General features: G+C 47.6%; 54 protein-coding genes and 1 pseudogene (2 of these 55 cut by a window edge). 25 read left to right on the forward strand and 30 right to left on the reverse strand.

What is annotated here, in order from left to right; all coding sequences use genetic code 11:
- Window positions 1-864: the 5' portion of a bifunctional lysylphosphatidylglycerol flippase/synthetase MprF gene (mprF, locus tag KNO98_RS10480; RefSeq protein WP_214700802.1), read on the reverse strand. 1,632 nt of this gene lie to the left of the window's left edge; the window shows 864 of its 2,496 coding nt (coding positions 1-864); the start codon lies at window positions 862-864; its stop codon lies beyond the left edge, outside the window.
- A gap of 172 nt (window positions 865-1,036) precedes the next feature.
- Between mprF and KNO98_RS10485 the strand changes: the two genes are divergently transcribed.
- The 4 genes from KNO98_RS10485 (at window position 1,037) to KNO98_RS10500 (ending at window position 3,923) form a co-directional block, all read left to right on the forward strand.
- Window positions 1,037-1,585 carry a bifunctional transcriptional activator/DNA repair enzyme AdaA gene (locus tag KNO98_RS10485; RefSeq protein ID WP_214700803.1) on the forward strand — a complete coding sequence of 183 codons (549 nt, stop codon included), beginning with the start codon at window positions 1,037-1,039 and terminating at the stop codon, window positions 1,583-1,585.
- The gene (locus tag KNO98_RS10490) at window positions 1,582-2,475 is read left to right on the forward strand and encodes a DNA-3-methyladenine glycosylase family protein (protein ID WP_214700804.1); all 894 of its coding nucleotides are present in this window, start codon (window positions 1,582-1,584) and stop codon (window positions 2,473-2,475) included. The genes KNO98_RS10485 and KNO98_RS10490 overlap by 4 nt, the downstream gene beginning before the upstream one ends.
- Window positions 2,462-2,944: a methylated-DNA--[protein]-cysteine S-methyltransferase gene (locus KNO98_RS10495; RefSeq protein WP_214700805.1), complete on the forward strand. Its 483-nt coding sequence runs from the start codon at window positions 2,462-2,464 to the stop codon at window positions 2,942-2,944. The genes KNO98_RS10490 and KNO98_RS10495 overlap by 14 nt, the downstream gene beginning before the upstream one ends.
- Window positions 2,945-3,059: 115 nt before the next feature.
- Entirely contained in the window at window positions 3,060-3,923 is an 864-nt protein-coding gene (locus KNO98_RS10500; RefSeq protein ID WP_214700806.1) for a DegV family protein, read from the forward strand.
- 26 nt (window positions 3,924-3,949) lie between these two features.
- On the opposite strand, the gene KNO98_RS10505 is transcribed toward KNO98_RS10500, so the two are convergent.
- Together KNO98_RS10505 and KNO98_RS10510 are read right to left on the reverse strand one after the other, a co-directional pair.
- Window positions 3,950-4,492, reverse strand: coding sequence for a histidine phosphatase family protein (locus KNO98_RS10505; protein ID WP_214700807.1), 543 nt, complete (start codon window positions 4,490-4,492; stop codon window positions 3,950-3,952).
- 28 nt (window positions 4,493-4,520) lie between these two features.
- Entirely contained in the window at window positions 4,521-4,979 is a 459-nt protein-coding gene (locus KNO98_RS10510) for a DUF2691 family protein (protein WP_214700808.1), read from the reverse strand.
- Window positions 4,980-5,170: 191 nt separating this feature from the next.
- Here KNO98_RS10510 and KNO98_RS10515 point away from each other — a divergent pair, with 191 nt between their 5' ends.
- Complete coding sequence (locus tag KNO98_RS10515) at window positions 5,171-6,670, forward strand: malate:quinone oxidoreductase (protein ID WP_214700810.1); 1,500 nt, start codon at window positions 5,171-5,173, stop codon at window positions 6,668-6,670.
- Window positions 6,671-6,938: 268 nt separating this feature from the next.
- On the opposite strand, the gene KNO98_RS10520 is transcribed toward KNO98_RS10515, so the two are convergent.
- The 3 genes from KNO98_RS10520 to adhP form a co-directional block, all read right to left on the reverse strand.
- Window positions 6,939-7,466 (reverse strand): CarD family transcriptional regulator, encoded by a 528-nt coding sequence (locus KNO98_RS10520; RefSeq protein WP_026824688.1) that lies wholly within the window; start codon window positions 7,464-7,466, stop codon window positions 6,939-6,941.
- A gap of 107 nt (window positions 7,467-7,573) precedes the next feature.
- Window positions 7,574-7,999, reverse strand: a complete 426-nt coding sequence (locus KNO98_RS10525) for a MarR family winged helix-turn-helix transcriptional regulator (RefSeq protein WP_026824687.1) — start codon at window positions 7,997-7,999, stop codon at window positions 7,574-7,576.
- 114 nt (window positions 8,000-8,113) lie between these two features.
- Window positions 8,114-9,142, reverse strand: coding sequence for an alcohol dehydrogenase AdhP (gene adhP / locus KNO98_RS10530; RefSeq protein WP_026824686.1), 1,029 nt, complete (start codon window positions 9,140-9,142; stop codon window positions 8,114-8,116).
- Window positions 9,143-9,326: 184 nt separating this feature from the next.
- Here adhP and KNO98_RS10535 point away from each other — a divergent pair, with 184 nt between their 5' ends.
- Window positions 9,327-10,076, forward strand: a complete 750-nt coding sequence (locus KNO98_RS10535) for a hypothetical protein (protein ID WP_214700812.1) — start codon at window positions 9,327-9,329, stop codon at window positions 10,074-10,076.
- A 46-nt stretch (window positions 10,077-10,122) separates the two neighbouring features.
- Here the strand turns inward: KNO98_RS10535 and KNO98_RS10540 are convergent, their stop codons facing one another.
- The 3 genes from KNO98_RS10540 to KNO98_RS10550 form a co-directional block, all read right to left on the reverse strand.
- Window positions 10,123-10,959: an aldo/keto reductase gene (locus KNO98_RS10540; protein ID WP_214700813.1), complete on the reverse strand. Its 837-nt coding sequence runs from the start codon at window positions 10,957-10,959 to the stop codon at window positions 10,123-10,125.
- A 78-nt stretch (window positions 10,960-11,037) separates the two neighbouring features.
- The gene (locus KNO98_RS10545) at window positions 11,038-12,000 is read right to left on the reverse strand and encodes an HAAS signaling domain-containing protein (protein WP_214700815.1); all 963 of its coding nucleotides are present in this window, start codon (window positions 11,998-12,000) and stop codon (window positions 11,038-11,040) included.
- Window positions 11,987-12,334, reverse strand: coding sequence for a PadR family transcriptional regulator (locus tag KNO98_RS10550; RefSeq protein ID WP_026824682.1), 348 nt, complete (start codon window positions 12,332-12,334; stop codon window positions 11,987-11,989). Before KNO98_RS10550 ends, KNO98_RS10545 begins: the two co-directional genes overlap by 14 nt.
- Before the next feature lie 128 nt (window positions 12,335-12,462).
- Here KNO98_RS10550 and KNO98_RS10555 point away from each other — a divergent pair, with 128 nt between their 5' ends.
- Window positions 12,463-12,864: a hypothetical protein gene (locus KNO98_RS10555; protein WP_214700817.1), complete on the forward strand. Its 402-nt coding sequence runs from the start codon at window positions 12,463-12,465 to the stop codon at window positions 12,862-12,864.
- A 39-nt stretch (window positions 12,865-12,903) separates the two neighbouring features.
- On the opposite strand, the gene ahpF is transcribed toward KNO98_RS10555, so the two are convergent.
- From ahpF to KNO98_RS10580, 5 genes are all read right to left on the reverse strand, one after another.
- Complete coding sequence (gene ahpF, locus KNO98_RS10560) at window positions 12,904-14,427, reverse strand: alkyl hydroperoxide reductase subunit F (RefSeq protein ID WP_214700818.1); 1,524 nt, start codon at window positions 14,425-14,427, stop codon at window positions 12,904-12,906.
- A gap of 11 nt (window positions 14,428-14,438) precedes the next feature.
- Window positions 14,439-15,002: an alkyl hydroperoxide reductase subunit C gene (gene ahpC / locus KNO98_RS10565; RefSeq protein ID WP_214700819.1), complete on the reverse strand. Its 564-nt coding sequence runs from the start codon at window positions 15,000-15,002 to the stop codon at window positions 14,439-14,441.
- A gap of 328 nt (window positions 15,003-15,330) precedes the next feature.
- A complete protein-coding gene (locus KNO98_RS10570) occupies window positions 15,331-16,149 on the reverse strand; it encodes an SRA domain-containing endonuclease (protein WP_214700820.1) in 819 nt (272 codons plus the stop codon).
- A 95-nt stretch (window positions 16,150-16,244) separates the two neighbouring features.
- Window positions 16,245-18,113 (reverse strand): molecular chaperone HtpG, encoded by a 1,869-nt coding sequence (gene htpG / locus KNO98_RS10575; RefSeq protein ID WP_214700821.1) that lies wholly within the window; start codon window positions 18,111-18,113, stop codon window positions 16,245-16,247.
- A 302-nt stretch (window positions 18,114-18,415) separates the two neighbouring features.
- Window positions 18,416-19,042, reverse strand: a complete 627-nt coding sequence (locus KNO98_RS10580) for a TetR/AcrR family transcriptional regulator (RefSeq protein WP_214700822.1) — start codon at window positions 19,040-19,042, stop codon at window positions 18,416-18,418.
- A gap of 123 nt (window positions 19,043-19,165) precedes the next feature.
- On the opposite strand from KNO98_RS10580, the gene KNO98_RS10585 reads away from it, so the two are divergent.
- Entirely contained in the window at window positions 19,166-19,915 is a 750-nt protein-coding gene (locus tag KNO98_RS10585) for an SDR family NAD(P)-dependent oxidoreductase (RefSeq protein ID WP_026824673.1), read from the forward strand.
- A gap of 32 nt (window positions 19,916-19,947) precedes the next feature.
- Here the strand turns inward: KNO98_RS10585 and rluF are convergent, their stop codons facing one another.
- On the reverse strand, window positions 19,948-20,658 hold the full coding sequence (gene rluF, locus KNO98_RS10590) for a 23S rRNA pseudouridine(2604) synthase RluF (RefSeq protein ID WP_015880301.1): 711 nt from the start codon (window positions 20,656-20,658) through the stop codon (window positions 19,948-19,950).
- Between the two features lie 92 nt (window positions 20,659-20,750).
- On the opposite strand from rluF, the gene KNO98_RS10595 reads away from it, so the two are divergent.
- A complete protein-coding gene (locus KNO98_RS10595; RefSeq protein WP_214700823.1) occupies window positions 20,751-21,575 on the forward strand; it encodes a hypothetical protein in 825 nt (274 codons plus the stop codon).
- Here the strand turns inward: KNO98_RS10595 and KNO98_RS10600 are convergent.
- The gene (locus KNO98_RS10600) at window positions 21,541-22,191 is read right to left on the reverse strand and encodes a C39 family peptidase (RefSeq protein ID WP_214700825.1); all 651 of its coding nucleotides are present in this window, start codon (window positions 22,189-22,191) and stop codon (window positions 21,541-21,543) included. The two genes, KNO98_RS10595 and KNO98_RS10600, sit on opposite strands and share 35 nt — an antisense overlap.
- Window positions 22,192-22,264: 73 nt before the next feature.
- Window positions 22,265-23,632, reverse strand: coding sequence for a YjiH family protein (locus KNO98_RS10605; RefSeq protein WP_214700826.1), 1,368 nt, complete (start codon window positions 23,630-23,632; stop codon window positions 22,265-22,267).
- A 259-nt stretch (window positions 23,633-23,891) separates the two neighbouring features.
- Between KNO98_RS10605 and KNO98_RS10610 the strand changes: the two genes are divergently transcribed.
- From KNO98_RS10610 to KNO98_RS10625, 4 genes are all read left to right on the forward strand, one after another.
- Window positions 23,892-24,884, forward strand: coding sequence for an LLM class flavin-dependent oxidoreductase (locus tag KNO98_RS10610; protein WP_041917962.1), 993 nt, complete (start codon window positions 23,892-23,894; stop codon window positions 24,882-24,884).
- 140 nt (window positions 24,885-25,024) lie between these two features.
- Window positions 25,025-28,195, forward strand: coding sequence for an EAL domain-containing protein (locus KNO98_RS10615; protein WP_214700828.1), 3,171 nt, complete (start codon window positions 25,025-25,027; stop codon window positions 28,193-28,195).
- A gap of 31 nt (window positions 28,196-28,226) precedes the next feature.
- Window positions 28,227-29,084, forward strand: coding sequence for an MBL fold metallo-hydrolase (locus tag KNO98_RS10620; protein WP_214700830.1), 858 nt, complete (start codon window positions 28,227-28,229; stop codon window positions 29,082-29,084).
- The gene (locus tag KNO98_RS10625) at window positions 29,081-29,512 is read left to right on the forward strand and encodes a GNAT family N-acetyltransferase (RefSeq protein WP_214700832.1); all 432 of its coding nucleotides are present in this window, start codon (window positions 29,081-29,083) and stop codon (window positions 29,510-29,512) included. Before KNO98_RS10620 ends, KNO98_RS10625 begins: the two co-directional genes overlap by 4 nt.
- Window positions 29,513-29,535: 23 nt before the next feature.
- Here the strand turns inward: KNO98_RS10625 and guaC are convergent, their stop codons facing one another.
- From guaC to KNO98_RS10660, 7 genes are all read right to left on the reverse strand, one after another.
- Window positions 29,536-30,519 (reverse strand): GMP reductase, encoded by a 984-nt coding sequence (gene guaC / locus KNO98_RS10630; RefSeq protein ID WP_214700833.1) that lies wholly within the window; start codon window positions 30,517-30,519, stop codon window positions 29,536-29,538.
- Window positions 30,520-30,706: 187 nt separating this feature from the next.
- Entirely contained in the window at window positions 30,707-32,767 is a 2,061-nt protein-coding gene (locus KNO98_RS10635; protein WP_214700835.1) for a PAS domain S-box protein, read from the reverse strand.
- 112 nt (window positions 32,768-32,879) lie between these two features.
- Window positions 32,880-34,064, reverse strand: a complete 1,185-nt coding sequence (locus tag KNO98_RS10640) for an MFS transporter (protein ID WP_214700836.1) — start codon at window positions 34,062-34,064, stop codon at window positions 32,880-32,882.
- Window positions 34,065-34,227: 163 nt separating this feature from the next.
- Window positions 34,228-36,237, reverse strand: coding sequence for a catalase (locus KNO98_RS10645; RefSeq protein ID WP_214700837.1), 2,010 nt, complete (start codon window positions 36,235-36,237; stop codon window positions 34,228-34,230).
- A gap of 133 nt (window positions 36,238-36,370) precedes the next feature.
- Entirely contained in the window at window positions 36,371-37,024 is a 654-nt protein-coding gene (locus tag KNO98_RS10650) for a hypothetical protein (protein WP_214700838.1), read from the reverse strand.
- A gap of 47 nt (window positions 37,025-37,071) precedes the next feature.
- Entirely contained in the window at window positions 37,072-38,274 is a 1,203-nt protein-coding gene (locus KNO98_RS10655; protein WP_214700839.1) for an NAD(P)/FAD-dependent oxidoreductase, read from the reverse strand.
- Between the two features lie 102 nt (window positions 38,275-38,376).
- Entirely contained in the window at window positions 38,377-41,883 is a 3,507-nt protein-coding gene (locus tag KNO98_RS10660) for a lamin tail domain-containing protein (protein WP_214700840.1), read from the reverse strand.
- Window positions 41,884-42,256: 373 nt separating this feature from the next.
- On the opposite strand from KNO98_RS10660, the gene KNO98_RS10665 reads away from it, so the two are divergent.
- The 6 genes from KNO98_RS10665 (at window position 42,257) to KNO98_RS10690 (ending at window position 47,369) form a co-directional block, all read left to right on the forward strand.
- Entirely contained in the window at window positions 42,257-43,018 is a 762-nt protein-coding gene (locus KNO98_RS10665; RefSeq protein ID WP_214700841.1) for an alpha/beta hydrolase, read from the forward strand.
- Between the two features lie 132 nt (window positions 43,019-43,150).
- A complete protein-coding gene (locus tag KNO98_RS10670) occupies window positions 43,151-44,806 on the forward strand; it encodes a glycoside hydrolase family 13 protein (RefSeq protein WP_214700991.1) in 1,656 nt (551 codons plus the stop codon).
- 54 nt (window positions 44,807-44,860) lie between these two features.
- A complete protein-coding gene (locus tag KNO98_RS10675; protein WP_214700843.1) occupies window positions 44,861-45,199 on the forward strand; it encodes a hypothetical protein in 339 nt (112 codons plus the stop codon).
- Window positions 45,200-45,256: 57 nt separating this feature from the next.
- Window positions 45,257-45,460: a YwbE family protein gene (locus tag KNO98_RS10680; protein WP_015880320.1), complete on the forward strand. Its 204-nt coding sequence runs from the start codon at window positions 45,257-45,259 to the stop codon at window positions 45,458-45,460.
- A gap of 1 nt (window position 45,461) precedes the next feature.
- Complete coding sequence (locus KNO98_RS10685; protein ID WP_015880321.1) at window positions 45,462-45,629, forward strand: hypothetical protein; 168 nt, start codon at window positions 45,462-45,464, stop codon at window positions 45,627-45,629.
- 267 nt (window positions 45,630-45,896) lie between these two features.
- Window positions 45,897-47,369, forward strand: a complete 1,473-nt coding sequence (locus KNO98_RS10690; protein ID WP_214700845.1) for an alanine/glycine:cation symporter family protein — start codon at window positions 45,897-45,899, stop codon at window positions 47,367-47,369.
- Between the two features lie 48 nt (window positions 47,370-47,417).
- Here the strand turns inward: KNO98_RS10690 and KNO98_RS10695 are convergent, their stop codons facing one another.
- Both KNO98_RS10695 and KNO98_RS10700 read right to left on the reverse strand, forming a co-directional pair.
- Entirely contained in the window at window positions 47,418-48,218 is an 801-nt protein-coding gene (locus KNO98_RS10695; RefSeq protein WP_026824654.1) for a formate/nitrite transporter family protein, read from the reverse strand.
- A 93-nt stretch (window positions 48,219-48,311) separates the two neighbouring features.
- Window positions 48,312-48,701, reverse strand: a complete 390-nt coding sequence (locus KNO98_RS10700) for a VOC family protein (protein ID WP_214700846.1) — start codon at window positions 48,699-48,701, stop codon at window positions 48,312-48,314.
- A 79-nt stretch (window positions 48,702-48,780) separates the two neighbouring features.
- Between KNO98_RS10700 and KNO98_RS10705 the strand changes: the two genes are divergently transcribed.
- The 4 genes and pseudogenes from KNO98_RS10705 to KNO98_RS14835 form a co-directional block, all read left to right on the forward strand.
- Entirely contained in the window at window positions 48,781-49,899 is a 1,119-nt protein-coding gene (locus tag KNO98_RS10705; RefSeq protein WP_214700847.1) for a GTPase, read from the forward strand.
- Between the two features lie 14 nt (window positions 49,900-49,913).
- Window positions 49,914-51,056 (forward strand): YcjF family protein, encoded by a 1,143-nt coding sequence (locus tag KNO98_RS10710; protein ID WP_214700848.1) that lies wholly within the window; start codon window positions 49,914-49,916, stop codon window positions 51,054-51,056.
- 48 nt (window positions 51,057-51,104) lie between these two features.
- A complete protein-coding gene (locus KNO98_RS10715; protein WP_214700849.1) occupies window positions 51,105-52,067 on the forward strand; it encodes a 2-hydroxyacid dehydrogenase in 963 nt (320 codons plus the stop codon).
- 318 nt (window positions 52,068-52,385) lie between these two features.
- A pseudogene (locus KNO98_RS14835) lies at window positions 52,386-52,502 on the forward strand (hypothetical protein); the annotation flags it as partial.
- A gap of 223 nt (window positions 52,503-52,725) precedes the next feature.
- Here KNO98_RS14835 and KNO98_RS10725 read toward each other — a convergent pair.
- The 4 genes from KNO98_RS10725 to KNO98_RS10740 all read right to left on the reverse strand — a co-directional run bounded on the left by KNO98_RS10725 (window position 52,726) and on the right by KNO98_RS10740 (window position 55,293).
- On the reverse strand, window positions 52,726-53,331 hold the full coding sequence (locus KNO98_RS10725; RefSeq protein ID WP_026824649.1) for a YflT domain-containing protein: 606 nt from the start codon (window positions 53,329-53,331) through the stop codon (window positions 52,726-52,728).
- 12 nt (window positions 53,332-53,343) lie between these two features.
- Window positions 53,344-53,859, reverse strand: a complete 516-nt coding sequence (locus KNO98_RS10730) for a YflT domain-containing protein (RefSeq protein WP_026824648.1) — start codon at window positions 53,857-53,859, stop codon at window positions 53,344-53,346.
- A gap of 115 nt (window positions 53,860-53,974) precedes the next feature.
- Window positions 53,975-54,877, reverse strand: coding sequence for a hypothetical protein (locus KNO98_RS10735; RefSeq protein ID WP_251129487.1), 903 nt, complete (start codon window positions 54,875-54,877; stop codon window positions 53,975-53,977).
- Window positions 54,878-54,879: 2 nt separating this feature from the next.
- Entirely contained in the window at window positions 54,880-55,293 is a 414-nt protein-coding gene (locus KNO98_RS10740; protein WP_026824646.1) for a methylglyoxal synthase, read from the reverse strand.
- A gap of 210 nt (window positions 55,294-55,503) precedes the next feature.
- Here KNO98_RS10740 and KNO98_RS10745 point away from each other — a divergent pair, with 210 nt between their 5' ends.
- Window positions 55,504-57,255 (forward strand): mechanosensitive ion channel, encoded by a 1,752-nt coding sequence (locus KNO98_RS10745; protein ID WP_214700850.1) that lies wholly within the window; start codon window positions 55,504-55,506, stop codon window positions 57,253-57,255.
- 123 nt (window positions 57,256-57,378) lie between these two features.
- Window positions 57,379-57,671 carry the 5' end (the start) of an HD-GYP domain-containing protein gene (locus tag KNO98_RS10750; RefSeq protein ID WP_214700851.1) on the forward strand. It continues 1,186 nt past the right edge of the window, so only the first 293 of its 1,479 coding nucleotides appear in the window; its start codon is at window positions 57,379-57,381; the stop codon falls past the right edge of the window.

A 57,671-nucleotide genomic window follows, 5' to 3' on the forward strand; every position in this document is an offset into this window, starting at 1 on the left:
CGCAAGAAAGAGTCCGATTAAAAATGGGACGACAAAATAAACGAATCGATAGATGATTAGTGAAGACAGAACGATGTCTTGATGAATCCCAAGTTGAGTCATCCCAACGAGATACAGTAAGTCAAATGTTCCGGCACCCCCAGGGACGAGGGAGACGACACCGACGACCGTCGCGACGATGAATACTGCGAAGAGTTGCACGAATGAGTCCGACCCGTCTAGTAACGTCAAAGCATAAATGGCGACGAATCCAGCGGTGACCCATTCTGCGAGCGAGGTCATCGTATACCCGAGCAGAGTGGACCATCCGACGTTTGATCGGCGTGATGTGACGAACAAATAAAACGGGAGCATCGCACTCACGGCGAGTAACACTGGCCAAATCCACGGTTTCGTACCGACGAGCCCACCGGCCGGAAAGATCCCGAGGAGCACACCGATGGAAAGAATGGACAGACCGCTGATAAGTGTCGGGGTCATCCATCCGATGGCACGGAGCAAGCGTTTCGTATCCGTATAGGGACGATAGAGCGAGGTGCGAAGCGCGATCCCAATCACGCCGCCGAAGCCGAGCATCCCGTTCATCGAGTTCGTGATCCATGCCGTTTGAACGATTTTTCGTTTCGGTAGCTCGATATGTAAAGAGCGTAGCAAGAAATAGTCATAGCCCGTCATGGTCAAGACAGCGAATCCACCGAGTAGGATGAGTGTGAACTGTTCCCAACCGGTCAGTTGTTTCAGTGTCGTGAAGGCGGTCGCGAGCGAGAGGTCTTTCAACTCTTGTCCGCTCTGAATCAAGATCAAACCGATTAATGCTATAGGGATGAGCCATTTTAATTGTTTCCATGAAAAACGAGTGCGCATGAGGTTTTCTCCTTATCTGTCATATGACTGACAGTGTCTTCTAACTAAATCGTACTATAGGATACGATTGAAATCTGTAAAACGTTTCAAAAACAGGGGATTGTAAGCGCAAGAAAGAGGATGAAATGTTGATTTTAGATTTGCTACAGTGTAAGGAGAAAGGGGTGTGGAGATGCTGACATTTGAAGAAAAATGGGCGAAAGTGCTCGCTTGTGATGCGACGTATGACGGGCTATTCTATACGGCCGTCAAGACGACAGGAATCTATTGCCGACCATCATGCCGTTCCCGCAAACCGAAAAAAGAGAATGTCGATTTTTATATGACGAGACAAGAGGTGGAAGCGAACGGATTCCGACCGTGCAAGCGATGCCAGCCGGAAGTCGAGCATGCCCCACACCGAGCGCTCGTACAACAGGTGACAGTGTATCTGATGGAACATTATAAACAGCCGATTCGCCTCGAAAAAATTGCCGAGCATGTCCAGCTGAGTCCGTTCCATTTGGAGCGAACGTTCACCCAAACGTCAGGAGAGACGCCAAGGCAACTATTGGAGCGACTTCGTATCGACAAGGCAGCTTATTTATTACGAACGACCGCGATGAGCAATCTGACAGTCTGCTATGAGGTCGGGTTTCAAACACCGTCGAACTTTTACCGCGTGTTCCGTCAAGTGAAAGGTTGTACACCAAATACGTATCGAAAAGGAGAGGACGTATGACAGAGATGCTAATCGCTGTACAGCAGCCGTTTGATTTTCAAGAGTATCTCGTCTTTTTAAGTCGGTCAAATCAAGAGGTGCTCCATGTCACGACGGACGAGGCGATTCAAAAGTTGATGCGAATCGGGGAACGCCTTATCCTCGTCGAACTTCAAGGAGAGCAGGGTCACATTCGTGTGGTGTTCCCAGTCGATGACGTTTCAGAGATGGAGATGGAAAGCATTGAACGTGAGGTGCGTGACTGGTTAGACCTCGATCGTGACCTAACACCGTTTGAGGCGATGGGGGCAGAGGATGAATTACTGGCTCCTTTGATTGAAGCGCATCGCGGGTTACGGATGATCGGCTTTCCAGATTTGTTCGAGGCACTCACGTGGGCCATCATCGGGCAACAAATCACGTTATCCTTCGCCTATACAATCAAACGTCGGTTCGTCGAACGATATGGAGAACAGCGAGTCGTCGAGGGAAGAACGTATTGGACGTTCCCACGGGCGGAACGAATCGCCTCGCTCGAACCGGAAGCGTTACGTGAGCTTCAGTTCAGTCGAAGGAAAGCGGAGTATATCATTGATATTGCACGGGAAATAACAGGTGGGACATTATCAAAATCGGCTCTACAATCGCAATCTTCAACTGATACCCGTCAACGGTTACTCGCAATCCGGGGTGTCGGAGAATGGACGGCAGACTATGTGTTGATGAAGTGTTTCCAAGACGCCTCAGCCTTCCCAGTCGCGGATGTCGGATTGCATCAAGCGATTCAGCATCGTTTAGGGACGACTGAAAAGCCGACGATTGAAGAAGTGAGACGTTACGGTGAGTCCTGGAAGGGTTGGGAAGGATACGCGACATTTTATCTGTGGAGGTCATTATATGGAAACGTATAGACTAGACGTGGAGACACCAATTGGCTTGATCGAAGTCGTTGGGATAGAGAAAGTCATTCAATCAATCTTATTCGTCGAACGCGAAGCGGCGCAATTACCTGAACCGAATGTACCTGGTGTGTTGCGACAGTGTAAGGATGAACTCGATGATTATTTTCGAGGGGAGAGGATGACGTTCACCTTTCCGATTGAACAAGTGGGCACGCCGTTTCAGCGGGATGTGTGGAGTACGTTACAGAAAATTCCTTATGCGGAGACGGCTTCTTACCGAGAACTCGCCGAACGAGTGAAACGACCCGCGGCTGTCCGCGCGGTCGGAGCAACGAACGGGCGTAACAAGCTGAGCATCGTTTTGCCTTGTCATCGCGTCATCGGATCAAATGGGAAATTGACTGGCTATGCCGGCGGACTTTGGCGAAAAGAATGGCTCTTGTATCATGAAAAACAAGTCGCACATCAAACCCAGTAAAAAAACATTTCCCCCTCCAAATCTGCTACACTAAAGGAGATCCTATCGTGACGTCGGACTCGACGAAGTTATAGGATGATTCCCGTCACTTATGGAGAAAGTTTTGGAGGAATGCATGATTAAATTATTAGCAGATTCAACGTGTGACTTATCGGATGAAGTGCTTGAACGGTACAACATCGGGGTCGCGCCGTTGATCATTACCATGAACAATATGTCTTACCAGGACCGGGTGGATATCCAGCCGGATGATTTTTATGGAATGTTGGAAGCGCTCCCGGAATTTCCGACGACGGCAATGCCGAGCCCGGCGACGTTCTTACGATTGATGGAAGATGCGGTCGCTGCCGGTCATGAGGAGATTTTATGCATTTGTATGTCGAGTGGCACGAGCGGCTCGTATCAGTCGGCGATCATCGGAAAAGAGTACTTCGAAGAGGCGCATCCTGACTCGACTGTTAAAATTCACGTCGTCGACTCTCGTTCGATGAGTCACGGGAGCGGCTGGCTGTTGCTAAAGAGTGCGCAAATGCGTGAAGCCGGTGCGACGTTCGAACAGCTCGTTGACTTCAATGAGACGTACAAGACGAAAGTGAAGCATTTCTTATCCGTGGACGACTTGGACCACTTGATTAAGAGCGGACGAATCTCAAACGCGAGTGCCATCATCGGAAAACTACTCATGGTGAAACCGATTATGAGCATGAAGAACGGGAAAGGTGCCATTGTTGCCAAGGAACGAGGTACCCGTAAAGTGCTGAAGCATTATACGGACGAGTTCGTGAAACGCGTGAATCCGGATATCACGAATTTTGTGATCATCGGGTATACATCCGATCAGCGAGTTGCCGAAAACTTAAAAGCGAAAATTGAAGCAGAAACAGATTTTACAGGCGAGATTTACCTCATGCAGATGGGTGTCTCGGTCGGGACACACGTTGGTTTAGGTGCGATTTCAATGTTTTTCGTAGAGAAGTAATAAAAGCCGTCTCATGTCGAGGCGGCTTATTTGTATGGCCAAATGTGCTCAATAACTGAATTATGACCATCGAAATCGAGGCGATAGACGTCTGGATTACGCATCGTACGCCACGTTTCAAAGTCATATCGTGGGTCGAGGTGTTGTAAGAGGAGTGCGAGCAGGTTGCCGTGCGTCACCAATAGTGTCGCGGCATGTTGAGATTGAGCACGCTCCACGACTTGTAGGATGCGATTCGTCGCTTCTTGGCTAGATTCAGCATCAAGTAGTTTGAAAGTCGGGTCGATGAACGATTGACGTAATGGGGTCAGCCAGTCTTCAAGCGGTTCGTGAGACAGGATGCGTTCTCTCAGTAACGGTTCACGCTCGATTTGAAGTTGGTGGGCATCGGCGAGTGACGTGACCGAAGCGACCGCACGGATGTAATCGCTTGAGATGATCCGATCAATCGAGATATCACGAAAAAAGTCGCGAAGCAGGAGAGCTTGTGCGTGACCTGCTTCCGTGAGCGGGGCGTCAGGTTCTTGGCCCGCGGCTGAGCAGTGGCGAATCAAATAGAGTGTGGGCATGATGGATTCTCCTTATTTAAATGTATAATCACCAACATGATAGGTGTGTCCTCGAGTCATTGTTACTTGTGATGTATGCGATGTCCTCGAATCCATGCAAAATAGCATTTTGATAGAGCGAGCCGAGCATCTGTTGATCTTTACAATAGATTGTCACGTCTTGACTGTCCGTCACAATTAGTGCAAATTCGCACGTGCTACGTAGAAAGTCTTCATACGTTTCAACTTCCGTAGACACGTTAGGGTGGAACGCTTTGATATCAACGAAAATCAAATAGTGTTGTTGAATAATCAGTTCATTGAGTTGACGACCATCGATTACGGTCGAATCCAAAAATAACAGACGATCGAGTTGCTCATCTTTCACAATGTAGGATTCCTCATCCACCACCTTCCATCGGTATTGGTCAAGAGGGATTGGACTCAATATCACTTGCAAAAACTGCCCGTATTGATTGGGTATTTTAAAACGTATGCCACGTCTCAAAAGAATACCTCCTTCGTTTCAAGGAATCATCCCATTTTCATAAAAAGTTTCAACACAAAAAATCATACATAACCCTTATCATTCATCACAAAAGAGTTATAATCGGTATAACGATTATAAAATATACGATTGAGGAATGGGGATTCTTCGATTGTATGACAAAAAATTCAGGGGATAAGGATGGGGTTTTCATGAGCAGTACGCAAACGAGAACAGACGTCATTTTAATTGGGGCAGGCATTATGAGCGCAACGCTCGGTTCACTCTTTAAAGAGCTCGTACCGGAGTGGAACATCAAAGTGTTCGAAAAGCTCGATGCAGCAGGGGAAGAAAGTTCAAACGAATGGAATAACGCAGGTACGGGACATGCCGCACTATGCGAATTAAACTATACAACTGAGAACGCAGATGGGACGATCGACATCTCCAAAGCAGTCAACGTCAACGAGCAGTTCCAAATCTCGCGCCAGTTTTGGGCGCATCTCGTCAAGCAAGGATTAATTGAAAACCCAGAGGCCTTTATTCGTTCGATTCCACATATGAGCATGGTCCAAGGGGAGCAGAACGTCGACTTCTTGAAGCGTCGTTTGGAAGCGCTAACAACGAATCCGTTGTTTGAAGGGATGGTCTTATCGGACGACCCGAATCAATTACAGGAATGGTTCCCGCTCATCATGGGAGGTCGGACATCGGATGAACCGATTGCCGCAACGAAAATCGATTCAGGGACGGATGTGAACTTCGGTGCATTGACACGTATGTTGTTTGAGCATCTCACATCAAACGGGGTCGAGGTCAACTATGGTCATAGCGTCGAGGACGTGAAGCGTCTCGGCAACGGTCATTGGGAAGTGAAAGTGAAAGACGTGTCTCGGGACACGATTGAGACGCATACGGCACCATTCCTCTTTATCGGAGGCGGGGGTGGTAGTTTGCCACTCTTACAAAAGACAGGGATTCCCGAGTCGAAACAAATCGGAGGATTTCCGGTCAGTGGGCTCTTCCTCGTCTGTAAAAATCGCGAGGTTATCGAGCAACATCACGCTAAAGTTTACGGAAAGGCGAAAGTCGGGGCACCGCCGATGTCGGTACCGCACCTCGACACACGCTTTATCGATGGACGCAAAGAATTGCTGTTTGGACCGTTCGCCGGCTTCACGCCGAAGTTCTTGAAAACAGGATCAAACTTGGATTTGATCCGTACGGTCAAGCCGAATAACGTCATCACGATGCTTGCGGCAGGTGCAAAAGAGATGCCGCTTACGAAATACTTGGTCGAGCAGGTACTCTTGTCACACGACAAACGGATGGATGAACTGCGTGAATTCATCCCGAACGCCAAGAACGAAGATTGGGAAATCGTTGTGGCTGGGCAACGGGTTCAGGTCATCAAAGATACTCCGCAAGGAAAAGGGACGCTTCAATTCGGAACGGAAGTCGTCAGCGCGGAAGATGGATCGGTCGCGGCACTTCTTGGTGCTTCTCCAGGTGCATCGACAGCTGTTCATGTCATGTTGAAAGTGCTCGAACAGTGCTTCCCGCAACAGTTGCCGGAATGGGAAGCAAAAATCAAAGAGATGGTTCCATCGTATGGCTTGAAGTTGTCGGAACATCCGGACCTGTTTAGAACGATTCACGAATCGACAGCGCTCGCGCTCGGTCTAAAAGAAAAAGATGTGGTACACAATTAATTTACTTGGAGCGAGTATACAATCGTATGCTCGCCCTCTTTGTATAGAACAAGTGATTACTCTTTCACCATTTTTTGGACTTTCGGACCTATCTAGTATGTCATCGATGCGTTTGACGATCCCTTAACTGTTGTCGTTTATTTCTGTGATGGAGAGAGACTTTTTTCGACAGGTTGCGTACCCTTGTGGCGACGATATTGAACCTGTGCCGATGATGGCTCGTCCGTATTGATGAATCACAAAAAAAGACCGCTTCCACAGGAAGGGGTCAAGGTGTGAGTGTCGTCATACTTTCATGTAAATACTCAGATATGCTACGATCAATGTCGCTTTCTGAACGATTGAGAGCAAGCGAGATTTCTTTTACCAAAATGGTTTTGGCGTTCTCTAGAATCTTACGATCTTGTTCGTATAGCTTTTTATTCGCATGGAGCGCCTCAATATGTCGACGACTCAATGTATTGACGACTTGAGCGATATCGTGACGGTTCCCTGAATGGACGACATTCAAAAATTCGCGATTGCGATTGTTGGAATGCGGGTTCCATTCAACGCCAGGCGAGCGGAACGACTCTAAAATCTCTAATGCCTCGTCTGCTTCGAGCAATGTCAACATCATCACATTATCGTTATCGACCGGGATGCTGATCTGTAACTTCTGTGCATTGTTGATCGGGTGAAGCGTGTAGTATGATTTCGTTTCTCCTGCGACCGTTTTGTCCGAAATGTCGTCGATGCGACATACGCCATGGGTCGAGTAGATGATTAAGTCTCCAGCTTTAAACAAGTCGATCACCTCTTCCTTATCCATAAGCATAGTCGTTCAGAAGGTGAAATGTCAACTCGGTTGACGTTTGGGTTCATATATGCATATAAAAACCGTGCCGATTCTATCCGACACGATTACAGCTTCCAGTCCATGCGCAGAATGATTTTCAGTTGCTCGAAGGCATCTTGTCCAATTCCTTCTCGGATACGTTGCTCGAGTTGCGCTTTGAGCGCCTCGTTTTGTTCATAACAAGTATGGCCGAGCGCAGTCAGTTCGATGCATTTGTCTTTTCGACTCTGTGGATGGTCCGTTACGAGAACGAGTGCTTTTCCTTCAAGGTTCTTAATTAGTTTATGGATGGCTTGTCGAGAGATATGGACATTTCTTGTGACTTCGGCAATAGTCGTGTTCGATTGGTAAAGTGTTGCGAGAATATACCATTCAGAGTTTGAGATGAGGATGTCACTCTGTTCATTCCAAGATTGTTCACTCATCCGTCGAACTTGATTGTTTCGTTCTGTCAGCAAATCAAGCAGACGGGTTGACGTTGATGGAGTCAAATCAAGTCACTCCTCTTTCATTTTCGGCTTTTTGGACGTTCCTAACTATACAAAAGCAACTATACCCCGTCAACGTCAAACTAGAACAAAACGAGGCACATGGCCTCGTTTTAATTAACAGTCTTTATTTTTGAAGTCGATGACCATGCGTCCTTGAATTTTCCCTTGCTCCATCTCTTCAAAGATATCTTGAACTTCGTGAAGACAACGTTTGTGAACAACAGGCACAACGAGTCCTTCTGCTCCGAATTGGAAGGCTTCCTCTAAGTCTTTACGTGTCCCGACGAGAGATCCGACGACTTCGATTCCATCGAGAACGAGACGAGGAATATTCAAATCCATCGTTTCAGAAGGAAGACCGACTGCTACGACTTTCCCACAAGCGCGAACCGCATTGACAGCTGAGTTAAATGCGACTTTAGAGACAGCCGTGACGACTGCAGCGTGTGCACCACCGAACTTCTCTTGGACGATGTCTGCCGCATCTCCTTCGGTCGATGGATTGATTGTCAAATCAGCGCCACTCTCTTTGGCAAGTTCAAGCTTATCATCGTTCAAGTCGACGGCAATCACATGCGCATTGAATACATGCTTCGCATATTGAATTGCCAGGTTGCCCAGTCCCCCACAACCATAGATGATGACCGTCTCACCAGGTTTGACGTCTGCCACTTTGATGGCCTTATACGTCGTGACACCGGCACAAGTAATACTTGATGCCTGTGCAGGGTCTAATCCTTTAGGTACTTTGACGGCATAATCGGCGACGACGATACTTTGTTCGGCCATTCCGCCATCTACGCTATATCCGGCGTTTTGAACGTTTCGGCAGAACGTTTCCCGTCCCGTCGTACAATATTCACAGCGACCACACGCATGATACATCCAAGCGATACTGACGCGGTCTCCGACTTTTAAACTCGTGACATCATCCGCAATTTGAGACACGACTCCAATTCCTTCATGACCGAGCACGCGACCTTGAACATCTCCAAAATCACCACCGGCGACGTGAAGGTCCGTGTGACATACCCCACAGTACTCGACATCGACGAGTGCTTCTCCTGCTTGTAATGGACGTATTTCCTTTTCAACGATTTCGATATTGGCTTTGCTTGCTGAATTGACAACGACTGCTTTCATGTCTCAACACACTCCTTGTGAAATGTTATAAAACCTAAGGAAATCTTTCTTCAATCACAACGTCAGAATATCACAAAATATGGAATGGAAGCGCTTTATTTTTATATAGCATTTGTCTGAAACATGAATTTTTTTCACATGAAGATTTTGGGGAATAGAGATAGAAGTAGCAAATGAAAGGAGTATGGTTCAGGTGACAAGAACAAAATTATTTCACACATATAAATCAAAAATCTTGCAGCTATCTGATTTAGAGGAAGAGAAGTTAAAAAGTGAAGATTTTTTGTTAGATCGTGATGAAAAGAAACAACTTGATATCTATTACGCACCGTTTGAATATATCAATCCGGATGCTAAAGTCGTTATCGCCGGGATCACGCCAGGCTTGTATCAAATGCGTCAGTCGTTCGAGGCGATTCGCGATTTGAAAGATGCTTCTGATGAAGAAGCACTGCGAGCCGTCAAACAACGGGGAAGTTTCTCTGGTCCGATTCGTAAGAACTTGGTGACGATGCTGGACGATTTGGATTTACATCATCATTTGGGAATCGAATCATCCCTTGATTTATTTGGGTCGGCGAACCATCTCGTACAAAACACGGCGGTTCTCCCTTATCCCGTTTTCTATAAAGGTAAGAACTATAACGGGTCGAGCCCGGATATGATTCGGACTGAACTGTTTCGACCTTACGTGGAAGGTGTATTCGCTGAAGAGATGGCACAGCTGAAAGATGCCCTCATTCTACCGATGGGCGTGAACGTGAGACGAGCCGTGGAGCTGTTAGTGGAGCGCGGTCTCTTGGACCAGGAGCGGGTCGTGAGCGGGTTTCCGCACCCATCCGGCGGGAACGGTCATCGTCACCGCATCTTCGCCGAAAATCGAGACGCCATGAAACGACACATTGCTGAACATTTCAAACGACATCCACTCTGAACCGTATAACGAAAAGAAGATTGAGCCTCCGTTGGCTCAATCTTCTTTAGTACTCTTCGTATTCACGCGGATCCTGGTCATCGATGCGACCATCTGGTTTCGTCAACGCATTAAGCGTCTCCATCTCTTCATCTGTCAATTCAAAGTTGAAGATATCGAGATTCTCTTTTTGGTGCAACTCGCTAGACGAGCGGGCGAGCGGGATGACCCCAAGTTGCACATGCCAACGCAAGATGACTTGAGACACACTCTTTCCTTTTTGTTTGGCGAGCTCGGTGATCTTTTCATCATGGATGACCGTACGGGCGCGACTGAGTGGGCTCCACGCTTCTGTGATGATGCCTCGCTCCTTGTCGGCTTGACGCTGTTCGACTTGAGAGAAGTACGGGTGTAGCTCGATTTGATTGATGACCGGTGTTTCTCCCGTCTCTTCAATCAAACGATTGAGATGTTCCGGCATAAAGTTCGAGACCCCAATGGAGCGGATCCATCCGTTTTTCTTCGCTTGAATCAAGGCACGCCATGCCTCGACATACTTGTCTTGTTTCGGGTTTGGCCAATGCAAGAGGAACAAATCCCAATAGTCGAGGTTCGCCCGATACAGGGACTCCCGAATCATCTCGAGTGCTTGGTCGTAGTCATAATATTGCGCGCGCAATTTTGATGTTAAGAAAAGCTGTTCGCGCGGAATGCCGGATTGACGAACCGCTTCACCGACCGTGCCTTCATTGTCATAACGAATTGCCGAATCGATGAGTCGATATCCGTTTCGGATGGCACACGTAATGGCGTCGACGCCTGCCTCACCTTTCAAATAAACCGTCCCGAGTCCAATGGCTGGAATCTCATGGCCGTCATGTAACTTGATTGTTGGAATACCCATCAAATGCCTCCCCATTCAAAATCCGTTCTCTAGTCCCGTATTCCACTTTCCTCGGAAATGAAACGTTTGAATGTGAGATCAACGCCGAAATGCTTTGTAGAAACCTTCACCTAAATCAATGATACACACGATGATGATGGTGAGCAATACACTCCAGGCGCCCCAGCGACTAATCGTTTCGATGTCGATATTGGTTTGATCGGCAATCAACGAAATGGCGTCGGATGAAATCAAATCAGGTTGCAGTAAAATGAGCGCCGTGATGACAATCCAGACGACATTGAAGAGGGCGTTCCACAAGGCGAGCGGCTTCGTCCAGTGTCGAACCATCCATTTATAAATAGCGATGGCGATCCCAAAGACGGCCAAGGCGATGACAAACGGGAGGAATCGATCCAAGACAGACGGATTCAACAACGGATAGGATTTACCATTCATGACGACTCGAATCATCTGCTCGGCGTTGACGTACAATACGACCATCAAAACGGTGGCGACAAAGTCAAACAAGATTGAACCAAAAGAAATCGAGGTCGAACGTGGTTTCACTTTCTTGAGTTGTTTAGGTTTCCAACTAGAGAAGGGGACTTCACCTTCAGGCACAGTGCGTTCGATGATGAAGAACGTAAGCGTAATCCAAAATAGCGTCTGGACGACGACGTTGAAGATGGCCGCCCCGACTTGAAGGAATCCTTGAATCAAGAATGGAAGCCAAGACGTGTCGTCAATCGAGTTGTTCAGATAACCGATGACTGAGAGGATTGTGATGACCGTGACGGCAATCGGTAAGACGATCTTGATGACGTTCACGTATTGTGTGAAGAGGGCAGGGCCGATCAGGTGGAGCGGTCGGTTCGCATAACGAGCAGCGAGAATATGAGGGTCACCGAGTTGGCGCAACGCTTCAAACAAAGTCGCTTCAGACGGGTCATTTCCAGTCATGTCATCAATGGTCGACTCTAATTCGAGTGCGACGTCTTGCCGCATCGACTCAGGAATTCGAGAGGTGACTTCATCAATATACACATCACGAAGATTCATGATCATTTCCTCCTTCAATCAAACGGGTCAATGTTTTCGACATGTTCATCCATTCCACGTACAACTCATTCAAAATATCCAATCCGTCCGGGCTGAGCACATAGTACTTTCGTGGTCGACTCTCCGTCGTGTCCCAGGAGCTCGTGACGAGTCCTTGTTTTTCAAGTCGACGCAAGAGCGGGTAGAGCGTACTCTGGTCAATGTTGATGTCGGCATCAAGTAGCGCTTGAACGAGAGAATAGCCGTATTGGGGTGTCTTCAACTGGCTGAGCACCGCAATCGTCAACGTGCCGCGTCGCAACTCTGTCACTAACGAGGCTTTTACATCGGACATTTTTTCGCCTCCTTCATTCGTTTATCTTTATACTGTATATAATACACTATAAGTTATCATACATCAATGTGAATAAAAGATGTTGAGTCATTTCCTGATTTTGGGATAATGAAAGGGAGGTGATGTGGATGAAGTGGTGGTGGATGATTGGCGGTATAATAACTGTCGTGTTGATGGAAGTGAACGTTCGAGTATATGGGGGAGCCGCAACATTCGGGGTGCCGATTGGCTGGATCATCATGCTACTAGTCTTGGTACAGTTTCGAAAGCCGACATCGACTCCGTGGGCGGTGTCGTTTGGAGTGATCAGCGTAAGTATAGGAATCGTGTTATCCGTACCGACTTATTCGGTAGCGGAGGCAGAAGAGACGTTGAGCAAAACGTACAATGACGTGACGTACATGGAAAGCGTTCCGACGACCGGGGGAGAATGGAATCCATTTACCCCTCGAGTAGGCTACCGGTTTAAAGCAGGAAGCGGAGAATCGATTTTATTCATCCCGGACTCGGGGAAGACGTTTGAACTGTAAAAAAAGACTCGCCCTCTAGGATGAGAGCGAGTCTTTGTGTTAGTTGCGAATCATGTAGTCGAAGGCGCCGAGTGCGGCTGTCGCACCAGAACCCATCGAGATGATGATTTGTTTGTAGGCGCTGTTCGTGCAGTCTCCTGCCGCGAACACACCTGGGACGTTCGTCGCGCCATGACGGTCGACGACGATTTCCCCGAAGTTGTTGCGTTCGACCGAGTCGAGCCAGTCCGTGTTCGGGACGAGACCGATTTGGACGAAGACGCCTTCCAGTTCGACATGATGTGACTCGTTCGTCTCACGAGACACATACGAGATGCCGTTCACTTTGTCCGTACCCGTAATTTCTGTCGTCTGAGCGTTCGTGATGACAGTCACGTTCGGGAGGCTGTGGAGACGGTCTTGAAGCACTTGGTCGGCCTTGAGTTCAGGGGCGAACTCGAGGACCGTCACGTGTTTGACGATTCCGGCGAGATCGATGGCCGCTTCGATACCGGAGTTACCGCCACCGATGACCGCGACACGTTTCCCTTCAAAGAGAGGACCGTCACAGTGCGGGCAGTAAGCGACCCCTTTGTTTTTGAACTCCGCCTCACCTGGGACGTTGACGTTACGCCAGCGTGCACCGGTTGAGAGGATGACACTCTTACTTTTCAGGACGGCACCGTTCTCGAGTTCGATTTCGACGAGGTCATTTTTCTCAAGACGCTTCGCGCGTTGGAGGTTCATGACGTCGATGCCATACTCTTTGACGTGCTCTTCAAGACTTGCGACAAGCTTTGGACCTTCTGTATAAGCGGTACCGATGAAGTTCTCAATACCCATCGTGTCCATCACTTGGCCACCGAAGCGCTCTGCGATGATTCCTGTACGGATTCCTTTACGAGCCGCGTATACGGCAGCACTTGCACCAGCTGGACCGCCACCGACGACGAGGACGTCGTATGGGTCTTTGTCCGAGAATGCAGAGGCGTCAGGACCTGTACCGAGTTTCGCCAAGATCTCTTCGAGTGACATCCGACCGTTACCGAACGATTCGCCGTTCAAGAAGACCGTCGGGACAGCCATAATCTCTTTCGATTCCACTTCATCCTTGAACGCGGCTCCATCGATCATCGTGTGGGTGATGTTCGGGTTGAGGACGCTCATGACGTTTAGCGCTTGCACGACGTCAGGACAGTTGTGGCAGCTGAGGCTGATATATGACTCGAAGTGATACGCGCCTTCGATGTTTTGGATTTGTTTGATCGTGTCCGCATCGACTTTCGGTGCGCGCCCGCTCACTTGGAGGAGGGCGAGGACGAGTGATGTGAACTCATGTCCGAGTGGAATCCCCGCAAAGACGATTCCTGTCTCTTCAGACGGACGATTCACGCTGAAGCTCGGTGTACGCTCGAGTGTCGCGCGTTCGACCGAGATGCGTGATGACATGCTGGCGAGTTCGTTGACGAGCTCGAGCATCTCGTTTGAGACGTTGTCTTCCCCAGCGCTCACACGGAGGACGACATCGCCCTCCATGAGCTGGAGATATTGGTCGAGCTGTTGTTTAATCGCTGCTTCTAACATGCAATCGCTCCTTACAATTTACCGACGAGGTCAAGGCTTGGGCGGAGTGTTTCAGAACCCTCTTCCCATTTCGCCGGGCAGACTTCGCCTGGATTGTTGCGTACGTATTGTGCTGCTTTGACTTTGTTGACGAGCGTGCTCGCGTCACGGCCAATGCCGCCAGCGTTGATCTCGACAGTTTGGATGACACCGTCTGGGTCGATGATGAACGTACCACGGTCTGCGAGGCCGTCTTCTTCGTTCAAGACGTCGAAGTTGCGTGAGATGACGTGTGATGGGTCACCGATCATGATGTACTCGATTTTTCCGATTTTCTCAGATGTTTCGTGCCAAGCTTTATGTGTGAAGTGTGTGTCTGTTGAGACAGAGTATACTTCTACACCGAGGTTTTGAAGTGCAGCGTACTCGTTTTGAAGATCTTCGAGTTCAGTTGGGCAGACGAATGTGAAGTCAGCTGGGTAGAAGCAGACAACGCTCCATTTGCCTTTGAGGTCATTCTCTGTAACTTCGAGGAATTCACCTGTTTGGAATGCTTGTGCTTTGAATGGTAGTACTTCTTTGCCGATTAATGACATGGGTTATGTCCTCCTTGTTTTTTTACTCTAGCGTTTCTATCTCGACTAGAATAATTATAATGTAATACTAACTTCATATAACGAGCTAGAATTGTCAAGGCGTTTGCATGCTTTGAAAGTATTAGGCTTACCAACACATTATTTACATTTGGCTTAATGGAAGGGAAGAAAACGATTACAATAGAATTGCTTTTTTTGTTTTTATATATTTATTTTTAAAAAATAAATCATCGATAAAATAAATTTTTAGTATTAAAATGTATTTCATATTCTCGAAATAGAGACATGGATTATCAATTGCCATTGAAAACCTCCCTAATCTGTTTGATTAAGGACGATCGATATTTTCAATAAGTTTAGCGATAATTTTCATTTCTAATTGTTTGTTATATTGACTACGATCTTTTCCTTTATGCAAACGCATATGACAATTAGGACAAACAGCAGCTCCTAAACCAGGACGCAATATTATTTGATCAGAGTCTGAATGTAACGAATGTAACTCTAAGTATGGACCATCTTCTGTTTCAAAAGGAGATTGTGAACCACAAGCTTCACAGTGATTGTTTGCACGAGCAAAAATACTATAATAGACAGCTGCTGACTGTTCGCGAATTTGTTGCTTTCGGGTAGTTGTGCTTAACCCATTTACTTTTTGTAAATTTTGTTGTGCGATGAGATGAAGTTCATCTAATGTCTTGTATTTCATGTTCTCAAAAAAGTGACGGGCCCCTTCAAAAACTGAGTGTATAGGTTCAAATGTGAAAACGATAATTTCACGTTGTTGATAATTTTTGTCACTCCCAAATTGAATGTCATATCCAATTAGAATCATCTGATCAACAAAGCGATACATAGAGTTTCCTATTTCTTCAAATAAATACACATCTTTATTGCTTTCAATATGTCTTAAAAGAGCTTTATTACCAGAAGTGAATGTCTGATCACCGACTTGTCCTTCCCCATTGTAATAATACAACCCCTCTTTTTCATCCCATCGATTAGCATAATCAAAGCTACTATGTTTCATATCAAAAATAAAAATTATATCGTGCTTTGCTGATGGACTGATTCCCCTTTGTCGATTACCCCCGTATTGATCGTGAATTGAAGAACGTCTATACACTTTATTTTTTTCGAATAGCATAAAGCACCTCATTCCCAAAATTTTCATTTGTTTAAAGTGTAGCATGCTTTTTTGCTAAAAACGAAAAAGACAGAGGATCCCCTCTGTCTTCACCGTTACTCCGCCATCAACGCACACACCGCATTCGAATACGCTACCGGATCTTCAATCGATAACCCTTCAATGAGGAGGGCTTGTTGATACAAGAGGTCTGTATACTGTTTCGCTTTCGCTTCATCTTCTTTATATACACGTTGGAGTGTCTGGAAGATGGCATGGTCGGCGTTCACTTCGAGCACTTTCTCCGCTTTCATGCCGCCCCCGTTTGGCATCGCGTTCAAAATCTTCTCCATCTCAATCGAGACGTCACCGGCGACCGTCAGACAGACCGGATGTGACTTGAGGTGTGTCGAGGCACGCACTTCTTTGATTCGGTCCCCGAGTTCTTGTTTCATGAAGGCGAATAAGTCTTGATTGTCTTCGTTGAGCGACTTCGCTTCCGCGTCATCGAGACCGAGGTCACCGCTCGCAATCGATTTGAACTCTTTGTCGTCATATGACTGAAGCATCTTAATCGCAAATTCGTCAATCTCTTCTGTGAAGTAGAGGATCTCGTATCCTTCTTCTTTCAAGCGTTCTGCTTGTGGCAAGAGATCGATGCGATGGATCGATTCGCCTGTCGCATAATAGATGTATTTCTGATCCTCTTTCATCCGTTCGACGTACTCTTTGAGCGAGACGAGTTTCTTCTCGTGAGAAGAATGGAAAAGAATCAAGTCCTTCAATTCGTCTTTCGCTGCGCCAAACTGGTCATACACGCCGAACTTCAATTGGCGACCGAACGATTCATAGAACTTCTCATAGTCCTCACGCTCATTTTGGAGCATCTTCTCGAGCATCCCTTTGATTTTTGACTTCACGTTTTTGGCGATCACGCGAAGCTGGCGGTCCTGCTGCAACATTTCACGGGAAATGTTGAGCGAGAGGTCTTCTGAGTCGACCATTCCTTTGACGAAGCCGAAGTAGTCCGGCAAGAGATCCGGTGACTTCTCCATGATCAACACGCCATTCGAATAGAGTTCGAGCCCTTTCTCGAACTCTTTCGTGTAATAGTCGAACGGGACCGTCGATGGGATGTAGAGGATTGACTGATACCGGATCGTGCCGTCGACGTTCAAGTGGAGGTGCTTGAGCGGCTCATCAAAGCCGTAGCGCTTCTCATGATAGAACGCCTTGTAATCCTCATCGGTCAACTCGCTCTTACGCTTCCGCCAAATCGGTACCATGCTGTTGACGGTCTCTTCTTCCTTGTAATCCTCATAATCTTCCGAGTCCTCTTTTTGACGATGTTTCGTCACATCGAGTTTGATTGGGTAACGGATGAAGTCCGAATGTTTCTTGATGAGCGAGCGGATCTCATACTCTTCAAGGAATGACGAGTACGCGTCATCTTCAGTGTCCGCTTTCAAGTGGAGCGTGATTTCTGTACCGATGTCCGCCTTGTCTGTCGACTCGATTGAATAGCCGTCTGTGCCTTCTGACTCCCATACGTATCCTTGACCGCTGTCAATCGAGCGAGTCCGTACGGTCACACGGTCAGCGACCATGAACGCAGAATAGAATCCGACTCCGAACTGGCCGATGAGGCTATGGTCTTCTTCCATCTTCGTCGCTTGCTTCATGGCGAGTGAGCCACTCTTGGCGATAATTCCAAGATTCGATTCGAGCTCTTCTTCTGTCATCCCAATCCCTGTATCGCGAATCGTGATCGTCCGCGCCTCTTTGTCGAGTTCGATTTTGACGAAGTAATCGTCTTTGTTGAACTCGATACTTTCGTCGGAGAGGGCACGATAATACATCTTGTCGATGGCGTCGCTCGCGTTCGAGATGAGCTCGCGCAAGAAAATGTCCTTATGTGTATAAATTGAGTGGACCATCAACTCTAAAATTCGTTTCGATTCGGTTTGAAACTGTTTCTTTGTCATGATCGTTCTCCTTTTGATGTCTGTATTTTGGCACTCTATAATTAAGAGTGCTAACACTCTTAATTATCCTAATTTTTAGGAAGATGTCAACCGAGATTGAAGAAAAGATTGACGAGGACGTAGGTTTCGCATATAGTTGAGTACATGCGATGAGCTGGTCTATGTAAGACGGCGGACATTCCCTTGAGGAGCACGTTGTGGAGCGTGGTCCGTCGCGGTAGACTTTCGAGAGCACCTCTAGTGAGAGGTGCTCATTTTTTATGTATACAATTAGCCTCCCTTCAAGCGAAGGGAGGCTTTTCTCATGCCCGAATGGATGCGAGTAACATCTCTTTCAACGCACGCAATTGTACGGCCGTCTCGATATCGTCTTCTAAATAACTGATATGTGACTTCAACATGATGTTGTTTCCGAACGTCCCGAACGTATTGATGATTGTGACGACGGTCACCTTCACATCGATATCCGAGCGGAATGATCCGTCTCGTTTCCCGTCTTCAATCAAGGGTTCGAGCGTCTGCATGATTTGTCGCTGCACGTCAATATAAGTCTCGATCCCAGGAAGGGGCGTGGCGACGAACGATGCATAGCTTTCAAACGCCTCTCGGAAACGGGCGTGGTCCGTCCGCTCCAACTGCATCTCGAAAAAGTGGTTCAAGATGGCTTCGAGCCTTTCATAGGCGTTTCCCTCCTCATGCATGAATTGTTCAAATCGCTCGAGTGTCGGTTGTAGATTCTTGACTGCCGCTGCGACGATCAATTGGTCTTTCTTCGGGAAGTAGCGAAATAGCGTCGCCACCCCAATTCCTGCCGCATCCGCGATGTCCTGCATCTGAACTTTTTCAAAGCCGTTCTCTAAAAATAAGCGTTCTGCCTCTTTGATAATCAGTTGGATCCGTTCTTCTTTGTTTTGTTGTCGTTTACTCAATTCCATCACCTCACTGTCTGTCCTTAGTATATCGCCTTCGAGCAGTTTCGTTGAGATTAATGTCACATCCAATTATTATTATGATAGTTAGACTATCATAATTTAAAGGATGGAGCTGGGACAATGCGTTTACAGGGGAAAGTAGCGGTCATCACAGGGGCAGGAAGCGGTATGGGAGAGTCGACGGCACGTCTATTCGCCAAAGAAGGAGCGACGGTCGTCGCGACAGATATCAATGAACAAGGTGTAAACAGCGTGGTCGAATCGATTCGTGCACAAGGCGGTGAAGCCATCGCGGTGAAGCATGACGTGACATCGCGTTCGAGCTGGGAAGACGTATTCGCAGAAGTGGAAGCGACGTGTGGCAAATTAGATATTCTCGTGAACAATGCCGGAATCGCACTTGCGAAACCGTTCTTGGAACAGACAGAAGAGGACTGGGCACGCACGTATCGCATCAACATCGATGGAGTCATGTTAGGGACACAATATGCGATTCCGCTCATGACCGAGAATGAGGGAGGATCAATCGTCAACATCTCCTCGATCTCTGCATTAACCGGTATGGCGGGTGCCGGGGCATACACGGCCTCAAAAGGTGCTGTCCGTTCTCTTACGAAAGCAGCAGCAGTCGATTACGGGAAACAAAACATTCGCGTCAACTCGGTACACCCAGGGTATATCGTGACGCCGATGAGTGCGCCGCATATGGAGCACCCGGACTATAAACAGCACTTCCTGAATCAAATCGCATTGCCAAATCTCGGACAAGCGGATGAAGTGGCGGCAGCCGTTCTATTCCTCGCGTCAGACGAGGCGAATCATATTAGCGGGATTGAACTTCCGGTAGACGGTGGCGTGACAGCGAAATAAAAAATAAGCCTAGACGCGCGTCTAGGCTTATTTTAGTACCATTCTTTTGGTTCGTAATTCAATTCGCGGAACAATTGCTCCCGTTCTTTTTTCGAAAGGTCGCGCCATTGTCCAGGTGGGAGCTTCCCGAGCGTGATGTTCATGACACGCACACGTTGGAGGCGGAACACTTCATAGCCGAGCGCCTCACACATCCGACGGATCTGACGGTTGAGTCCTTGGGTGAGGGTGATGTTGAAGTCAAACTTCGAGAGCGGACGGACTTTACACGGAAGCGTCTTCTGTCCGAGGATTTTGACGCCGGCTTCCATCTGTTCGACGAACTCCGGTGTGATCGGCTTATCGACCGAGACGATGTATTCTTTCTCATGCTCGCCTTCTGCACGGAGAATCTCGTTGACGATATCGCCGTCGTTTGTCATGAGGATAAGACCTTCCGAGTCTTTATCGAGACGACCGATATTGAAGATGCGGAGTGGGTGGTTGACCATGTCGACCAAGTTCCCTTTTACTTTCTTCTCTGTCGTACTCGTAATCCCGACCGGCTTATGGACGGCGATGTAGACGTTGTTTCGTGCGACCCGAGCGACCGAACCGTTGACGAGGACTTCATCGCCCGGTTTGACCTGGTCGCCGATTTTTGCTTTCTTCCCGTTGATGGTGACGCGTCCCTCTTCGACGAGACGGTCGGCTTGGCGACGGGACGCCTTGCCTGATTCACTAATGAATTTATTGATGCGCATGTGTACACGTCCTTTATTTGACTTCGTCCTCTCACTATAACGCATTTTATAAACTCTCGAAAGCGGGAAACGAACGGGAGAGGAGGGATGACATGGAGGCAGTACGACTGTTACAAGACGCGATGCAATTTCAAGCAACGCTATGTGACACATCATTCGGAAAAGAATTAATTCCGGAGACGTCGCCTGTCCTTTGGTACGGTCGACCTGGTCTGAATCAATGGCTGACCGTCGGGACGAATCCGTCCCGCGGCGAGTTTTTACATCGTGACGGGACGCCGAGAATGGGGCAAGCCCAAAAGTTCTATTGGCGGGACACACTCTCGTTTGAAGATTACCTCGGAAATGAAGAGGCGCTGCAACAAACGCTCGAACGGGCATCGGTCTATTTCGAGTCGGGTCGCGCGACGACGAGCTGGTTCGGGAAACCAGGTGGCGCCAAACTCGAGGCGCTCCTCAACGGGATGGGGCGGTCGTTTTATGACGACCCTAACGCTGTCATCCACGTCGATTTTTTTAAATTTGCGACGTATGAACAGATGGGGAAGATGAGGACGGGGCGCGACTGGATGGAGCATCCGACCTCAATCGAATTGTTGGAGCGGACGATTGCGTATATTAAACCGAGCCGTATCATCGTGCTCGGGCGAGACAACTGTCGTGCCTTGAACGAGTTTTCAACAATAAGAAGTCTGTCTGCGTATCCTGCCGTCACTTATGAAATCGGACGTCATGAATCAGGTATCCCGATGATTGGCCTCCATATGAAGCCGTCAGAAGTGTTCGTCGGGCTCGGGAATGGGTATGACTCAAACGGGCTACATTACGGGTCATACGCCAAGCGCGAGCATCTTTTAAAAATCGGTCAAGCGATTGAAACGATTACGGACGAGTGGTTGGTGGATGGACGCGCGTGATGCTTCCCCAAAAGTTGAATTCGTTGAAGTCGATATAGCGCACGTCTTTCGACCGGTTGTCGAGCACGGCCAACAAGACGACGTCGGGAAATCCCCGTTTTTCAAACTGTAAATAGCCGACCCCCGTGACGGAATGATTCTTATAGAAGCCGTTCGCCATATTTAATACGAACGGTCGACCCGCTTTCAGTTCCCGCTCGAACGTCGACCACTTCCATAGATAGCGGGAACTGCCTCGACCGTCATACCCGTATCGCTTCCATAGTTTCGTGATGATGGTGGCGATTTGTGTCGGGGGTGTCCCTTTCTCATCTTTGAAATGGTGCCTGAAGGCAATCTCGCGCATATCCTCCTGAATCTGCGTTACATCGTCTGGGATATTAGTGAATCCGTGATTTCGATAAAAGCGGAAGATGGCGGTGATCGATGTCAACGTACAGTTGTTCTTTCCGTTCTCGAATTGTCGTTGGAGCAAGACGGGCACGCCTTCAATCTGTACAGAGCGCTTTAATGTCCAGCGTCCGTGGTAACGATCGTTCACATAAGCTTCCGGGTCGATGATACCGGCATAACCGTTGTTTGCGACCTCGAGTTGTCCTGCGAATGGGTGCTCCATCTAGATCTCCCTCCTTTTCTTTTAGTATACAAAGGACGCCCCATCTCATAAAAGAGAAAGGGCGTCGTTTTCGTTAAAACACAAGATGTGCAATTCCGACGATGATTGGAAGTGTGATGAATGTACGTAACAAGAAAATCAACACGAGATCGAAGAACGAGATTGGGAGTTTCGAACCAAGCAACAAGCCCCCGACTTCAGACATATAGATGAGCTGGGTGACGGACAACGTGGCGATGACGAAACGCGTCATTTCACTCTCGATTTCACTTCCGAGTACGGCCGGCAAGAACATGTCCGCGAAACCAACGACCATCGTCTGTGCGGCCGCTGCCGCTTCCGGCACTTGTAGGAACATTAAAATCGGCTCGAACGGCTTTCCGATGATTGTGAAGAACGGTGTATATTCGGCGATGACGACAGCGATTGTCCCGACAGCCATGACGACCGGAAGGACACCAATCCACATATCGAGTACGTTTTTAAAACCATCTTTTAATGTTTCCAAGAAACTCTTACTTGATTGTGACTTCTTCAAAGCTTGGGTCAGCGCCCATTTACCGAGCGACATGTTCGCCGGAACATCTTCTTCCGGTTGAAGCTCGGTTTCCTCATAAGCAGTATCCGCTTTTTTAGATAACGGATAAATTCGCGGCATGATGAGGGCTGCGACTAGACCTGATAAAATGATGGCACCGTAGTACGGCAGGAAGTATTGATCGAGTCTCATATACTGCAGGACGACGATTGTGAAGGTGATGGAGACGACAGAGAATGTCGTTGCAATAATAGATGCCTCTCGTTTCGTATAATAACCTTCTTCATACTGTTTTGTCGTAAGTAGAATTCCAATCGTCGCATCTCCGACCCATGACGCGAGCGAGTCGAGGGAAGCGCGTCCTGGCAAGCGGAACAACGGACGCATGATTTTCATCAGGAATGTGCCGACGAACTCGAGAAGTCCGAAGTTCAATAGGAGCGGTAACAACATACCCGCAAAAAAGAATGTCGCAAACAAGATTGGAATCAAATCAAAGAGTAGCAAGCCACCCGTAAATTCCGACGTGATCATCTCTGGTCCGACCGCGAGTAGCGTCATGACACCGGCGATGAAACCGATGATGCGCATGACGAACCAAAACGGTGTCACGCTAAACAGTGCGTTGATTGATGGTCGTTCCACCATAAAGGCAGGACGTGCCGTAAATAATAACAACGAGCCAAGGATTGAGATTCCCATCATGATGACGGCGAGTGCCGGTACGATGCCGCCAATCCAATCAATCAATAGATTGGATAAGAAGGCGATTGGAATCGTGAAACCTTCCTCAGATGAGATTGGTACGATAAAAAACATAATGCCGATGAGCGATGGAATCAAAAACTTAAAAAAGTCTCGACTCGAAAATTTCTTTCCGTCTGGTGTTGATGAACCATTCATGATGCATTCCTCATTTCCCCGAAATGTTTTTGCTGTCTATCTATCCCCATTACACATCCAGCCACGATTAAAACCTCTTTCTTTATCAGTATAAAAAATATGACTAGGTACTATCAACCAAATGCGTGAATTTTCTAAAAATATTGGATGTTGACTAGGCAAAACATTCGTATTCTATAGAGCCATTTAGTATGATGACGGCGAGTCCAACAAATTCAAGATATTTAGAAACTTCATTATAGAGTTAGGAGAATGCATGATGAGATTGAGTGTGTTAGACCAGGCGCCGGTCACGTCGGGTCATACGGGAGAACATGCGCTGAACAGCGCGGTCGAGCTCGCACAAGTCGCAGAAGAGTTAGGGTATTACCGTATGTGGATGGCGGAGCATCATGGTGGCATGTCGTTCGCCAGCTCGGCTCCAGAGGTCATCACGGCCTATCTGGCAGCTAAGACGAACAAGATTCGTCTCGGGTCCGGCGGCATCATGATGATGCACTACTCGCCACTCAAGATGGCAGAGGTATTCAAGACGCTCAGCGCGCTCGCCCCAGGACGGATCGACTTTGGTGTCGGACGTGCGCCAGGCGGTGATGCGAACGCGATCTATGCGATGTCACAAGGGCAGAAGCCGATGATGGACGGACTTTACGAGAAGCTCGATACGACGCTTCAATTGATCAAAGATGAAGCACCTGAAGAGAGATGGTATAAGAACACGCCAGCAGCACCGACAGGCGTTACGCTTCCGGAAGCATGGTTACTCGGTTCGAGTGGAAACAGCGCCGTGCAAGCCGGACGAATGGGACTCGGCTATTCGTTCGCTCAATTTTTTAATGGTGAACTAAGTGCCGATACGCTCGACACGTACCGTCACCATTTCACACCGTCTGATTTTATGGAGAAACCGGACATCAGCGTCACGTATTTGGTCACGACGGCAGAGACGGAAGAAGAAGCGGAATATTTGGCTCGACCTTCTGATTTGTCACGTCTCTTCTTGATGCGTGGTCAATTGAGACAATTGTTGAGTCCGGAAGCGGCCCACGACTATCCGCTCACGGAGGTCGATAAAATCCACATCGCCAACAACCGAGCCATCCACCTCGTAGGAACGCCGAAACAAATCGCGGAACAGTTACGAGATGAATCGGAGCGCTATGGTTTCGATGAGGCGATGATTTGTAGCATCCAGCATAAGCAGGAAGATCGCCTGAACGTCTATCGTCTCTTGGCGAACGAATTGCTTTAATTCGGAGAGCACCTTCTCAAATATGAGAGGGTGTTTTTTTCTATGAGAGAAAAACGTTTTCCCATTTTTAAAAAGGTTTTCTCCATAGTTTGAGCGAAACCAACTACACTATAAGAAAAAGGAACAGGTGGAGGGATACGATGCAACGGATGAAAGGCGACCCAAATTATCTATTCGAGCTGTTCACACGCTTGTATCGGATGGTATTTCTAATGGAAGTGACGGAGAACGGCTATCGTTACGTGAATGTGAGCGAACAGGGGAAGGTGGCCTCTTCGCTTCCGAGTGATGTAGAAGGCCGTTATTTACATGAGATGTACCGTTCAGAAGTGGCCGATGAATTGATTGGACATTATGATGTGGTCGTTGAGACGGGGGAGCCGGTGTATTTCATGTCGCAAATGAACATCGAGTCCAATACCGCTCAATTTGCATCTTCTATGCTTGTGCCGGTCGAAGATGAAGCGGGGAAGGTTCGTTATGTACTCAGTTTGACGACGGATTTATCCGAGGAAGCAGAGATCAAGTTGTTACGGAGTATCGAGCATATGGATTATTTGACCGGGATGCCCAATCTGATGAAAGTCAAATTGGAACTCGATCACTTGTTCGAGCAACATGATTCGGAAGAAACGAGCGTCATGCGTCTCCACATCAATCGTTTCAAGATGATGATGTCGCTTCAAGGAGTGGAGCGCTCGAATCAATTGATTAAAGACATCACACGTCAATTGGCGAACACGCTTCCGAAAGGTTCGATCATCGGTCGAGTAGACGGTGAAGACTTTATCGCGGTTCTGCCATATGTGCCGATTAAAATCGCTTATATGTATGCTGAACATTTGCTTGATGTGATTGCGAGTCATTCCTACCAAGTTGCGGAGGCAGAATTCCCGTTATCGAGTTGTATCGGAATCGGAGCGGGGACGACAGACGCCGACCGTATCATTATGAACGCTTCGACTGCTTTACTCGAGGCGCGGCAGACCGGGAGTCAGACGATTCGTTTATATGAGCACGATGAGTATGTACAACGCTATATCGATGAAATCATGATTGAGACGGAACTCGTGAAAGCACTCAAACAAGACGAACTGTACATGATGTATCAGCCGAAAGTGTCGATGGATGGAGCAATTCATTTTGAGGCGCTCATTCGTTGGGAAAGTCCGGTGCTCGGTATTGTTTCTCCTGAAATGTTCATACGGGTTGCGGAGCAGTCGCTACTGATTGAGGACGTGACACAGTTTGTCCTGAATCGGGTGTGCCAGGAGGTGTCAACACATCCCGAGCAATTTGAAGGGCGCCGTGTGGCCGTGAACGTGTCGCCGAACTTGTTTCATGAGAACCATATGAATGAACTCGTTTCCATCATTGCATCGTACGGTCTTCAACCTGAACAGTTTGAGTTTGAAGTGACAGAGCACACGTTAATGCATGAACCAGTCGCTACGATCAAAATAGTCGAATCGTTAAAACAGCAAGGGTTTCGACTGATGATTGATGATTTCGGAGTCAGTTACTCCTCTTTAAATTATTTGAAGCTATTCGAAATTGATGGAATCAAGATTGATCGATCGTTCGTTGCTCAACTCGATCAAGAGAGTGGACTAAAAGAATATGAAATCGTCAAACTGATTGTGTCGCTGGCAAAAAAATTAGACCTAGAGGTGACGGCAGAAGGGGTCGAGACGGAAGAACAATATCGTATTTTACGTCAACTCGGCTGTGATGAGATTCAAGGTTATTTCTTTAGTCGCCCGATGCCGCTTGGAGACTTGGATAAAGCGCTCGATATCTTATATTCCCATCAAGCGATGTTGTCGAAAATCGAACAGCCGTCACAGTTACTTCAACCTTCTCTAGACGACCGTGAAATAAAACGCTTAAAAGCGATTCTGAGATTGGAGATTTTAAATACACCTCAAGAGGAACGTTATGACCGAATCTCACGTTTGGCTGCACAAACTTTACAGATGCCGGTCGCCTTCATCTCCATCATGACGACGGATCAACAGTGGCTCAAATCATGTGTCGGGATTGAACTCGAATCTGCGCATCTTAAACGGGAATGGACGTTATGCAATCGGGTTATCACATCTGAGCGTCCGGTCGTCATTGAAGATGTCGTGTCAGAAGCGATTGAGAGCGATAGTCCTTGGCTCGAGCGTATTGGGTTTTATGCAGGTGTACCACTTCGTACAAAACAAGGTCATGTCATCGGTACGCTTTGTGTAGTCGACGAGCAGGCGAGAACGTTCACGGAAGCAAATCTACAAACACTTGAATCGTTTGCGCATTGGGTCATGACAGAAATTGAGCATACAGAAGTTTTAAGGCGACAAATCAATCGTCAGCAAGTTGTAGAAGCATTGTATGAAGCGACGGCATTACGCCTGCCATTTCAAGACCAATTGGAGCGGGTTCAAGAAATTCTATTGGAATGGGTCGGTTATTCACACGCGGTCATCTTCTCGATTGAAACTTTCAACCGACTCTTGGTAGAGAATGGGGTATCCCGTTTGACGTGGGGAGAAGAAGAACTTCAATCCCTCCATCAACTGACGACAGTCGGTTCACAAACGCTACAAGAAGGCGAACTTATTGTAGACGGCATTGAATTCACCACGCTCATCAGTTTTCCTCTGACACATAATCATCAAGTGTTTGGCTGGATTGTTTTATTGGCGGAGCAAGGGAATTTAAATGATCAACTTGACGAGAATACCCTTCAGGAATTGACCGACACGATACGATTGCTCGCGAGATGGATGGAGAGTGGGATTCGAAAAGAACGGAAACAACGCGAGATGGTTCATATCGCGAAACAGGATCAATTGACGAAACTATGTAACCGTCACACCCTCACGACTGATTTATACAAGCAACTGCAGCGCTCGCAACCGATTACATTACTATTAATTGATTTAGACGATTTTAAACGAATCAATGATCAATTCGGTCATTTGATCGGGGATGAAATGTTAATTGAGATGGCTCAACGATTACATGAGTTTGTACAGCGTGTTGGTGGTCAGGTGTATCGATTTTCTGATAATGCATTCATTGTGATTCAGGATGGCTCTCCCCGCAGGTTAAAAGATATAAATAAAGTCATTTCCCGGGGAATAACTGCGTCGAATGGAGAAGTGATTCATCTTACGGCGAGTGTCGGGGTCACCATGGTGCAAAGTAGTGACACGATCGACGCGATTCTTCATCAAGTCGATTTGGCCATGCACATTGCAAAAAACAATGGGGGCAATCAATGGTTCCGGTACGATGTATATTCAGATGGTGAGGAACTTTAACTGATTTAGTAGAAGAGGAGTTTATTTGTTCATGCAAACTTTGATCAAGCACTCGGAACGTTTTTGGTACATGACACCTGTCGACCGTACAGACCGACCGATTCTCGGTGCCGTTGTCGGCGATACGCATACGCTGCTCATCGACGCTGGTAATTCTGTGTCGCACGCTTCATTCTTTTTAGAACAGCTAGAAAAACAAAGCCTCCGTGCGCCTTCGATGGTCGCATTGACACATTGGCATTGGGACCACATCTTTGGTTTACCGGCCCTAGAAGGGATAGTCTCGATTGCGAGTGAGGCGACAAAACAAGGGATGGAGAAGCTTGTCCCGTACGATTGGGACGATGCCTCTCTTGACGAGCGGGTGTCGCAAGGGATTGAAATCGCATTTTGTGCGGAGGCGATCCGAGAAGAATATGGGGACGCCCGCGACATCGAAATCGTGTTGCCGACGCTGACGTTTCAAGAATCGCTGACGCTCGACCTCGGTGGGGTTCACGTTGTGTTGAAACATGTCGGGGGAGACCATGCAAAAGACGCTGTCATTCTATATTTTGTAGAAGAGAAAATCTTATTTTTGGGAGACGCGTTATACGCAAATCTATACGCTCCGACATGGCGGATGACACCGGAAGAGACACTTCGATTGTTGGATGTGTTGGAGACATTCGATGCCCAACAAATCGTTTGGTCACATGGTGAGATGGTGAGTCGTGAAGCGTTCGCAGAAGATTGCCTCGCATTAAGACGAATCGCCACCATATCAAATGATTTCCCAGGAAATATCGATGGAATCACTCGGTCATACGCTTCACTCGTCAATCGTGAAATCAACGAAGAAGAGAAAGAATTGATTACGTTTTTTGTGAACGGGACGATGGGAAGATGACACATATCATCACAAGAATTCACGAGGAGGACGAGACGTTCCAACAGTTTTTGACCACTCAATTGCGTGAGTATAACAACGTTCATTCGATTCATCATCGTGATATACGTGAAGCGAACGTGCCGCTCATTCAGTTAAAAATCGAACAAGAAGGACAGGTGATCGCCGGATTGTATGGGAGTGTGTATTGGGGATGGTTCGATTTGGATCGCCTGTGGGTCGATGCAGACTTTCATGGTCAAGGCATCGGTAGTCAAATACTTGTAGAAGGGGAGGCGTTAGCGAAGTCGCTCGGTGCGACGCGTGTGAAGTTGACGACGTTCTCGTTTCAAGCAAAAACGTTTTATGAACGATTCGGTTATACGGTCGCGGGTGTGCTACCGGACTATCCACCTGGATCGGACTACTACATGATGAAAGAACTATAAAAGGCGACACGAGGTCGCCTTTATTAATATACTTTATCCCCATTGAAGATTGAGTTTTTCACCATGACATAGTCTACTGTGCGCAATGCCTCGAGACTGTCACCACCCGCGTAAGAAATCGCCGATTGGAGGTCTTGCTCCATCTCGGTCAATGTATCTTGTAGTGCCCCTTTATGTTCGACAAACATCTTTTTCCCCTCGACATTTTTCCGCTCACCTTTTTGAAACTCAGAAGCCGAACCGAAATACTCTTTCAATTGTTTCCCGTCTTGCTCGAACGTTTCCCCCGGTGATTCATCGTGTCCGGCAAATAACGAGCCAATCATGACCATCGAAGCCCCGAAGCGAATCGATTTGGCGATGTCACCATGTGTCCGGATCCCTCCATCCGCGATAATCGGTTTTGTCGCCGCCTTGGCACACCATCGCAGTGCAGCCAATTGCCAACCCCCTGTACCAAACCCAGTCTTGATTTTCGTGATACATACTTTACCGGGTCCGATCCCGACCTTCGTCGCATCCGCTCCGGCGTGTTCTAATTCGCGAACAGCCTCTGGCGTCCCGACGTTCCCGGCGATGACGAATGAGCCGGGAAGATGGTGTTTGATGTGTTGAATCATTCGAATGACCGCATTTGAGTGTCCGTGTGCGATATCGATCGTAATGAATTCTGGCGTATGACCGGTCGATTTAAGCATCTCGATAAAGGCATACTCTTCTTTCTTCACCCCGACACTGATGGATGCATACAATCCACGCTCATGCATATCTCGGATAAACGCAAGACGCGTCTCTGGATTGAAGCGATGCATAATGTAAAAGTAACCGTTCTTGGCCAGCATCAGTGCTACTTTTTCATCGATAATCGTCTGCATGTTAGCCGGAACGACCGGTAAACGGAAAGTAAAGCCACCAAGCTCGACGGTCGAGTTACATTCTGAACGACTGTCGACAATACATTTTGCAGGAATCAATTGAATATCTTCATAATCAAATACTTTATCCATATGTCACACCCCTATTCACGAACATTAACGTCTTAAATAACAAAAAAACTTCGCCCATTCGGTAATATAACGTGAATGGAACACAAAGTCAAAGGGTATCTAAATAAATTAACTTAAATATGAATATAATTCGATAAAATGCATTCAATCGTTCGGTTTTTGATGTTTCACGTGAAAAAAGGACCACTCATTCGTGGTCCTTTGCGAGTACATATTGGTTTCGTCCGCCAGCTTTCGCTTCGTAGAGAGCAAGGTCGGCGCGTTTTAATAACTGTTTGGTCGACAAGCCTTTCACATAACGAGCGCCCCCGACACTTGAAGTCGTGATGAACGTATGATGGTCAATTTCCCATGGACGTTGCAATGCCTGGATGACTTTCTCTGCGACACGATGTAGAGAACAGAGGTCGTTGAAGCGAATGAGCACGGCGAATTCATCACCTCCGAGTCTAGCGATCATATCTTGTTTTCGAAGCACGGATGTCAATCGACGTGCGAGTTGGCGCAAGAGCTCATCACCCACATCATGACCGAACGTATCGTTTATTTGTTTGAAGCGGTCAACGTCAAGTGCGAGAACGGCCAATTCGCCCTGTTCGAACTCGGTTCGATCAATCTCTTCTTCGAGATAGGCGAGGAAGAAGCGGCGGTTCGGCAAATCCGTCAACGTGTCGTGATACGCCAAATGCTTCAATTGTTTCTCGAGTGCTTTTCGCTGCATGATTTCACGGCTGACCGTCAAGTAGTGAAGGAGACGTCCAGATTCATCATAGATGGCCTGTATTTTCGTTTCGAGCCAAATCCAGCGCTGATCAGCGTGAAAATGACGGAATTCAAGTGTCAACGAGATGTCCTGTTGCTGTCTTTCTTTCAACTGCTCCCTGACGATATGGATGTCGTCAGGATGGATATAGTCGAGCGTATTCTTCCCTTCGTAATACCCGGCCGCAAAGCCGAGCACGGTACGGTGGGAAGGGGATGCATAACGAACGGTACCGTCCCGTTCTAACATACAAACGAGATCACTCATGTTTTCTGTGATCAATCGATATTGTAACTCGCTTTGTCTCAAGGCTTGTTCCATTTCACGTTTTTCTGTGACATCACGTAAAATCGTTAGGACGGCCGTTTCGCCCTCGTAGTCGATGAGGAGACTACTGATATCCATCTGGAGCTTGTCTCCACTCGGCGTCACGATGACCATTTCCGTATCCTGCACAGGGCCTCCAAGTTCAAGGGATGCGAGTCGTTTACGGGTGGATAGATGATGCTCTTCTGCGATGAATGAAAAAATCGATTCACTCTCGAGGTAAGTTTCACCAATTGTGGCGAGCGCCATCGCGTTCGCGTATATAATTTTCCCGTCTTGATGGACGATGATGCCTTCTGGAATCGTCTCGATCAGTTGACGATAGCGGCGTTCACTTTCGACCGTAGCACGTTCGGCGTTCTTCTCGGGCGTCAAGTCGATGATGATTGCAAATAGGCCGGTAATGTTACCACCGACCTCGATTGGAATGTTGAGGACGGACAAGTCGAGTCGTTCACCGGATTGATGTTCAGCATAGACGGAATATTTGTGTGGAATCCCAGAAAGCGTGAATTGTAATCCTTTCCGCACCCGAGACCGTTCACTCTCGGGAAGCCAATGCAGGAACGGATGGTGAAGCATGTCCTGTTCCGCATAACCCGTGATGGCCATGACGGCCGGGTTGACTGATTTAATGTTTAGATGATGATCGAGCACAAAGATGCCATGGGGAGAATACCGTCGCAGCGACTCATGATGATCTTTCAGGATTGAGAGTTCGAGCTCACGACGTTTTCGTTCTGTCACTTCACGAACGACGGAGACGATATGTGTGCAGATTCCCTCATCATCAAAAATCGGAGTTACTTCTGACTCGAAGTAATGAAGTGGAAGCGTCCACACATCATTCGCCTCTACGGTATCCGTATAAAATGAGTCAGCAAGAAGATAGTCTTCATAGACGACACTCTTTTTTGTTCGGATTGCTTCATCGTAATACTGTGAGATGAGAGCGGCCGTCTCAGTCGGAACGAGTTCATCAATCTTCTTCCCGATATCCTCATCCGACCAGTTGATTGCACGTTTTCCGGGTTCGTTCACGAAGACGTATCGATAAGCTGAACCATCAACTTCCATAAAGAATACATAGTCTGAAATTTTATCGAACGTCCGTAGTAAAATCGATGCGTTGGATTGAAGTGTATGGTCAGCTTTCATCTCGTCTCCCTCATTTCGTTCATTCTATTTTTTACACGTCATTTTTATTTTAACGTATCCACCACAGAAATGTGTGAACTTTCAAAAAAAGACAGGATGCATATACATCCTGTCAGGCAGCTTCGTTCAGTTGTTTTTGTTCGTTCCGTCCATTCATAACGTAATACAAGAAAATGGTAAAGAGAACGACGCCAGAGAGAATCAGGTATAACGTCGAGAAACCGGTCAACGGAATGAGTAGTCCGATGAAATAAGGTCCAAACCCGAGACCTGCATCGAGCGCAATAAAGAACGTGGATGTCGCCATCCCCATCCGGTGGGGTGGTGAAGCCTTAACGGCAATCGCTTGTGTACCAGATTGGATATTTCCGAAACCTAGTCCAATCAAAGCACCTGCGAGTAGAAGAATCCAGCCACTGCTTGCTTGACTGAGCACAAGAAGCCCGACGGCAAAGATGGCGATTGCCGGATACATGACGACGTTTGCTCCGCGCGCATCCATCAATTTCCCAGTGATTGGACGTGATAAGAGTACTGCAACCGAATAGACAAGGAAGAAGATACTTGCCGCCTCAATCAAGTCGAGTTCACTTGCATAAAAGTTGATATAGGACAAGACACTCGAGTAGCTTAGTGCGGCCATGCCGATGATGAGGGCAATCGGTAACGCCCTCGGTTCGACGAATGATTTCAATGAGAAGCCACGAACGACTTCAGGAGTATCGACTTCTGGTACATTCACAAAGAACGTACTCGCCAAACTGATGACCCCGATTACAAAACAAAGTCCGAAAATGACCGTAAAGCTCGTATATTGGCTAAGGAGCAGCCCGACGAATGGCCCGATGGCTGTCGCCAGAGTGGAGCTCATGCTGTAGTAGCCGATGCCTTCACCTTTCCGGGTCGCAGGGATGATTTGCGCTACGATGGTCCCGGTTGCCGTACTCGATAATCCCATCCCGAGACCGTGAACGAACCGGGTGAGCAATAAGAAGCCGATGCCCCAGTGGACGAAGTACAATAAAATCGTGGTGGTGAAAAAGACGAGCCCGATATAAAGCGTCTTCTTCCGACCGATCGAATCAATGAGTCGACCGATGAATAATCGTCCGGTCAACGTCCCGATGATGAAGATACCGGTGACAAGTCCTGCTTGACTCGTCGTCGCTCCGTACGACTCGACGGCATGCACTCCGATTGTGACCATCAATAAGAAAAAGATAAGCGTCAGGAAGAAGTTGATGAGCGAGATGATCAAGAAGTCTCGCGTCCACAGTTTTTGAATAGGTTGATGCATCGAACACGACGCCTCCTTTTCTTCAAAGTCGAATAGTTAATAAACATAACTAAAAGAGTATACCAAATCAAATTAGGATTGTCTGAGATGATGCACTACATGCACTGAATGACAGACATGAAAAAAACTCGACTCGGGAATCGAGTCGAGTAAAGTAACGTCGTTAGGCACGGTCCCAGAAACGGGCTGTCGCAATCCCATCGATGAACGCATCGAATCCATCGAGGTTGTGCTCGTCAAACGTGAAGACGCCAGGCTGGTCTGTCTTCACGCGACATGTGGCGAGTGCCTCTTTGTGATGCACGTGCAAGGCGAGCGGCTTATAGTGCTTATACGTGTTCTCGATAAACTCGAGGACATCATCTTCGACCGAGGTTGCGGCGCTCACTAAGAAAGCGGCATCGAAGAGGCTCGCGTCGACTGTGTCATACGTCTCTTTTACTTTCAAATCACCGAGCATATGCGCTTTTTTTCCGACGAGGCTATAGTTGACATTGTGGTCGGCGAGCATCTGCACCCATTGTTTCACCTGATTCGCATCCACGTCACCGGCGAGGAGGAGGGCGACACTCTTCGTGTCCGGTTTTTTAATCGTGTTGGCCATCGAGAGGGCAGGGGAGCTCTTATCTGACTGGACCTCATTATTCTCTTCTGGCACTTGTACCCCTAAATTGTCCGCGACGACTTCGGCGAGGTGACGATCGATCCGATTCAATAAATCGACGGCGTTTTCTTTCACCATGTCGGACTCACATTTTCCGAGCTCAAAACTACAGGCGTCTTGAATATGCTTCTTCTCGACATCGGTCATGCTGTTGTAGAAGAGCTTCGCCTGTGAATAGAAATCAAGGAAGCTGTCGCTACGGCCGCGAATCTTGTGCCCGTCCACCTTCTCTTGGTAATGCTCGAAACCACCTTGGTCGGCCGGTACGGGTTCCGGCTGGTTGTTGTTGAGCGCATTTTTGTGATAGCTCGTCTGACCTTTATGGACGGCCATTTGATGCATCCCGTCCCGCTGATTGTTGTGGAACGGACAAACTGGCTTATTGATTGGAATCTGGTGGAAGTTTGGTCCACCGAGACGCGAAAGTTGCGTGTCCGTATACGAGAACAGACGACCTTGCAAGAGCGGATCGTTCGAGAAGTCGATTCCTGGAACGAGATGACCCGGGTGGAACGCGACTTGCTCAGTTTCCGCGAAGAAGTTGTCGACGTTTCGGTTCAAGGTCATCTTCCCGACGAGTTTCACCGGGATCTCTTCTTCCGGCCACAGTTTGGTCGGGTCTAAAATATCGAAGTCGTATTTGAACTCGTCTTCTTCAGGGATGAGTTGAAGTCCGAGCTCCCATTCTGGGTAGTCGCCTTTATTGATGGCTTCATACAGGTCGACACGGTGGAAATCAGCATTTTTCCCGACTGCTTTTTGGGCTTCGTCCCATACTTGTGAATGCACCCCGAGCTTTGGCTTCCAATGAAACTTGACGAAGTGCGCCTTTCCTTCAGCATTTACGAGACGGAACGTATGCACCCCGAACCCTTCCATCATGCGTAGACTACGCGGAATCCCCCGATCACTCATCGCCCACATGACCATATGAGCGGTCTCGTGATTTTGTCCGACGAAATCCCAGAACGTATCGTGCGCGCTTCCCCCTTGCGGCACTTCCGTATGTGGTTCAGGTTTCACGGCGTGGACGAGGTCCGGGAACTTGATTGCATCTTGGATAAAGAAGACCGGGATGTTATTCCCGACTAAATCATAATTCCCTTCGTCTGTGTAGAACTTCGTCGCAAATCCACGGACGTCCCGAACGGTGTCACCGGAACCGCGTGACCCCTGAACCGTTGAGAAACGGACGAATACGGGTGTTGTCTTCGAAGGGTCATTCAAGAAATCCGCTTTGGTGAACTCGGCAAGCGGTTCATACACCTGGAACTCCCCGTGTGCTCCGACTCCACGCGCATGAACGATGCGCTCCGGAATCCGCTCATGGTCGAAGTGAGTCATCTTCTCACGGAAATGGAAGTCCTCGATTAACGTCGGACCACGACGTCCTGCTTTCAGCGAGAATTCGTCTTCCGCCATCTTCAGACCTTGGTTTGTCGTCAAGCCAGCTTGTTGTTCGTTATCAATCGTATGTTGTTTTAACTGCTCTTCTTTCTTGTTCCCCATGTGATTGCCTCCCTTAAGTATGACTGACCGTCGTAAGTCACGATTTGACCTACTGTATCGGTGTTCCCTAACCTAAAATAAAAAAATCCCTCTTTTTCAAAAAAAGAGAGATTTCACACAAAGTTAAGATTATTCATAATGCGGCCCATACATGTTGTTTCAATACGATTTGTTGCACCACTTTAGGGTCGAGTTCGTATTCCGTGGCAATGACACGCGTCACTTTCGCTTTCGCATCGGGGTCATCAGAATTCTGCTCCGTATACTGGTCTTGCCATGACCTCCAAATCTGTATCTCTTTGTCGGTCAATTTGGTCGTCCATTCTTTTTCCCGAAGTTGCCAGCCGAATATCATGTCGTCTATTTGACCGGGTTTCACCCAATCGGCAAGCGCGTAATCACCTTCCGGAGCGAATACGGCTTCACCGAGTGGGGGTTCCGTCCCGATATACGCGGCATCATCATAAAATCGTAGCAAGGCGGCCTGAAACTGATCAGACTGTTGTACGTCATCGATGACGTCATGACTGATTGATTGAAGCTCATCCGTACTCCGTTCCCCATGTACCACGACATCATATTCATATCGAGTGACGCCGTCTTCTTCAATGGGTGTACGTTCTTCAATCGTGTATATTTCCTCGGAAATAGAGGCTTGTTCAGACTTCAATTGTGTGGTGGGTGTCGACTCCTGCGGCCAGAACCAGACGGCCAAGCCGAGCGGGACGAGAAACACGGCGAGACGCCGGAGTTGATATACCCAATTTGCTTTTCTTTTTTTCTTCAACCAAAAAACACTCCTTCAATATGTAACAATCCCCGAGATGTCGGGGATTATGTTCGATCTAGACGAACGAGGTCCGCATCGGGATGCGACTGACCGCGAACGAGGGCACTTAAAATACGAGAGCCGAGCATGCTGTACACCGTCCCATTTCCCCCATATCCAAGTAAGTAAAACAAGTTCGGTTGATTCGGGTGCTCTCCGATGAACGGGAGTTGGTCCACTGATTCTCCGAACAAGGCGACCCAGGCATAATCGATTTCAAGGTCATACATCGGGAAGAGCTCGGCTATTTTTTCTTTCACCCGTTCTGCCCGATCATTCATGAGCGTCTCGTCGTGAGGCGTCTCTGCTTTGTCTTCGTCGAGTCCACCTGCGATAATCCGACCATCGGGAGTCGTACGTAAATAGAGATACGGGCGTTTCGTCTCCCAAATGAGGGCACGTCCTTCCCATTCACTGAACTCAGCGATCGGATTCGTGGCGATGGCGTATGACCGATTCAAATCGATCCGATGGGAATCGAGTAGGGGGGCAGGCCCATAACCCGTCGCAAAAATGACTTTATTTGCTTTGAATGTCCCGTTTGAAGTGAAAACGACCCATCCGTCACCGTCGGACACGACCTCATCCACCGACGTTTCTTCAAAAATCGGGACTTGTTGTTTTGATAAATGGCGGATGATTTGACGGCTTAGCGTGAGCGGATTGACCTCGGCATCGCCTTTCGTGATGAGGGCCGCCGGTTTTTCGAATGGGAAGCGTTCGCGTAGTGCCTCACGATCCAACCATTCCACGTCAAAACCGTGTTTTGACAGCATTTCATACTCACGTTTCAATTTGGCAACATCGGTCTCATCACTCGCAAAACAAAGACTGTCCCGTCGAATATATATATCGGATGCACCGACATCTTTTGCCACCTGGTCGAGCGATTCGACCGCATCGAGACACAGTTGATAGAATCGTACGGCTGCTTCCTCTCCAATTTTTTCTGCGAGTTCATGCAACATGATGTCATTTGAATATTGAATCAACCCGGTATTTGCTGATGTGCTTCCTGTCCCGACTTTGCGTGCATCAATCACCGCAAAATCCACACCATCCTGTTGTAACGTATAGGCCGTCAATGTGCCGGACATACCGGCACCGACGACGAGCACGTCATAATGCTCTTTTTTCTCAGGTTTTTGCAACACGACGTCATCTGATTCGGTCGTCGGCCAATACAGTTCTCCGTTATACAGTTCCATAATTTCTCCTCCACGATTCAGCATCTTCCTTTTTATCCCCGCTTCAGAAAAGGCAAAACCTAAAAAACCGCAGACAATGTATCTTGTCTGCGGTTCAAGATGTCATTTCTTGATAATGATTGATGAAGGAGAGGCACCTTTCGTATACGTGATGCGTTGGACGTTCTTCGCACCATGAATCTCAGCAAGGTTTTTCCCGTCAACGATGACTTCCTTCACTGTTGCACCTTTGAAGTCGATAGTGGCACCAGCTTCTTTTGGTTTCACTTGAACGACGACGTTTTTTAAAGCGTCACCAGTCAATTCCGTGTATATACCACGAACGAAGATCCCATTTTTGAAGTTTGTACCTTTTCCGATCGTCACACCGATATAATCCTCTTGAAGGACGAGACGTGCAGCTTTATGGTTTTCCACGGTATAACGCGTCAATTCCACTTCTGGTTCCGGTGTGAAGTCGATTTGTGCAAGGACTGGATCGTGGTCACTCGCACGTCCTGACATCTCTGTGAAGTCTGCGTTGACGTGAATCATGTCGATCTTCGTAGAGTTCGCTAAGCGGTTCGACACGAGGATATGGTCGAGTACTTGCGAATTCCCTTGATACACATAAGAGTAACGGTCGACAGCCGGGACTTTCTCGACCATGTTCGTCATTAAGTCACCTTTGAAGATTTGAAGTGCATCCGAGAATTCGAAGTCGTTGAAGTCTCCAAGTGCAACAACGTTTGCTTCTGGGTTCTTCGTCTTCACGTCCGACACGAAGTTGTGGACGACTTGTGCAATTTTCTTACGTTGCACTTCACTTCCGAGTACGACCGGCTGTTGTGAGCCGAAGAACCCAGTATCGCCGCCTTTTGAGTTCCAGTGGTTCGCGATGACGATGACGTTCTCGCCTTTGAAGTCGAATTGAGCCGCCAACGGTTTACGTGAGCGATCGAACGCTTCGTTCGTTGGGTCGATCCGTCCCGGGTTGTGCGTCAATTTCCCGTCAGCGTATCCGACTGCCGTCGTCGCATCACCGGCAGGAATTCCGTCAGTCAATGACACGCGCTCAGGGTCGTATAAGAAGCCGACGCGGATGTTGGCATCCGGTGCGCCACCATCCTGGTTGTTCTCTGGGTCGATGTTTGCGTACTTGTATGTCTTCCCGCCGACAGCAACAATGTTGTCAATCAAGCGTTGATAACTTTGATCAGCGGCAGAACCTGCCCCTTTGTCCTGTCCGTCGTTGTCTTGTACTTCTGTCACGCCGATGATGTCAGGGCTGTTCAATTCATTGACGAATGCTTTCGCCAATTTGAGTGCCTTCTCATCTGATGTTTCTTTGATGTTGTTCGAGAAGTTTTCTAAGTTATACGATGCAATCGTTAATTGATCTTCCTCTGCCTCGATGAACGTCTTCTCACGCTGCGCATCCCCTTTGACGAATGTAGCCTTCATATCCTCAAGTGAAGCTTGAATCTTATAGTTACCGAATGAATAGCCGACGACACCGACAATTGGTCCGTTGAAACGGTCGCCTGTCGCGACATCAAAGTCACGTGCTTCAGCGTTCGGTTCGAGACGGAACTGAATGCGTTCTGGGTTCGCGTCGTTCTTTTTCAATAAGACGCCGCCATTGTATGTCTCCGTTGGCGTATCTTCGAGAACAGTCACCAAATCACCGTACTCCTGCGGTCCGACCGACTTCAAATTGTTCGTTTGAACGCGCATCCCTTCAAGGCTCTCCCAGAAATCGATTGCGTCCTTCTCCGGGTTGAAGACGGCGAGGTTATCACTGTCGATATACTCGGTCGGGAGATTTGAAGCGTCAATCGTGATCGGGGTAGGAAGTGTTACACCGCTCTCGAGAACTTCAACTTTTCCGTTACGCGTATCGATTTGTGTCATCTTCATATCTGTCTGTTGACGGTCGCTGTATCCTTCAATCGCGTACTCGCTCACTTTTCCGTTCACTTTAACGAGGTCACCGACTTGAATACCAGCAATTGAACGTCCGCCGTAAAGGACAATCCCTTCAGATGTGCGTGCATCATTATCGGCTTCCGTGTCAGGAGTTTGAATGAAGTAGTAGGTCGTTCCGCTTGAGACGAAAGTAGACGTGACGATCCCTTCGATACCTTCAACCGTCTGTCCGTTCATCGGAGCCGTATGGTTCGCACCTTGGATGTCGTGAATGCGAATTTTGTCTGTAATCTTGTAAGAGAATGTCGAGATGGCACTGAACGCATCTTCCGTTTTCACGACCGTCTTCAATGTCATCGAGTTTTCGATGCGGATTGGATTTTCGTAACGAAGACCATTCTCTTTCGGATCAGATCCGTCGAGCGTATAGAAAATCTCGGCGTCTGCTGTCGTTGTCGAGAGCGTGACGTCTTGTGGTCCGACGAACGTACCGGCACCTGGTTTTGCGACGGCAGGGCGAAGAACAGACGTATCGATGACTGTATCTGCTGGGTCACGAGGGATGATTTGGTACATGTTATCAAATTGCTGGACGATTCCTGTAATCGATGAATAGTTCACGTCTATCTGCAAGTCGAGGATGCTTCGCTCGTCACGAACGATGAACTCTTTTGTCCCATCTGTTGCCGTCAAGTTCTGACCGCTACCTGTGAGCGTGACATTTTTGACGGTGACGAGTTCTGATTCGACGTTTTCGTTGATTTGTTCACCTGTCACTACTTGTGCAACAGGAAGCGTCGATTCCTGTTTGGAGACGACGACGGCACTGTTCAATTGAAGTAGTTCACGATATGAACCGACGACCCCTGTGACGACAACTTCATCCCCGACATTGACCGCAAGTGACGTTGGACGGATAGACAGACCTCCCGTCGCGTCTTGGATGGAGATCGTGTTTGCTAATTTAGCCGTGACGATTCCTTTTACCGTGACCGTCTCGTTTTCTGCTTTTGTCCGCGCGTCAGCAATTGAAATCGGTGTGATTGGTGCAGGCGGTTCAGTCGTGCCACCATCTCCGTACTCGACACCTTGGAACGTATGTAACCCGAGGTTATCGAACGTGTCTTGTGGTGTCGATATCCATTCGATAGACGGGTCGAACGTGTCGCTGCCTTCACTGTCTCCACGCGTCACCGTATCTTTACGAATGAGCGACTGATCGGCAGTCGCAACGATCGTTCCCCATTTTGTCCCCGGATCGAAACCGAGTTGACCAAAGACATCGAGAATAGTGTCTCCTTTTTTCAAGATGATTGTGTCATCCCCATTGAAGTTCGTCACGGCGCTCACCGTGTTCGATTTTTCTTTCAACGCGTCCGATGCACTGCCGTTCACGATGACATATGTAGCTCCCGGTGCGAGTGTGCCTGTTAAATTCAATGTGTTTCCGGCAGTCGTGCCTCCGTTTGAATACAATTCAATCTTGTAAGCAGAAAGGTCAATTGTCGCGTTCGTTCCGTTAAATAACTCGATTGCCTTGTTATTACTTGATCCTTCAACATATTCTGAAATGAAGAGGTCTGAAGCGTTCAACGTCTCGGCGTGTACGTTTGCCGCGATCGGCGTCATGCTACTGGCGATGAGTCCTGCTGATAAGGCGAGGCCAGTGACTGTCTTAAATGATTGTGTTGGTTTCCCCATGTGTAAGTCTCCCTTAGATATAATGGTCTAATCCGATTTCCCCAATTCGTGTCGTTAATTAATGGTTAATATTAGTCCCCCTTTTCGAAAAAAAACGACTTGATAGCGCTTACATTACTTCTCTTGTGACGAATTTCTTGAAAAATATTCGTGTATTGTCAAAATTAACACGTTCATTTCCCAAGTTTTTAACTACATGTTAAACATAACCAAGCAGACGCCAGAACTCAATCTACTAAATACGAAGTTATGATTACATTTTGATGACAGGGTAAATGGAATTTGAAGAACTTGACGATTACATCGATAACTTTTACAATTCTCTAATACAAATTAATTATATCGGTTAAGTGAGAATTATAAGGAGGAAGTAATGGAAGTAATCAACTACTCAGTCATTCCTGGAGCAGGCGCATTTTATTATGAAGGAAACGAGATTGGAATTTTGCTTTGTCACGGCTTTAATGGGACGCCTCAAAGTGTACAAGATGTCGGAATTGAACTGATGAAGCAAGGGTTTACTGTTTACGCACCACGTTTGAAAGGGCATGGGACAGACCCGGAAGACTTTCGATGTTCGACATATCGATGTTGGTATAGAAGTGTGATCGAAGGAATTGAACGGTTACGCGAGTCGTGTCAGACTGTCGTTGTCGTCGGTCAGTCAATGGGGGGAACACTAGCACTCAAAGCAGCTCTCGAAGGAAAAGCAGACGCAATCGTGACAATCAATGCCGCACTGTCCGTACCTGGCTATGCGTGTCATGCGTCTGATACCGAGTGTCGATTCATCGATGAGGACGCTCCGGATATCTTGGCAGAAAATGTGTATGAGATCGTCTATGACCGCGTTCCGACAAGGGCAATCCGGGAATTACTTTCATTGATCGATAAGGTGAGACCACACGTCGGATCGGTGGATGTGCCGACATATGTCATTCATTCAGCTGTCGACAATGTCGTTCCGCCAGCCGACTCCATCTGGTTGTTTGATCAGCTGCAAGGTAAAAAGGAATATGCAGTGCTTCCAAACTCGTATCACGTCGCGACGATGGACCATGATTGGAAGCATTTGTCGAAGCTGATTACGACTTTCTGTGAACAGGTGGGGGCGCATCATCAAAATGCAGTGTAAAAACTGCATTTTTTTATGGACTGATTCTTTGCAAACGCTTGCACTAGTGCTATGGTAGATGTGAATCATACCTTATTGTAGGAGGCACGGTGCCGTATGGAGACGTTGTTCAGCCAAACGAAACAAACAAAAATAAGTCGTGTATGGTGGAAAGAGGCGATTGCCTATCAAATCTATCCACGAAGTTTCAAAGATTCGAACGGGGATGGGATTGGAGACCTTCGTGGAATCATTGAAAAGCTTGATTACTTAGAAGACCTTGGGATTGATGTCATCTGGATTTGTCCGATGTATAAATCGCCGAACGATGACAACGGATACGATATTAGTGATTACCAAGATATTATGGAAGAGTTCGGGACGATGGAAGATTTCGACGCCTTGCTAAAGGCTGTACATGCGCGTGGGATGAAGCTGTTGCTCGACCTCGTCGTCAACCATACGTCGGACGAACATCCATGGTTCCTAGAGTCGAAAAGTTCGAAAGACAATCCGAAACGGGATTGGTACATTTGGCGAGATGGTAAAGAAGGTGCACCACCGAGCAACTGGGCGAGTATCTTTGGCGGCTCTGCCTGGGAATACGATACAGAGACTGATCAATATTACTTACACGTCTTCTCGAAGAAGCAACCTGATTTGAACTGGGAGAATCGTGAAGTACGAACGGCTGTTTACGATATGATCAATTGGTGGCTCGATAAAGGCGTCGACGGATTCCGTGTCGATGCAATCAGTCACATTAAAAAGATGCCGACGGGGACGATGCTTCCATCTCCGGACGGCAAACCGGTCGTCACGGCGTTCTCGATGTATTCGAATATCGATGGAATCCATGACTACCTTCAAGAGATGAAGCGGGAGACTTTCTCGAAATACGATATTATGACCGTTGGTGAAACGAACGGGATTGAACCGGAAGCAGCGGATCTTTGGATGGGACCGGAAAATGGCGCGATGAATATGGCGTTTCATTTTGACCATGTCGATATTATGCGACGGTCACGTCTTGCCCCGCTCGATGTCTTTGAGTTGAAACGAATCTTCAATAAATGGCAACAAGGTTTACTCGAAACCGGTTGGAACGCACTATACATTGAAAATCATGATATGGTGCGAGCGGTCTCGCTCGTTGGGGATGAGCAACATTACTGGCGTGAGAGTGCCACGGCTCTTGGAATGATGTATTTCTTTATGCACGGCACACCATTCATCTATCAAGGACAAGAGATTGGGATGAAGAACGTGCCGCTCCCGTCCATTCATGACTATGATGATGTCGCGACAAAAAATGAGTATTTCGAACGGATTGCGAACGGGATGAGTGAAATCGATTCGATGCAACAAGTATGGGGGACCTCACGTGACAACGTGCGAACGCCGATTCAATGGGATGCGTCGCCCCATGCTGGTTTCTCGACGAAAACACCATGGATGCCGATTCATGAAGAGTATGAGACGCTCAACGTCGAGGCGCAGCAACACGATCAACACTCAATCCTATCATTCTACAAGGAGATGATTCGACTTCGCCGAGCCGAAGAGACGTTTACGTATGGTCGTTATCGTGACGTCTTGCCAGAGCACAAGCAAGCCTTCGTCTATGAACGTTCATTTGAGAACAATCGATTTTTCGTGGTCGTCAACTTGACTGCCAACCCGGCAGAAGTGACAATTCCAGAAATAGCGGGCGCTACGCTCGTCATGACGAATGAAATTGATCCGGAAGCGATTGAGACCGAGACATTTATGTTGCGACCATTCGCAGCCCGTCTATATCGTTTATGATAGAGAGGTACCTTCTGAGGAGGGTACCTCTATTGAATGTGAGGTGAGATGAGGATGCATACGATTGAATTTTCAAATGGGAACGAGGTCGCACGAGTCGTCATCATAAGCGCGAGCCGCGAACAAGTAAACTTGATGATGGATGAGCAACGTGTTGTAACCACTGTGACAACGTATCTCGATTTTGGAGAGGCGTTCGCCTCGGCCTTCCATTCCCTTCAAGGAACGGCGACGCTCCATGATATCGATGGAAATACGATCATCAACGTCATCTTTTCGCATCGAGGAGTCAGCTTGCAATTCCATCATCCGCTTCCCGAGAAGACACTACAGACCGATCAAAGTTACATGACGGAAACGATGCGACAAATCGGTATATGGAATAGACTGTGACAAATACGGGAAAAGAGCATATGATAGAGATTGACTAAATGGAAAGGGGTGTCGGGTATGGATGGAACGAAACGTGCTGACATTCGCCCAGGGCTCCATGTCCAAATCGTTTTGAAACAAGATCAACGAAGCGGAAAGCTGACGAAAGGCGTCGTTCAGGATATATTGACGAACTCGCCACGTCATCCGCACGGAATCAAAGTGCGTTTGAGCGATGGACAGGTCGGTCGTGTGAAAGTGATCGAAGCTGGAGGTGAGTAAGATGAGTGAGAAAAAACTATCTTTTCAAGAGGCGATGAAACAAAAGCTAGCAGAAAAGAAACAGAACCAGACAAAGGTTCCGACAGGTTTACATGGTACGAAACAAAAACCATTAACGAGTCAATTGACGAAAAAACCAAATAACCAGAAGAAACGTACTGGTATTTAAGACGACAGCTACTCGAAAAGAGTGGCTGTTTTTTTGAATATTCGTTTCATGGTCATCAAAAACAATCATGATTTAATATTTCTAAACATTATTATTGTAAGCGCTTTAAATGAGTTTGTATAAGGAATCATGATTCATTGATGTGAAAAAACAGTGAAGTAACCTATAAAAAAATTGTTGATAATTTTCAGAATCTTTGTATAATTCAGAACTAAGATATCATAAAAAATCTCAACTTTAGATTCACACAACAGGGAGGACTTATTCATGGAAGCGATTCAAGGTTTGCTACAAGGAAGCGTCGACTTTTTGAACAACATCTTATGGTCGTACGTATTGATCGCCGTACTCGTTGGAGCCGGGATTTATTTCACAGTCAAAACACGATTTATGCAGTTCCGGTACTTAAAAGAAATGTTCCGTGCGGTCACGGATAAGTCGGACGTGACACCATCAAAAGATGGCAAGAGTATCACACCAATGAAATCATTTTTTATCGGTGCTGCGACTCGAATCGGTACAGGTAACCTTGCAGGGGTCACGGTAGCCGTCACACTCGGTGGACCGGGAGCGGTCTTCTGGATGTGGATCGTCGCCCTTCTCGGTGGCGCCACAGCCATGATTGAAAGTACATTGGCTCAAGTATACAAAGTGAAAGACGATGTCGCTTATCGCGGTGGCCCAGCGTACTACATCGAAAAAGGTTTGAATAACCGTGCACTAGGAATCGTATTTGCGGTTCTCATCGCCGTCACATTTGGCCTCATCTTCAACTCTGTTCAATCGAACACGATCGCTGCAGCATTCGATAACGCATTCGGTGTCGATGCAGTCATCGGTGGAGCAATCTTGGTTGTTCTTACTGGTCTCGTCATCTTCGGTGGAGTACAACGTGTCGCTAACTTCTCGGCAATCGTCGTACCGGTCATGGCCGTGTTGTACCTTGTAATCGCGCTCTACGTTGTTGTTGTCAACTTTGCTGAACTCCCAGCCGTCTTCGCGATGATCTTCCAAAGTGCATTCGGTTTAGACGAAGCAGTCGGCGGTTCAATCGGTGCCGCGATTTCTATGGGTGTTCGTCGTGGACTCTTCTCGAACGAAGCTGGTATGGGTTCTGCACCGAACGCTGCAGCAGCAGCTGAAGTATCACACCCTGCGAAGCAAGGTTTCCTTCAATCACTCGGTGTATTCTTGGATACGTTGATTGTTTGTACAGCAACTGCAGCCATCATTCTTCTCTCAGATAGCTACGCTTCAGGGAATGGTGAAGGGATTGTCCTCCTTCAAAATGCTTTGACTGAACAAATCGGAGCACTCGCCCCGGCATTTATCGCCATCAGTGTCTTCTTGTTCGCATTCAGCTCGATTGCAGGAAGCTACTACTACGGTGAAACGAACATCGAATTCATCAAGAAGAGTAAAGGTGCAGTCCTTGGATTCCGTCTTGCGACAATGGCATTCGTCTTCATCGGAGCGGTTGCGAGCCTCGGATTCGTTTGGAGCCTCGCTGATCTCTTCATGGCAGGAATGACATTGATCAACATCACAGCCATCACATTGCTTGGTGGTGTTGCCTTCAAAGTTCTTAAAGACTACGAAGAGCAACGTGCTCAAGGTCTCAACCCACGCTTCTCAGCTCGTAAACTCGGTATCGAAAACACAGAGTGCTGGGACGTCGAAGAAGACGAGGTGGCACAAGGTTCTGTTCAAACAGCCGCTGCTGACGCTTCAAAATCATAATGCATCACGCAACAAACAGGGACCCTGCTAATTGGGGTCCCTGTCTTTTTATGCACGTTGACGGATTGGCTTGACGGCTTGTTCCATTTCAGTTTTATTTAAATACAAGTAACTTCCGGCCACGAACAACGCACCCCCGACAATGTTACCGAGTGTGGCGAAGAATAGATTGTAAAGGGCGCCACTGAAGTTGATGAGTTCTGACGGCACATAGTGAAGCGCAAGTGCGAAGACACCCATGTTCGCAATCGAGTGTTCGAACCCGGCAGCAAAAAATACGACGACTGGAATCATCGTTAGCATGATTTTTGCGACGTCATTATTTGTTTTTAGTGGCATAAAGATAGCCAGACAAACGAGAATGTTACACAAAATCCCTTTTAGGAAAATCGCAAGGGCATCTCCGCCGATTTTTTTCGCCGCGACGACAGCGAGCAAATGATCACCCGTTACCTCGCCCATACTGTGAGCTCCGATGACGAGAAGAGATAAAATGACGGCGCCAATCAAGTTACCGATCCAACTGATTCCCCATATTTTCGCTAAGTCTAACCAAGCGACACGTCCCCGTTTTGCCCCTGTGTAGAGATACATCGTATTACTCGTAAATAGTTCTCCACCCATCCAAACGATGAAGACGAGTGCCACCGAGAAACTAGCACCGGCAATGAGCATCGTTCCGGGGACATCGATGAACATGTTTCCGACTGTGAATGAGAAGACAACTCCAATGCCAATTAAAAATCCGGCGATAATCGACCGTAACACATATTTAGAAAATGAATGCTGAAGCAACGATGATTTTTTAAATGCGGCTTCTTCCATATAATCGATGACTTGCTTTTCCATAAGAAGACCTCCTTTAGACCCTTTCAGTCTAGGAGGTCGACGTATAGTTTGCAATTGTTTTCACAAACTTTCAATAAGTTCTCACGAAACCGTTCACATCGTTGCCACGAGTTCAACTTTGATGCGATCTAGGTCTTCGAAAAACAGCGCTGTATAGTTCGGACCACCTGCATGGGGAAAGCGGTCTCCGTAAAGCTCTTGGAAGCCGTGTGACGTCAGCTGTTGACGAATATCTTCTAGTTGTGTGAGCGAGTTAGCATGAAACGCCAAATGATTGAGACCGGTCTTTTTTCGGTGATAGGACGGAGTGAGATGGTCTTCTTCCGTCTGTACGAATACGAGATATGTATCGCCGAAACGATAGCTTCGACCTTCCGGCCATGATTGATAGAGCGTGTATCCGAGTTGGTCACATAGAAGCCATTCCCAAGCACGTACACTATCATTTAGGTTGGATACGTACAGTTCGACATGGTGAAGCATGAGAATCATCCTTTCGATGGACGTTTGAAATCGGTCCGTTCGGTATAATTGAACTATACAACGTATGGGGAGGTAGCGTATGGATCGGACAGGGCTCGTCTCGAATATTTTGATTGCCGGAAAGACCGGCGTTGGAAAGAGTGCGTTCATTAACTATATATACGGACACGACGTCGCTGAATCTAGGGCCGGAAGTCCGGTCACCTCAGAAGGACTTCATGAGTACGAGTATTACGACTTAGAGCGGGGCATCTTGTTTCGGTTCTTTGATACATGGGGGCTTGAGGCAGACCGTTCCGAGGAGTGGCACCAAGCAATATTATCTATCGTTCATGAGCGCGAAGGGGCGCTCGATATCGCAGAGTGGTTTCATACGATTTACTACTTGCTGTCGGTACAGTCGGGACGAGTCGAGGCATACGAGCTCGAGTCGATTTTAAAACCGCTATATGCACGAGGTAGCAACGTCACTCTTATTTTAACCAACTTCAATGAAGAAGATCCGATGAGTGTACAGAAAGCCTCGGCGATGGAACAAGTGTTGTTGCGTGAACTTCCGATTGAAGAAGAGAACATCATCCGGGTGAACAGTGTCGAGAAAACGTTACTGACGGGAAAGCGCATCCCGGTGAGCGGATATGAAGAGGTGTGGAAGCGTAATCGGACGAACCTTTGGAGAGACATCGAACGAAAGCTTCCAATCAATCTAACGAATCATTTGGTGGAAGAGTTAGAGGATTGGCGAATACGCAGCATCACTTCGGCGGAAAAAATTCGCATGCTGACGCCACAAGCGATGATCAGCTGGAAAGCGCGTAACATCGAGAAAGACTTAGAAAAAACGCTCGAACAGGCTGCCCTGACAACGGAAGATGCGATGGCAGAAGGGGTACGTCATTACATCCAACTCATGCAACGGTACCCGTTAGTCGGTGAACAGGAAAATCAACTATTCAAGACAAGGCGAGTCGAACTCGGATTTGACTATTCGTTCGGAAAGACGGTGCGAAAGATGGTCCTCGGTATGGTTCCTGGAGTGCACTTCATTTACTGGGCATTCAAGCGTCGAACGGCAGAACGAGGCATTAAAAAAGCCATCGAGCAGCAATACGCATCCGTCAGACAAACGATTGAAGAAGAGATTCGACGTGGTTTTGAGCGCGAGATGCGCCAGCTGGGACAAACGCTTAACTCATAAAGGGGGAAATGAGAATGGAATCGACGAAGCGGTTTGATTTTAAGGATTATGATTTAAAGGCAGAACTTGAACGACTGCGTGGGAATGTGAAAAAGCCAAATATCCTCATTGCTGGAGCGACGGGAGCGGGAAAGAGTTCGGTCGTGAACTATGTGTTTGGACGTGATTTGACGAAAGTGGCTGCCGGAGAACCGGTCACAAGAGGGATTCATCAATATAAAAATGATGACATTGCGGTCACCTTGTTTGACAGCGAAGGGTATGAAATCGGAAGTGCGCGACAGCAACATTACGAGGAAGAAGTCATCGGTTTTGTGGAGAATAATAGACGAAAGGAAGCGTCTGATCGAATTCATCTCGTGTGGTATACCATCAACGCCGCAACGAAGCGCGTCACACCTCTCGATCAAACGCTCATTCGTCGCCTAAGTGAATCAACGGCTGTGGCTGTCTTATTTACTCAAATTGATCAAGTAGACCTGAATGAACTGACAGCACTACGAAATGAACTGAATGGAATAGTAGTAGAGGAATCCATCTTCCAAGTGAGTATCGCCCGAGAAATCATAAACAACGAAGCGTTGCGACAACATGTAGATTGGGAGCGATTGATTGTTTGGTCGGTCGAACAGTTAGATGCATCCTTGCAGGAAGGACTCCTGATGGAAATTCAGGCAGAAAGTGAGGAGATGCTTAAGCTAAAGCGTAAAAAGGCGAATCGCATCATTTCAGGTTATGTGGCGAGCGCGGGAACAGCTGCTGCAGTACCACTTCCATTTGCAGATGCGGTGGCGTTGACACCTATCCAGGTGACAATGAGCGTTCATTTATTCCGCTATTGGGGTGTGAAAGCGAGTGACGATTTACTGAAGACACTCATCGGAAGCACAATCATTCCACAAATCGGGCGAACGTTATCGAAGACTCTTCTGTTAAACGTAATGAAATTTTTTCCTGGGGCGAATATGGCGGCCGGCGTCATTAACGCGACCGTCGCATCAGGCATCACATGGGCAATTGGTCTGGCCATCAATGAAATCGCTTATCGAAACGCAATGGATTCTTCGAAAACGATTGAGCAGTTGTTGAATCAAGAGTTCGGCTCACTGTTCGAACAGTTCTTGAAACAAAATCCGAAGACGGATAAACCGTCATAACGACTCTCATTTGTTAGACTACAAGTAAGTGTAGAGAGGGGGAGAAAGTTGAAAAAACGAATCTATATTACACGCCGACTGCCGGAAGAGGCAGTCGAAACACTTCGTGACCACTATGACGTACGCATGTGGGAACATGAGGGACAAAGTGTCCCACGCGAAGTTCTTCTGAAAGAAGCCGCAGCGGCACATGCACTGTGGACGATGCTTAGTGACACAATTGATCGTGAAGTGTTTGAAACAGCAAACAATTTGGAAGTCGTCTCAAACTTGGCTGTAGGATATAACAATATCGACTTGAACGCAGCGAAAGAGAACGGGGTCATCGTGACGAATACTCCGGACGTCTTGACGGAAACGACAGCGGACCTGACGTTTGGACTGATGATGATGACGGCCCGACGTCTCGGTGAGGCCGAACGTGATTTACGTGCTGGCGAGTGGAAGTCTTGGCTTCCGATGGGATATGTCGGGATGGATCTCTATCAAGCGAAGCTCGGCATTATCGGCATGGGACGGATTGGTGAAGCGGTCGCACGCCGGGCGAGAGGATTTGATATGGATGTGCTCTATCACAACCGGACACGTCGTCATGAGTCAGAGTCGATGTACGGTTTCACGTATGCAGAGCTCGATGAACTGTTGGAGCAATCTGACTTCGTCATCGTTCTCGCACCGCTCACGGACGAGACACGAGGTATGCTCGGAGCTAAAGAGTTTGCCAAGATGAAAGAAACATCGATTTTCATCAATGTGGCTCGTGGAGAGATCATCGATGAACAAGCATTGTATGAAGCGTTAAAGGCGAAGAAGATTTGGGGAGCAGGGTTAGATGTGTTCACTAAAGAGCCCATCGATCTTGATCATCCATTATTGAAGCTTCCGAACGTGACAACATTGCCGCATATCGGAAGTGCCTCGATTCGGACACGTCTGGCGATGATGGCATTGAATCGAGAAGCGATTGAGAACGTGCTCGAAGGGAAAGAACCGAAGAATCGATTGACGTAAGAAAGCCTGACGCGCACGCGTCAGGCTCAGGCTGTTGACTAACATGAATAATATCGCTCGCCTTTCCGGCGCCCACGCTTTCCGCAGGCAATCCCGGAGCCGCATCGCGACTTAGGTCGCTGCTGGGTCTCCGTCGGATTGCTTTCCTGCAGGAGTCGGGGCGCCGTCGGGCGAGCAACGCAAACGGTCGTCATCTGGCGGCCGTTTGTCTTTTTCTGAGGCCTCGATGGCCGAAGAAAAAGCCCGGTACATACTTCGAATCGGTCCAAAAGGGGAAAGGGACGGTAAACACCGATCCCACCCGTCATCGACGAGAAGGTGCCCGACCATTCGACGATCAGCCAGGCCTATCGGCTTCGTCCACAGACGGTCGAGCGCTCGATCGCCGACGGGAAAGAGCTCCACGGGCTCCGTTTCACCTTCTACAGGGGGATCAAGAAGGTCCAACGCGCCAATCTGGTGGCAATCACCGCTCAAAACATGAAGAAGCTGGCCAATCTGTTGGCCAGAAAAGACTGTCTACATAGCATTTCTTCAATTTTATGGGGGCAGAACGCCTCAAGAAACTGGGAACCACAAAAAAGGACGAACCAGGTCGCAAGATGCGACCTGGTTCGTCAACAAGCTGAGCCTGACGCGCACGCGTCAGGCTTTTTTATTAAAAGCGTCGGATATTATCTGGATCTTCTACATCATTACGGTAGGCACGATCATCGAGCCCACGTAGTTTTTCTTCACGATCACGTTGCTTTGTTTCTTTATCAATTTTATCTTGCTCAGGGTCTACCGGATGACTCGGGTCGACGGTTTGAGTTTCTTGATATGGTTTTGAGTCGATTTCTAAACCATCGTCTGTGTGACTACCGAGATGTGTTGACGATGCGTCTTGATACGGTTTCGCGTCGACTGTCACACCATCTTGGTGACGGCGTTCAAAGTCTTCATCCACGTAGACGAGAAGTTTTCCGGCTTCAACATCGTCATAGTGACGTTTCACCTCATCTTCACTGAGTCCCATGTTACGCAAACCGGCATGAACGTCTTCATGTCCACTCAAGAAAGCCCGAACTTTATCGAACCAGCTCGCCTGATGAGTCGACTCTGTATGAACGTCCGTATCACGTCTCAAGATTGACACGTTGTCTTCATGTTTCGTCACGACGTAAATGTGTGAGTCTTCATATCCTTTTGCCCGTAACTCTTCAATTTTTCCAAGTGCTGCGTCTTGTGTATCGTGCATACTGATGAATCGTTTCTCATTCATAATCGTTCCTCCTTATAATCGTCGGTGATCTTCTAATCCAGAATGCCCGCGTACAATCGGGTCCTCTTTTGTTCCTTTTGGTTTCTTGTCATGATCATTGAATGGTTTCGCATCAAAGGCAATCCCATCTGCCTTTTCTCCTTTGTCATGATCGAGTTCGCTATCTTTTTTATACATATTTGGATAACGGTCATACGAATGGCGATCGATATAGAGTAAAATCTGTCCTTCATCGATGGCATCATAGTATTGCTCTGCCTCTGCGTCATTGAGCCCCATGTTACGCAGTTCATCACGGATTCGGTCACTGCCGTGTAAGAATGCTTTAACACGATCGAGCCAATTCACGTCTCGAACTCCGGATTCGGCGTTCACATCCGTGTGGTCACGTAGCGCGGAGATTTCGCCGTCTCGCTTGGCGACGACGTGCATATTTTTTTCAGCTTCCCCTGCAGCCTTCAACTCTTCTACTTTGTGTATGACTTCCTGTTCCGTCTGAAACAGACCAATCATTTTACGATCTGACATCGAATACCCCCTTTAAAAATTCGACAATCTCCAACAAGCGTCACAATAGGAGTAATTTCCGTTCTATCCACGATTGAAACAAAAAACGCCATCTCCTTGTAGGAGTGGCGTAGATTTAGTAATAAAGCATAAGCGAATCGTCACCGAGTGAACAGCGTGTGCTCTTCCATACGAATTCAATCAATGTCCAAATTGCCATGAAGCTACTGATCGCTAATAAAATGAGCGCATACAGTGGGCTTAATTGAATGACGAATGACCAACCGAGTGTGATTAAGAGCGGTTGAATCAAAAAGATGGACGTGATATAGACAACGACAATGAGGGATGCGAATGCGATGCGTCTTCCAAGCGTCTGAATATGGTGACGAAAGCGGGTCAATATGCCGAAAATGGCACCGGTCACGAGGACAGGCAGCAAGAAGGCTAAATAATCGACCGGATATGTCGACACGGGGGCACTGAACAAGCGCCCACTAAATACATCATCGATGACGAGCAGTAAGTTGGCGTAAGCAAATGCCAAAATCATACCGAGTAACCAGCCGAAACGGTTCCAAATGGTGCGCGATGATTTGAGTGCTTCGATTTTTGTATAGGCGAGAAATGCCAGGTCACGCACTTCAATCTCTTTTAAAGAAAGGTTTGCTTCATCGAGTTGATTGACTGTCCAATCGAAGTCTCGGTTTGCTTGGGCTTTTTCATGAGGTTTTAATTCATCAGAAGCATCAATCAACACATGGTAACGAAGACGATATTCTTCATTTGTCTCGGGTTGTTCAATGAGGAAGCGGGCGTACTCGTGAGGGTCTTGATTTAAAAGACTATCTAACGACTGTCCGCTCTTCTCCGCATGACGGATATAGCCGGCGAGTGCAAGCAGAAGACGGTCAGCTTCCGTCTCATCTTCAACCAGTTCAATCAGGCGCTTCCGCACTTCGTTGAAAAACTGTTGAACGTTTGGGTCGTGAATCAGATTTGGTTCCAGGGAGATTCCTCTCCTTTCTTGGTTTGTCATCGTCAGGCAGGTGGTTCGTCATTGTGAGAGAGCTTCAGCGACTCGAAATCACCTTGTTCGATGCTTCGAATCAAAATCTCGCTTCCTCCCATATTCGTCGAAAGTGGAATGGAATAAACGTCACAAAGACGCATGAGCGCACTCACGTCCGGTTCATGAGGCTGTGCGGTCAGCGGGTCTCTGAAGAAGATAATCATATCCATTTCACCGCGAGCAACAGCAGCTCCGATTTCTTGGTCTCCTCCAAGCGGCCCGGAACGGAAGCAATGTACAGGTAAGCCGGTCGCTTCGGCAATTCGTTTACCCGTCGTGCCGGTCGCGAACAACTGATGCTTTTCTAGAATATGTGCATACGTTTTGATGAGAACGATTAAATCATCTTTCTTTTTGTCGTGAGCCACTAAAGCGATATTCATAGCGATTCCTCCTAAAATGACTTCTCTTGTTATTCGTATCATATATCGCGTGATTTGACACGATTTCTTTCTTACTTAAGTACCCATTTCCATTGAATCGTAAGAGCCATCTGGAAGAAGTGCCTTTTTCATGAGGTTTGATGGTTTTGAAATATAGGTATGTAAGAAGTAACACTGCAATTATTTTATACAAAAAAGGAGGAATTGTTGATGAACGATACAACGTATAACTTTGATTCGTTCATGTCATGGTTACCGGAACTTTTGCTGGCAATTGTTATTCTTGTAGTCGGGTATATTTTGGCAAAAGTTTTGGAAAATGTGACACGAAAAGTATTGAAAAAGGCACGACTCGATGAGCGGGCCGGAATTAAAAAAGATGGGGAGAAAGGAGAAAAGTGGACACCTGAACGCATTATCGCAAAAGTGGTGTTTTTCGGGGTCTTACTTCTCGCGTTCTTAATCATCTTTGAATTTATGAACGTTCCTGCAATTACCGAGCCGTTCAGTCAGATTTATGAAGGCTTCTCAGGATTGATTATCGGTGTCATTAAAGCAGGTTTGATCTTGCTAGTTGCTTGGGTCATCGCTACCCTTCTGAAAAAAGGGATTCAAATGGCAGGACATCGCTTGAATTTGAGCAAGTTGATGGAAAAGACGGGACAAGAATCGACCAGTGTCAACCAAACGAAATGGGTAGACACGGTCGCAAATATCGTCTTCTATCTCGTTCTCTTATTAGCGTTACCAGCTGTACTTGATGCACTCGGACTTCGTGGGGTCAGCGGACCATTCGAAGACTTGTTGAACAGTTTCCTCGGCTTCATTCCGAAACTTGTCGCAGCGGCACTCATCTTCGCAATCGGATATGTGGTCGCAAAAATTGTACGCGACATTTTGACGAAGTTCCTAGAAGCAGCAGGATTAAATCGATTAGCAGAGCGATTCCATCTTTCTGATTATGTAAAAGGATCGAGTCTTGCGAAAGCAATCGGTACAATCGTCTTTATCTTCATCATGATTCCTGTGACGATTTCAGCGCTTGAGGCGCTTGATATTCGTGGAATCTCTGAACCAGCGATTGCGATGCTCAATGATGTCTTGGTCATGATTCCAGACATTCTCGTTGCGATTGTGCTCGTCCTTGTTGGTGTGTTCGTCGCGAAATGGTTGAAAGGTGTCGTCGTATCGCTCCTTGAGAACCTTGGCGTCAATTCACTGGCTCAAAAAATGGGCTTCGGGGAACGTGCGACTTCGATGTCGATTGCCCAAGTGATTGGTGTGGTCGTACAAGTCATCGTAATTTTACTCTTCGTATCGGAAGCGCTTCAAGTCGCGAATCTTGAGTTCATGGCGTCCCTTGCAACAGCCATCTTTGCTTACTTGCCGATGGTCATTGCAGCGCTCATCATCTTAGCAATCGGCTTCTGGTTGGCTAACATGGCAGAGCGCTTGGTCGGAAGTGTCCTTGTCGATAGAGCGGGACAACCGAGCGCGCTTCGCTATGTGGCGAAGTATGCGATTCTCGGACTCGTCTTCTTCATGGCAATCAGTCAGCTCGGCATTGCGCCGATGATTGTCAATACGGCCTTCCTTCTTATTCTTGGAGCCGTTGCTCTCGCTTTCGGTCTTGCATTCGGTCTTGGCGGTCGCGAAACGGCGGCACGCTACTTGAAAAAGGCCGAGCAACGTATCGATGAAACAGAAGTCTCGAAAGAAGGACTTGAGCAGGAAAAAGAGCAGATGAGCCGCGAAGCGGAAGATGCGAAACGCCAAGCAAAACAGGGTGTTGAGCAGTCGAAACGTGAAGCGGAACAATCGAAGCAAGAGATGAAGCGAGATGTTTCTGAATCAAAGGATGATCATGTTGACGGACCGGAATCGAATCCGTTCCATGAAAATATCACTCCAGACCAAGACAATCGCTCTCTTGATGACAACGATGGTCCATTACGCCCATAATTTATCTTTTAGCGGATCTCCCATGTGGAGGTCCGTTTTTGTGTTCAATTTAGAAAGAGTCCGGTCGATAGTAAAAGAAAAGAGTGTCAGTGATAGAAGAAAAAGAGTACAGAGGTGAGGGGAATGTTCGAACGATTTCAACGGACACTTATTGTAAACTATGTGATTGGCTCAGGGTTGGCCGTTTTTGGTGTAGGGGGCATCTTTATTTTTCAGACGCTTGAATTATCAAGGCAAGAGATGTTATTACTTCTGACCATCATGTTAGGTTCAGGGATGGTCATGATTACGTCTGAACTACTCTTATATCGTCGCCATATTCGACCGATTCGACAGTTCTTTACGACCGAGTCCTCGACAATGGACGAATTGACATCAGCGTTTGATCAGGCGAGCCGATTTCCGATTTTGACGAT

Origin of the sequence: Exiguobacterium sp. s57 (assembly GCF_018617685.1) — a bacterium.
GTDB classification, from domain to species: Bacteria; Bacillota; Bacilli; order Exiguobacteriales; family Exiguobacteriaceae; genus Exiguobacterium; species Exiguobacterium marinum.

Excerpts from the sequence above, each read along its gene's own strand:
- KNO98_RS10485 (WP_214700803.1), top strand. The coding sequence starts at position 1,037 with ATGCTGACATTTGAAGAAAAATGGGCGAAAGTGCTCGCTTGTGATGCG.
- KNO98_RS10490 (WP_214700804.1), top strand. The coding sequence starts at position 1,582 with ATGACAGAGATGCTAATCGCTGTACAGCAGCCGTTTGATTTTCAAGAG.
- KNO98_RS10495 (WP_214700805.1), top strand. The coding sequence starts at position 2,462 with ATGGAAACGTATAGACTAGACGTGGAGACACCAATTGGCTTGATCGAA.
- KNO98_RS10500 (WP_214700806.1), top strand. The coding sequence starts at position 3,060 with ATGATTAAATTATTAGCAGATTCAACGTGTGACTTATCGGATGAAGTG.
- KNO98_RS10505 (WP_214700807.1), bottom strand. The coding sequence starts at position 4,492 with ATGCCCACACTCTATTTGATTCGCCACTGCTCAGCCGCGGGCCAAGAA.
- KNO98_RS10515 (WP_214700810.1), top strand. The coding sequence starts at position 5,171 with ATGAGCAGTACGCAAACGAGAACAGACGTCATTTTAATTGGGGCAGGC.
- adhP (WP_026824686.1), bottom strand. The coding sequence starts at position 9,142 with ATGAAAGCAGTCGTTGTCAATTCAGCAAGCAAAGCCAATATCGAAATC.
- KNO98_RS10535 (WP_214700812.1), top strand. The coding sequence starts at position 9,327 with ATGGTTCAGGTGACAAGAACAAAATTATTTCACACATATAAATCAAAA.
- KNO98_RS10540 (WP_214700813.1), bottom strand. The coding sequence starts at position 10,959 with ATGGGTATTCCAACAATCAAGTTACATGACGGCCATGAGATTCCAGCC.
- KNO98_RS10545 (WP_214700815.1), bottom strand. The coding sequence starts at position 12,000 with ATGAATCTTCGTGATGTGTATATTGATGAAGTCACCTCTCGAATTCCT.
- KNO98_RS10550 (WP_026824682.1), bottom strand. The coding sequence starts at position 12,334 with ATGTCCGATGTAAAAGCCTCGTTAGTGACAGAGTTGCGACGCGGCACG.
- KNO98_RS10555 (WP_214700817.1), top strand. The coding sequence starts at position 12,463 with ATGAAGTGGTGGTGGATGATTGGCGGTATAATAACTGTCGTGTTGATG.
- ahpF (WP_214700818.1), bottom strand. The coding sequence starts at position 14,427 with ATGTTAGAAGCAGCGATTAAACAACAGCTCGACCAATATCTCCAGCTC.
- ahpC (WP_214700819.1), bottom strand. The coding sequence starts at position 15,002 with ATGTCATTAATCGGCAAAGAAGTACTACCATTCAAAGCACAAGCATTC.
- KNO98_RS10570 (WP_214700820.1), bottom strand. The coding sequence starts at position 16,149 with ATGCTATTCGAAAAAAATAAAGTGTATAGACGTTCTTCAATTCACGAT.
- htpG (WP_214700821.1), bottom strand. The coding sequence starts at position 18,113 with ATGACAAAGAAACAGTTTCAAACCGAATCGAAACGAATTTTAGAGTTG.
- KNO98_RS10585 (WP_026824673.1), top strand. The coding sequence starts at position 19,166 with ATGCGTTTACAGGGGAAAGTAGCGGTCATCACAGGGGCAGGAAGCGGT.
- rluF (WP_015880301.1), bottom strand. The coding sequence starts at position 20,658 with ATGCGCATCAATAAATTCATTAGTGAATCAGGCAAGGCGTCCCGTCGC.
- KNO98_RS10595 (WP_214700823.1), top strand. The coding sequence starts at position 20,751 with ATGGAGGCAGTACGACTGTTACAAGACGCGATGCAATTTCAAGCAACG.
- KNO98_RS10600 (WP_214700825.1), bottom strand. The coding sequence starts at position 22,191 with ATGGAGCACCCATTCGCAGGACAACTCGAGGTCGCAAACAACGGTTAT.
- KNO98_RS10605 (WP_214700826.1), bottom strand. The coding sequence starts at position 23,632 with ATGAATGGTTCATCAACACCAGACGGAAAGAAATTTTCGAGTCGAGAC.
- KNO98_RS10610 (WP_041917962.1), top strand. The coding sequence starts at position 23,892 with ATGAGATTGAGTGTGTTAGACCAGGCGCCGGTCACGTCGGGTCATACG.
- KNO98_RS10615 (WP_214700828.1), top strand. The coding sequence starts at position 25,025 with ATGCAACGGATGAAAGGCGACCCAAATTATCTATTCGAGCTGTTCACA.
- KNO98_RS10620 (WP_214700830.1), top strand. The coding sequence starts at position 28,227 with ATGCAAACTTTGATCAAGCACTCGGAACGTTTTTGGTACATGACACCT.
- KNO98_RS10625 (WP_214700832.1), top strand. The coding sequence starts at position 29,081 with ATGACACATATCATCACAAGAATTCACGAGGAGGACGAGACGTTCCAA.
- guaC (WP_214700833.1), bottom strand. The coding sequence starts at position 30,519 with ATGGATAAAGTATTTGATTATGAAGATATTCAATTGATTCCTGCAAAA.
- KNO98_RS10635 (WP_214700835.1), bottom strand. The coding sequence starts at position 32,767 with ATGAAAGCTGACCATACACTTCAATCCAACGCATCGATTTTACTACGG.
- KNO98_RS10640 (WP_214700836.1), bottom strand. The coding sequence starts at position 34,064 with ATGCATCAACCTATTCAAAAACTGTGGACGCGAGACTTCTTGATCATC.
- KNO98_RS10645 (WP_214700837.1), bottom strand. The coding sequence starts at position 36,237 with ATGGGGAACAAGAAAGAAGAGCAGTTAAAACAACATACGATTGATAAC.
- KNO98_RS10655 (WP_214700839.1), bottom strand. The coding sequence starts at position 38,274 with ATGGAACTGTATAACGGAGAACTGTATTGGCCGACGACCGAATCAGAT.
- KNO98_RS10660 (WP_214700840.1), bottom strand. The coding sequence starts at position 41,883 with ATGGGGAAACCAACACAATCATTTAAGACAGTCACTGGCCTCGCCTTA.
- KNO98_RS10665 (WP_214700841.1), top strand. The coding sequence starts at position 42,257 with ATGGAAGTAATCAACTACTCAGTCATTCCTGGAGCAGGCGCATTTTAT.
- KNO98_RS10675 (WP_214700843.1), top strand. The coding sequence starts at position 44,861 with ATGCATACGATTGAATTTTCAAATGGGAACGAGGTCGCACGAGTCGTC.
- KNO98_RS10680 (WP_015880320.1), top strand. The coding sequence starts at position 45,257 with ATGGATGGAACGAAACGTGCTGACATTCGCCCAGGGCTCCATGTCCAA.
- KNO98_RS10685 (WP_015880321.1), top strand. The coding sequence starts at position 45,462 with ATGAGTGAGAAAAAACTATCTTTTCAAGAGGCGATGAAACAAAAGCTA.
- KNO98_RS10690 (WP_214700845.1), top strand. The coding sequence starts at position 45,897 with ATGGAAGCGATTCAAGGTTTGCTACAAGGAAGCGTCGACTTTTTGAAC.
- KNO98_RS10695 (WP_026824654.1), bottom strand. The coding sequence starts at position 48,218 with ATGGAAAAGCAAGTCATCGATTATATGGAAGAAGCCGCATTTAAAAAA.
- KNO98_RS10700 (WP_214700846.1), bottom strand. The coding sequence starts at position 48,701 with ATGCTTCACCATGTCGAACTGTACGTATCCAACCTAAATGATAGTGTA.
- KNO98_RS10705 (WP_214700847.1), top strand. The coding sequence starts at position 48,781 with ATGGATCGGACAGGGCTCGTCTCGAATATTTTGATTGCCGGAAAGACC.
- KNO98_RS10710 (WP_214700848.1), top strand. The coding sequence starts at position 49,914 with ATGGAATCGACGAAGCGGTTTGATTTTAAGGATTATGATTTAAAGGCA.
- KNO98_RS10725 (WP_026824649.1), bottom strand. The coding sequence starts at position 53,331 with ATGAATGAGAAACGATTCATCAGTATGCACGATACACAAGACGCAGCA.
- KNO98_RS10730 (WP_026824648.1), bottom strand. The coding sequence starts at position 53,859 with ATGTCAGATCGTAAAATGATTGGTCTGTTTCAGACGGAACAGGAAGTC.
- KNO98_RS10735 (WP_251129487.1), bottom strand. The coding sequence starts at position 54,877 with ATGACAAACCAAGAAAGGAGAGGAATCTCCCTGGAACCAAATCTGATT.
- KNO98_RS10740 (WP_026824646.1), bottom strand. The coding sequence starts at position 55,293 with ATGAATATCGCTTTAGTGGCTCACGACAAAAAGAAAGATGATTTAATC.
- KNO98_RS10745 (WP_214700850.1), top strand. The coding sequence starts at position 55,504 with ATGAACGATACAACGTATAACTTTGATTCGTTCATGTCATGGTTACCG.